Genomic DNA, 56470 nt, shown 5'->3' on the forward strand with positions numbered 1-56470 from the left:
ACCTTGACCAGCGTCGACTTGCCGGCGCCATTGGGGCCGAGCAGCGCCATCACCGCGCCGCGGGGCACCGAGAGATCGACGCCGCGCAGCACCTCGATCCGGCCGTAGGCCGCGTGCAGGTCGATGACGTCGAGGATGGGGACGCTCACGAGACCACCTCCAGCACGCTGGTGTCGCCGTCGTCCTCCGCGTAGCCGAGATAGGCCCGTTGGACGTCGGGGTCGCTGCGGATGTCGGCCGGCGTGCCGGAGGCGATGATCTCGCCGAAGTCGAGCACGTGGATCTCGTGGCACACGCTCATCACCAGGTCCATGTCGTGCTCGACCATCAGGATCGAGCAGCCCTCGGCCGCGAGCTCGACCAGCAGCTCGCCGAAGGCGTCGGTCTCGGTCTCGTCGAGACCGGACGACGGCTCGTCGAGCAGCAGCAGCCGGGGGTCGCTGGCCAGGCAGCGCGCCAGCTCCAGCAGCCGCGCGGTGCCGGTCGGGATCGCGTCGGCCCGCTCGTCGGCGTACGCGGTGATCCCGACCCGGTCGAGCAGCATCTCCACGCTCGTCGCGCCCCGCTTGCCGCCGAACCAGGCCGGTGGCCCGCCGTGGATCTCCTGGGCGACCCGGACGTTGTCGCGCACCGAGAGCGAGCCGAACGCCTCGAGCCGCTGGAAGGTGCGGCCCACGCCGTGCCGAGCGCGTCGATGCACCGGCCAGCCGGTGACGTCGCGGTCGCGGTAGCGGACCCGCCCCCTGGTCGGCCTCTGCAGGCCGGTGATCACGTTGAAGCAGGTCGTCTTGCCCGCACCGTTGGGACCGATCAGCCCGGTGATCACCCCCCGGTCCGCGGTGAAGCTCGCCCGGTTGACGGCGGTGACGCCACCGAACCGGACCACGACGTCGTCGACCTCGAGCAGCGTCACGAGCCCACCCTCTTCGCGTCGATCGCCAGGTCCACCAGCGGTACGTCGATCGCGCCGTCCGCGCCGTCCCCGCTCCCGCCGCGGGGCAGCAGCCCCTGCAGTCGGTCCTCGAGGCCCGGCGCGACCCGCGCGCGCAGCCAGCGACCGATCCGGAACAGGTGGTTCGCGATCCCGTTGGGGTCGCGGCCGAGGAGCACCGCGCCGAAGCCGATCAGCGCGAACAGCAGGCCGGCCATGCTCGGCGAGGCGGACTGGAGCTCGGGCAGCAGCGCCAGCGCGATGCCCCCCAGCAGCGCGCCCGTGACCGAGGTGGCTCCGAAGACGACGGCCAGCAGCAGCACCAGCAGTGACTGGAAGTAGAGGAAGTCCGCCGAGCCGACCGTCCCGCGCAGGCCGGCGAACAGGCCGCCCGCGAGCCCGGCGATGCCCGCCGACAGCGCGAACAGGCCCACCCGGAACCAGCGCAGGTCCAGGCCGAGGGTGCCGCATGCCGACGGGCTGTCGCGCATCGCGATCAGCAGCCGGCCCAGCGCCCCGCGGCGCAGGACCAGGACGCCGAGCGCGAGCAGCACGAAGGCCAGCACCATGAACCAGACGTACGCCGTGTCCGAGCCGATCCGCAGGCCGAGGATCGAGAGCCGCTCGGCGGCCAGGGTGCCGTTGAACTGGAACGCGAAGTCGGCGTTGAAGACGACCTTGTCCATGAGCACGGCGAACGCCATCGTCGACAGCGCGAGGTAGAGCCCGGTCAGCCGCAGCACCGGCAGTGCCACCAGCGCTCCCACCGCGGCGGCGATCAGCGCGGAGAGCAGCAGCCCGAGCAGGTTCGGCTCGTCGAGCTTCGCGTAGGCGAGCGCGCCGACGCCGGCGAAGGTGATCTGGGCGAGGGAGACATGGCCGCCGTACCCGGTCAGCAGCACGAGCGAGAGCATCACCATCGCGTACGTCGCCGCGACGCCGATGAGCAGCACCTGGTTGGGCGCGACCAGGTTGACCAGCACCAGCGCCCCCGCGAGCAGCACGGCGCCCGAGCCCACCGACAGCCGCATCGACGGCACCGGCGCGGTGACGATGCCCTTGACCTGGCCGATCCGCAGCTGCGCCTGCGGCATCAGCACCACGATCGCGAACAGGAACAGCGCGGGGATGACCGGCCGGAACGAGGCGAGGAAGCCGTCCATCGGCAGGTAGCCGACCGCCCACGACTCGAGGATGCCGAGGGCCATCGCGCCGGCGAAGGTCATCGGCAGGCTCGTGAGCCGGCCGAGCATCGCCGCGGCGTACGCGTTGATGACGAGCAGGGTGAGCGCGTAGTAGTCGAGCTGGACCACCGGGGTCAGCAGGATGCCGCCGAGCGCGGCGAGGGACATGCCGATCGCCCACGAGAGGGCCGCGACCCGGTCCGGCTTGCCCCCGAACAGCCTGAGCAGCTCGGGGTTGTCGACCGAGGCGCGCATCGCGGTGCCGATCCGGGTCCGGCTGAGCAGCAGGTACAGGCCGAAGGCGACCGCGATCGCGCACCCGACCGTGAGCAGCTGCTGGGCGGTGACATAGGTGTTGCCGACCCGCCAGCTGGTGCCGGGCCAGAACGGCGGGAACACGCGGGTCTCCGAGGGCCAGATCTGCTGGGCCAGGCCGATCAGGCCGACCAGCAGGCCGACGGTGACGACCAGGGCCACCGAGACCGGCCCCTCGCCCAGGCCGCGGGTGACGAAGCGCTGGATGAACCAGCCGATCGCCGGTGCCACGACGCCGAGCACCAGGATCAGCGACAGCACGGTCGGCAGCCCCTGGCGCTGGGTGAAGTCCCAGAAGACGAAGGACAGGAACATGCCGAAGGCGCCGTGGGCGATGTTGAACACCCGCGTGGTCGTGTAGGTCAGCACCAGTCCGCTGGCCATGATGGCGTACGCCGCGCCGGTGAACAGGCCCAGCAGCGTGTAGCCGAACAGGGAGCCCATGTCAGCCTCCGACCCCGGAGTCGACGACATCGCCGCACAGGTAGGTGCCCGGCGAGACCTGCGACCACTGGCCGCCGCTGAACTGGATCATCTTCAGGCAGGGCGGAGTCGCCCCGGTGGAGAGGTTCATCGCCGTATGGGCTCCGTTCCCGGTCCAGGCCGTGGTGGCGCGGATGGCGTCGACGAGGGAGGCGCGGGTCAGCTTGCCGCCGAGCGCGATCGCCCTCTCCACGAACAGCCGGGTCGCCGACCAGGCGAACAGGCCGTAGTAGTTGGGGATCGCGCCGGGCTTCACCTGCTGCAGCCACGACAGGTAGAGCTGCACCTCCGCGTTGGCCTTGTTCTCGAACAGGTCGTTGGGCGAGAACACGTAGGTGCCCTCGGCCACCGCGCCGGCCTGCTGGATGTAGCGCTTGTCGTAGATCGTGGGGTCCTGCAGGTAGAAGTCCGGCTTGAAGCCCTGCTGCTGCATGGCCTGCTGCAGCTTCACCGTGTTCTGGTAGGGCCCGTAGTAGATGACCGCGCGGATGCCCTTGTCCTTCATCTGCTGGACGTAGGGCGCGAAGTTGAACTCCGCGACGTCGATGCCCTGGACGTACTTCGCCGACCAGCCGGCCGCCTTCTCGAACCCGGCGGCGAGGCTCTTGGCGTTGACCGGGGCCGCGCCGGCGTTGATGTAGAGGAAGGCGGCGCTCTTGACGGCGTCGGGGTACTTGGCGGCCAGCCACTTCGCGGCCGGGTCGGAGATCAGGTTGGTGCGGATCGAGTAGGTGCCGAAACAGGTCTTGCAGGCCTGCCGCTCCGGGTTGACGATCGTCGAGCGCAGGTCGGGGATCCCGCACGAGCTGGCCGTGGCCGCGCCACCGGAGTCGAAGGCCGACATCGAGCCGACCGCGGCGAAGGCCTCGCTGCAGGCCTTGACGTAGGCCTGCTGGTCGGCGCCGGCGTCGGCCCGGCTGTCGAGGTTGACCAGTGCCAGCGTGCGTCCGCAGATCGAGTTCTGCGAGTTGAAGTACTCGACGTACGCGCGGGTCGCCTGCTGAGCCGACTCGAAGATGCCCGGCACCGGGCCGGAGATGTCGGAGACGTTGGCCAGCGTGATCGTGCTGTCGGTGATGCCGGTCTGGTTCTTGAACCCGTCGCACGAGCCCGCCTTCGCCTCGCCGGTCGGCGAGCCCTTCCCCTTCGACTTGCCGCCGCTCGCGCCGCCCGTGCCCCCCGCGTCTCCGGAGGCCGCCGGCGCGGACGGGGCACCGGCGGTACCGGCTGCGGGTGCCTCTCCCGCAGCCGGTACGTCGCCCGCGGCCGGTGCCTCACCGGCCGGGAGTCCGGTGTCGCCGCCGGTGCTGGTGGTGTCGCCCGTCGTACCGCCGCCCTGGCCGCTGGCCCTCGCGACGTCCGCCGGGTCGAGCTGGGAGCCGCAGGCGGTGAGAGCCAGCAGCACGAGGCCGACCCCGACCGCGCGGCGGATCCGGTTGCGCGCGCCCATCAGCCACCCACTCCCGAGTTGATCACGGCGCCGCACAGCCAGGTGCCGGGCGAGACCTGCTGCCAGCGCCCGCCCTGGTACCGGATGATCTTCTGGCAGGGCGGGGTCTCCGCGGTGCCGACCCGCATCGCGGCGTGGGCACCGTTGCCGGTCCAGTCGTTGACCTTGCGGACCGCCTGGACCAGGCTCTCGCGGCTCAGCTTGCCGCCCAGGGCCGTGGCCTGCTCGACGAAGAGCCGCATGGCCGACCAGGCGAACAGCCCGTAGAAGTTGGGCACCGCGCCGGGCTTCACCTGGTTGAGCCAGGACAGGTAGAGCTGCATCTCGGGGTTGGCCTTGTTCTCGAACAGGTCGATGGTCGAATACACGAAGGTGCCCTCGGCGAGCGCTCCGGCCTGCTGGACGTAGCGCTGGTCGTAGATCGTCGGGTCCTGCAGGAACACCTCGGGCTTGAAGCCCTGCTGCTGCATGGCCTGCTGCAGCTTGACGGTGTTCTGGTAGGGCCCGAGGTAGACGACCATCGTGATGCCCTTGTCCTTCATCTGCTGGACGTAGGGCGCGAAGTTGAACTCCGCGACGTCGATGCCCTGGAGGTAGTCCACCGACCAGCCCATCTTCCCCCACGCCGCGGCCTGGCTCTTGGCGTTGCCGACCGCGGCCCCGGCGTTGATGTAGAGCATCGCGACGCTCTTGACCGCGTCCGGGTACTGGGCGGCGAGCCACTTCGGTCCGGAGTCGGCGATCAGGTTGGGCCGGACCGAGTAGATGCCGAAGCAGGTCGAGCACGCCGCCCGCTCGGAGGTCGTCATCGCGGCCCGGATGTCGGGCAGGCCGCAGCCCTGGGCCGTCGAGGCGCCGCCGGAGTCGAAGGCGCCCATCGAGCCGACCGCGGCGAACGCCTGGCTGCACGCCTTCGCGTAGGCCTGCTGGTCGGCGCCCGCGTCGGCCCGGCTGTCGAGGTTGGTGATGGCGAGCTTGCGTCCGCAGATCGTGTTCTGGGAGTTGAAGTACGCCACATAGGCACGGGCCGCCTGCTGGGAGGCCTCGAAGATGCCGGGGACCGGACCCGAGATGTCCGCGACGTTCGCCAGGGTGATCGTGTCGTCGGTGATCCCGGTCTGGTTCTTGAAGCCGTCGCAGGAGGCCGCCTTGGCCCCGCCGGCCGGCGAGCCCTTGCCCTTCGACGTCCCGCCGGCCGCCTTCGCCGTATCGCCGGTGCCTGCGGTTCCCCCGTTCCCGCTGCCGTCACCGGCCGCGGGCGCGCCCCCGTCCGAGCCGGTGCCGCCGCCGGCCACGTCACCGCCGGCCACCGGGACGTCCCCGTCCGAGCCGGCGAGCGGGGCGGCGACCCCGCTGGTCCGGTCGGCCCCGGCTCCGGACTGGCCGTTGACGCGAGCCACCGTCGCGGGGTCCAGCTGGGAGCCACAGGCGGACAGCGCGAGAACGACGACGACGCAGGCGACGAGCAGTTGCCGCACGCGCAGGGGTCGAGGCATAGCCGACCAACGAGGATCCTGTGACTCAGGTCACGGTCAAAATGGAACTTGTTACAGTTTTGCCGTCGCCGGCGGCCAGGGGGAACCGTTCGGCCACCCGGGACGTCCCAGGCATCATGAGCACCATGCGCCCATCCACCGTCGCCGCCGTGACCGTCCCGCTCCTGCTCGCGCTCTCCGCGTGCTCCCACGAGTCACAGCGCGCCGCCGACCGGACCACGGCCGAGCCGAGCAGCACGGCCACTGCTACCGAGACGGTGCCCGGCTCGGGCGCCACCCCGGGCGCGGCGCACCCGTCGTACGCCGCGCAGGACTACACCTACCACCTCGAGGTGCTCTGCTTCTGCCCCCAGCTCGGCACCGTCGAGGTCGTGGTGGAGGACGGCGAGGTCACCGCGGCGACCTCCCTCGACGGCCCCAAGGCCGGCACCCCGGCCCCCGAGTTCGCCCGGCTGAGCATCAACGACATCATCGAGCAGGCCAACGCTCCGGGGATCGCCAAGGCGAAGGTGGACTGGCCCGACGGCCAGGACCACCCGAGCTCGGTCATGATCGACCGGATCGCGCAGGGCGTCGACGACGAGGTGACCTACACGATCAAGGACGTCCGCCCGGAGCCGACGTCGTAGCGAGCGTCGCGAGACGTGCGTGGTGGCAAGGCGGCGGAGCGAAGTCGTGCTTGTCCGCCCATCGAGCGACGCCAACGCCGCCAACACGTGCGTGTCACGGCGCGCAGCCGGCGTCGGCTCCGGGCGGACGTCCTGGGACGTCCAGGTCAGCGCGGGATGAGCGCCCAGTAGTCGAGGTCGAGCAGCACGCCGGGGGCGTACGTGCCGTCCTCGCCACGCAGCGTCATCGACTCGTCACGGCCCTTCGTGGCCACCAGCCGCAGCCGCAGCGCACCCACCCCCGGCGCCGAGGTCTCGGCCTTGTCGAGCACCTCGGACCAGGCGTAGACCGTGTCGCCGGCGAAAGCGGGAGCGGTGTGGGCGCCCGCGTTGATGGCCGCGACGAGCTGGGCGTTGGCCAGCCCGTTGAACGACAGGGCACGGGCCAGCGAGATGATGTGGCCGCCGTAGACCAGGTTGCGGCCGTCGGGACGGGCCTCGACGTTGAAGTGCACCTTGGCGGTGTTCTGCCACAGCCGGGTGGCCTGCTGGTGCTCCGACTCGGTCAGCGTGACGCCGTCGACGTGGTCGATCCGCTCCCCCACGACGTAGTCGTCGAAGCGGTGCGGCTCGCCGGCCGCGGCGAAGTCGTACTCGGTGAAGTCGAGCCCCTCGGGCAGCACCAGGTCACCCGGCGCCACCACCGACGCGAGCTCGGGTACGACGGTCTCCGGCGCGGGCGCGGCTGCATCACTTGTGTCCCGCTTGTGGACCATCACCCAGCGCGCCCACTCCAGCGCGACCTCCTCGCGCTGGTTGACCGCCGTCGAGCGGACGTAGACCACGCCGCTCTTGCCGTTGGAGTTCTGCTTGAGGCCGATCACCTCGGAGGTGGTGCTGAGCGTGTCGCCGGGCAGCACCGGGCGGTGGAAGCGGCACTCGGCGTACCCCAGGTTGGCGACCGCGTTGAGCGAGACGTCCGGGACGGTCTTGCCGAACGCGATGTGGAACGCGATCAGGTCCTCGACCGGGTGCGGGTTCAGCCCGACCGAGGCCGCGAACACCGCCGACGACGGCACCGCGAACCGGGTCGGGTAGATCGAGCCGTAGACGGCGCGGTCGCCCTCGGTCACCGTGCGCGGCGTCGCGTGCCGGATGACCTGGCCGACCTCGAAGTCCTCGAAGAAGTTGCCCGGGTTGGTCTTGTCGCCGCTCACTTGAGCTTGTAGTCCTTCAGGAGCGACCGGCCGATGATCATCTTCTGGATGTCGGAGGTGCCCTCGCCGATGAGCATGAACTTGACCTCGCGCATGAGGCGCTCGATCTCGTACTCCTTGGAGTAGCCGTAGCCGCCGTGGATCCGGAAGGAGTCCTCGACGACCTCGTTGGCGTACTCGGAGGCGACCATCTTGGCCATGCCGGCCTCGACGTCCATCCGCCGGCCGGTGTCCTTCAACCGGGCCGCACGGACCATCATGTTGTGCGCGGTCTCGACCTTGGTCGCCATCTCCGCGATCCGGAACAGCACCGCCTGGTGCTCGGCGATGACCTTGCCGAAGGTCTTGCGCTGCTGGGCGTAGGCCACACCGAGCTCGAAGCCGCGCCACGCCAGGCCGCACGCGCGGGCCGCGACGTTGACCCGGCCGACCTCGACGCCGTCCATCATCTGGAAGAAGCCCTTGCCCGGCTCGCCACCCAGGATCTGGTCGGCGGCGATCTGGTGGCCCTCGAGGATGAGCTCGGTCGTCTCGACGCCCTTGTAGCCCATCTTGTCGATCTTGCCCGGCACGGTGACGCCCTGGGCGGTCTCCCCGAACCCGGCCTGCTTCTCGACCAGGAAGGTGGTCATGTTCTTGTAGACGCTCTCGGCGCCCTCGTCGGTCTTGACGAGCAGCGCGACCAGCGTCGAGGACGCGCCGTTGGTCAGCCACATCTTCTGACCGGTGATGGAGTAGGAGCCGTCGGCCTGCTTGGTGGCCTTGGTCGACACCGCCGAGACGTCGGACCCGAGGCCGGGCTCGGACATCGAGAACGCGCCACGGACCTCACCGGTCGCCATCCGCGGCAGGTACTTCTGCTTCTGCTCCTCGGTGCCGTGCTGCATCAGCAGGTAGGCCACGATGAAGTGGGTGTTGATGACACCCGACACGCTCATCCAGCCCCGGGCGATCTCCTCGACCACCAGGGCGTAGGTCAGCAGGGACTCGCCCAGACCACCGAACTCCTCGGGGATGGTCAGGCCGAAGACACCCAGCTCCTTGAGACCGTCGACGATCTCCTGCGGGTACGTGTCGGAGTGCTCGAGCTCCTGGGCGACCGGGATGATCTGCTCGTCCACGAAGACCCGCACAGCCTTCAAGATCTCGGACTGGTCCTCGCTGAGGCCTTCGGTCTGGCAAAGCCGGGTCATCACTCTCCCCTTCGACAATGGCACGTCGCTGGTGGTGCCGGACCGCACTGTACCTGCGGGTAGCCATGCCCGGACCCCCACAACGCGGGGCGAGACCGGCGACGTGAGACATGTCACCGGGGCCGCGGAATCCCGCTCTCCACGGCCGGCCACCGGCCCGACGCCGGCCTCACCGCCTGGCTCAGATCGTGCGCCCCACCGCCGCGAAGAACCGGATGAACATCTCGTCGTAGCCGAACTGGTCCGAGCGGATCTGCGCGGCCGAGCCGGCCCGCTTCTGCTGCTTGGTGATCCAGGCCCGGTTGAAGTCGATGCGCACCGCGCGGGTGCCGCCCGACGTACTGGCGAGGACGAGCGCCTTGGGCATGCCGTAGTGGCTCCAGCTCGACTTCCGCTTGGCCCACGACTTGTGCTTCTTCTTGGTGCCGAGCAGCTTGGCGAGCTTGCGGTCCAAGGCGGTGGCCTTGCGGTGGCCGGTGATGATCTGCACCTCGACGCCGCGGGCCCGGGCGTTGACGATCGCCCGGTAGATGCTCTTGCCGCCGAGCTTCTTGGTCGCGAGGTGCAGGGCCGAGCCCGGCGGCGCCTGGTTGATGGCGCTGCGGACCAGGCGCATGGTCGCCTTGTGGTCGTCCTTGTTGGACATCCAGCCCGGGGCGAAGGCGCCGGCGCGCGGACCGACGTTGCCCAGGTCGACCATCAGCAGGTTGTGGTCGGAGTTGAGGCCGATGGTGGCGAGGTTGGTCACCGGCAGCAGCGGGTCGCCCTGGTACAGGTAGGCGTGGTCGATCACCGCGCCGCTGTCGTGGGTGGCCGGCGCGACGCCGTACAGGTCGAAGACGTTGACCAGGCCCATGGCCGCGATCTCGTTGCGCGGGTAGGCGCCGCTGCGGAAGTTGACGTTGACGTCGCCGGCCATGAGCACCGGGCCGTGCGCGGAGAGGGTCTGGGCGAGCCCCGCCAGCCGCTGGTAGGACGGCAGGGTGATCCCCGGGGTGTACGTGGTGACCGGCGCGAAGTGGACCGCCACCACCGAGACGGTGCGTCCCTCGGCGTTGCGCAGCGTGGCCCAGTTGGCATAGCGCACGCCCCAGTGGACCTTCTGCTTCTTCGACTTCCCCCAGACCTCGCTGATGTTGTAGGTGCCGGCCGCGATCTTGGTCCAGCGGGAGGTGTCCCAGACCACCGCGGTGGCGCCGGTGTAGGTGCCGGGCGTGCGCTGGATGGCGTAGCCCGGGGGCGCGAGCATCGCGTCGGGTCGGCTCGGCACCTCGTTGAACGTGATGAAGTCCGGCAGCTGGGCGAAGACCTGGCCGAGGTCGGCGGCCGTGCGCTCCAGCGACATGCCGGACTTGATGTTCGCCTGGACCAGGCGCACACCGCCCGCGGCTCCCGGATCGGCCGCCGCGGCCGTGCTCTCCAGGTCCGCCCGGTCACCGCCGGCGCCCGCCGCCGCGAGCACGAGGAGGGTCGCGAGGACCGCGAGCGCCATGACCGTCGCCGGTAGGGCACGAAGCCATCGAAGCGAGCTCAGCGTGCGCATGGGACCTCCCGATTCACGGTGCCGAATGCACCGAGCGAACAATTTCCTCAGGAATCACATCAGTAACAACTTCACCATGCAATACAGCTCGAATAACTACAACAATGTAATTCGATGAATCACAGACATGTCATTCATTCCGGAAATGCACGGGTCCCCGACAATGGAGAATGCCCGTGATCTTCTGCGCCCGTCGGCGGGCGGGGGTGCGACCTGAGGGGTCGCACGCGCTCAGCGGCGGCGCAGCGCGCCGAGCAGCCCGCGCCTGCCGGCGGTGGGCTCGGGGTTCGTGTCGAGCCGGAGCTCACGCACATCGGCCAGCATGGTCGCGACCAGGTCGGTGGCGGCCGCGGCGACCTCGGCGTCGGTGACCGTGTCCGGCGTACGACGCTCGGGCAGCTCGGCCGGGATCTCGAGCCGGGACAGGTCCCCGACCACGTCGACGGGATGCTCGCGCAGGTAGGCCAGCGCCGCGTCGTTGCGCTCGCGGCACTCGGCGATCCGGTCCGGCTGGGGCCAGAACTTCTCGCCCCGCCTCGGGACCAGCCGCTCGTCGGCGAGGAAGGTGCGGATGAACATGCCGCGGTCGCGGGCGGCGCCGAGCGACTTGCGGGCGACCAGGCTCTCGTTGACCCGGCGCAGCACCTCCGCCTCGACGACGCCCATCGACTCGTTCGGGAAGGACTGGCTCAGGTCGTAGGCGTCGGCACGCAGGCCGAGCAGCCCGGCGAAGCGGTGCCAGATCTCCTCGCGCGGCGCGGTGGTGTCGAGCGGCAGCACGTGGATCCGCTCGTGGGCGACGGCCTCCGACCAGCGCTGGAGCACCAGGTGCAGGTCCAGGGTGCGCCAGTTCCACACGTCGCGCGGGTCCTCGGAGACCTCACGGGAGTAGTCGGCCATCGCGGCGGTGCCGCGGTTCTTCAGGCTCTCCTGCCAGCTCGCGGTGAACAGGCCGAGCAGGTCGCGTGCGGTGATCACGACGTGGACCTCGGCCGGGGCGAGCTGCTCGGCCATCCGCCGGGCCTGCTCGGCGCCGGCGGCCGCGAAGAACTCGTGGGTGATCAGCGCGTCGCCGTCGTGGCTCGCGATCTCGGCCCGCAGCCGCTCCCAGGCGGTGCGGTGCTCCTCGGACGCCTTGGGCAGTCGCGGGTCCTCGCGCACGATCCGGCTGGTCCACAGGTGGTCGAAGCGCCCCAGCCCCGGCAGCAGCACTCCGTCGTCCAGCAGCCGCTCCCGCCCGCCCCAGACGATGGTCTGCAGGTAGGTCGTGGCGGTCTTGGGCAGCCCGATGTGGACGAAGACGCGACGTGCCATGCGAGCCGACCCCCGGCCTCAGAGGCTCTTGTCGAACGCCTCGATCGCCGCGGCGATCCCGGCCTCGTCACGCTGCGCGACGGGGATCAGCAGCTCCTGGACGACGTCGACCAGCTCCGCCATCCGCACGTAGTGACGCTGCAGCTCGGCGACCTCGGCCTCGAGCGTCTCGATCCGCAGCCGCTGGGCGCGGACGGTGGCGAACAGGTTCCAGCGACTCTCGGTCATCTTCTCTTCTTCACGCATCGACTTTCACCGCTCCTCTCACCACTCCGCGACGACGACGGCCCGCCCGGCTCGGCCCGGAGCGCCGGGCCGGAGGTCCGTGGCCACGACCGATCCCCCGAACCGCCCGATCGCCGCGAGGATCGCGTCGGGGGAGACAGGATACAAACCCTCCCCCGCCTCGCCCTGCCCCGTGGCGAACTCGGCGTGCAGCCGGCCGCCGCCGCGCAGGGTCATCGCGGCGAAGCGCAACAACCCCTCCCGGCCCCGGTCAGTGGTCGCGTCGAGGACATGTCGGGCCAGCATCGCCCGCGGCCCTTGCTCGCGGGCCATCCGGGCACCCTCGCCCAGCACGGAGCGCAGCTGGGTCAGGCTGATCATCCGTACGTCGAGGGCCACACCCTCGCGCCCGGCGACCCGACCGGCCTTGCGCAGGGTCAGCGGGACATAGTCGTAGGCGGTGGTGCGGAAGCCGGCGCGGGCCAGGTGCAGCGCGTCGCTCCCCCGCCCGGCGCCGACGTCGAGGACATGCGTGCCGGGCGCCGTCTCGGCCGCCACCCGCAGGGCGAGCTCGGAGGCGGGCGCGTCGACGTCGCCCTTGCGGTGCTCGCGGTTGGTCTGCCACTCGCGCCGGTACGGCGAGAGGCCTCGGAACCAGCTGTCGAGGCGCTGCTTGACCTCGGCGGAGGTCTCGAACTTGAACGCCGGGTCGGGCACCTTCCAATGCGGCCCGTACATGGCCTCGAGCAGCCGCTCGGGCACGGCCGGCGCCGGGAACTCGTGGCCGGCCAGAGTCACCGTGGAGAGCGGGTGGATCCACTCCTCGCGGAACTCCACGCCCACCTCGCCCATCAGGTAGAGCCTGCCGTCGCCGGCGAAGAAGCCGCCGAACAGGTCCAGGCCGCGCACCGAGCCGTCGCTCTCCTCGACGTCGATGCGGAAGGCACCGCCGCTGTAGCGGAAGGTCGCCATGCCGCGCGCGGCGAGCGCCCGCTGGAGGCGGAACGACTCGCGCGCGACGTCGACGGGCGAGGTGTGCCGCGAGACGTAGCCGAGGTCGGCGTCGGAGTCGTGGCCGAGGAAGTCCTGCTCGCGTACGGCGCCCAGCAGCGTGCCGTACGCCGGGAACGCCGCGATCCCCTCCTCCTCGAGGATCGAGATGACCAGGTGCATGGCCTCGAGCAGCGGCTCGAGCTGGTCTCCGCTGCGCACCGAGAACTCGGGATGGAACCGGCCTGACTTGTCCAGCGCGACCGGCAGTCCCTGCTTGTTGACGAAGGCGACCCGCTCCTGGCCGGTGCCGAACACGATCTCCTCGTCGTGGACCACGGTGCCGGCGACGTGGTCGCGCACGCTCAGCCTGCTCGGCCCGTCGAGGAAGCGCACCATCCGCGCCGGCCACGCGATCCGGCGCTCGCCGGCCACGCCCGAGTGCGCCTCCTCAGTGTCGCGCACCGACCAGAACGACCAGATCCGGCGCTCGTCGAAGAGCACGTCGAGGGCCCGGTCCTCCTGCACGCCGGCGAGCACCAGACCCGCAGCGTCGGCGGACATGACGGCCAGATCGGTCATCCCCGCATCCTCCATGTCAACTCGCCCTCAGAACGTGTTGGCCAACACGTTCTCACACCAGGTCGCGGAGCTCGTCGGGGATCCGGACGTACGGCGGCCTCACCAGCGCGAGGTGCTGGCCCGCGCCTGTGGCCCGCCACAGGTCGCCCTCGTTGTGCACGATCCCCGCGAGCCTCTTCGGGCCCGGCCGGAACCTCCCGAGCTCGTCGGCGGCCACGGCCTGCTCGACCTGGGCGGCCGCGGTGCGCAGCGCCTCGACGATCTCGTCGGTCGGGCGGCTCCAGCTCGACTTCACCGCGCGTCCCTCGACGACCGCCGCCTGGTGGCGGTGCTCGGCGAGCAGCTCGAGCTGACCGAGGTCGGCGAACTTGAGGTGGAACATGAACAGCTCCGGGTCCGGCGCGAACGGGTGCCGGATGCCGTGGGAGGCGTGCGCCCAGTCGGCGTCGACCCACTTGAGGGCCGGCTTGCACATGAGCGGCGTGAACCGGGCGAACGCGCGCTGGCGCAGCAGCGAGGGCGCGTCGAAGTCGAGCTCCGGCTCGACGCCGACGCGGTGGATGACGTTGTAGCCGAGGACGCCCGCGACATCGGCGCCGCGGCGGGCGGCGGCGAAGTGCCGCAGCGAGGCGTGCTTCGCCGGGTCGGCGACGACGAACTCGTCGGCGTCGGCGAGCAGCACGGCGTCGTAGGCGAAGAGGAGGGACTTCGCCAGGCCGCTGAGGATGCCCATCCGGGACGGCTCGAAGGAGTACTTGTCGAGGTACGGCAGCCGCAGCACCGTGCAGGGCAGGTCGTCGGTCGAGCCGTCGGCGCTGTGGTCGTCGACGACGAAGACGTCATCGGCGCCGAGCTGACGCTGGTAGTGCTCGACCCAGCGGCGCAGCACCGGTCCGCTGTCGCGGCTCATGGTGATGACCGCGACCCGGGGCAGGCCGTCGCCCGAGGGCCGGTCGGGGGCGGCGGGGCCGGGTCCCGGCGCCGCATCCGGCTCGCCGCGACGCCACCTCATGCCCGCTCCCCCTGCCCGCGTCCGGCGGTGCTCCATTTGGTGAGGGCGACCTGGAGAGCTTCGACAGCGGCCGCCAGCACCTCCTCGACCGGTACGTCGGTCGGCTGGATCCCGGGCACCGCCGCCGGGCGCAGCTCCTCGAGGTCGCCGACGACCCGGTGCCTGCCCTTGCGCAGCCGCGCGACCTGCTCCTCGCCCTGGGCGCGCACCCACGGGTCGTCGTACCCCAGGCGCTGGCCGCCGCCCTCGCGCAGCGACAGCCCGCGCTTGGCGAGCTGGTGCTTGACCAGCCGGTCGTAGAAGGGCGGCAGCTCGCCCTTGCCGCTCGGGCGGAACCGGCGGTTCAGCTCGAGCAGCAGCAGCGCGCTGGGCAGGTCGATGCTCGGGTTGCTGCGGACGTCGAGCGCGATGCCCTCCGCGTCGATGCCGACGACCTCGGCGAACCGGCGCCACAGCAGGTCGCCGGGCGCACCCGCCGGCGGCACCGTGACCAGGCTCAGCGCGCCCTTGTCGAGGCCCTTGGCCCAGCGCGTCGCGATCGCGGGCACGTCCTGGTGGCGCCAGAACCGCATCGCGGACCCGGTCAGGTCCTTGCGGACGCCGAGCGCGGCGACGTACTCGGGCCACGCGGTGACCCCACCGTTCTGCACCGACTCGAGCCACATGGCCGGCACGTTGCGGGCCAGGTCGCGGCAGGTCACCACCGCCTCAACCCGGCTCTCGGGGAAGCTCTTGCGGATGCGCTGGATCTGCCGCTCGTCGCGCGGCGCGAGGTACTCCATCGAGACCACGGCCGTGCCGGGCCAGGCGCGGATCTCCTCGACCATCTCCTGCCACATGCCCTCGGGCGGCATCGGCGGCTGGCCGGGACCGCCATGGGCGATCACCTCCTTGACCGCGCGCACCTGGCGACGCCAGCGCCGCCCGGGGAACAGCACGCCACGCTCGGCCAGCGCCGCCTTGTTCTCCCCGAGCACGTTCTGCAGGAAGCTGGTTCCCGACTTCATGGTGCCGACGTGCAGCACCACCCGCTGAGCCATGTGTGCCCTCTCGGTGTCTTCAGTTCCTCGCGCCCGAAGCCCGGGCCACCGCCTCTCGGCAGCGACCCGGGCCCCGGATCCGCTCTCGTCAGTTCAGCTCGGCCTCGAGCTCGTGGAACGGGTAGTCCTTCGGGCTGAGGTACTCCGTGCCCGGCTTGATCCGCACGACCGGGTCCGGGTCGGCGGAGTTGACGTAGTTGGCCAGGGTCCGCGGAGCGGTGTTGAAGATCATGTCGACCCAGTTGGAGTACTTCGCGGCCATCGGAGCGTCGTCCCAGAAGATCAGGTCGTGCTCGTCGGAGAACCAGCCGAGCTGGGTCCAGTTCTCGCTGCTGGAGAGCGTCGCGCTCCCGTTGGGGTTGCCGTCGAGGTTGCCCTGGACCGACAGGCCCTTGAGGTGGACGTAGCGGTCCTTGAACTTGTTGGCCGTCGCGCCGGTGATGTAGACCATCTGCTTCGCCGGGACCGGGGCGAGGATGCTGCGGATCTTGCCCGACATCATCATGAAGACCACCCGGACGTCGCAGCCCTGGGCGTGCAACTCGCGGACCTTGCGGGCGATCCGGGCACCGCGCTCATCGCCCCACACGGCGTTGGCCACACGGACCTTGGTGCGGCCGCTCGCGGTGTTGCCCGCGCCATTGCACTGCACCTTGTTGAGCACCCGCAGCGGCGGGTCGACCTGGTCGCGGTGGGGAGCGAACATCGTGGTGATGCTGGCGCCCGGGATGGTGGTGCTGGGGACGGTGAACTGCAGGGCCGGGAACTTCTTGTCCTTCTTGGACTGGTTCCACATCGTCATCCAGCCGTCATAGAGCGCCTGGTTCTCGGTGACCGTGGTCCAGTCGTTGAACTGCTGCACGGCGGCGGCGCCGGTGAAGTTGCCGGAGCCCTGCATCACGATCCAGTTGGTGGCACCCGACCTGCTGACCAGCATCATCTTGTTGTGCATCGCGCCGCCCTTGCCGCGGCAGGTCGCCGAGCAGGTGCGGATCCAGCTGCGCAGCTCCTTGGGGCGGTCGGCGTTGCCCTTCTTGAGGGCCCGGGTCAGCACCCCGTAGGAGCGGTTCGGGCCCTGGGACCTGGCGAGTCCGCGGGCCATGATGATCTGTACCGAGACACCGCGGTTGTGCGCCGTGATCATCTTGCGGGCCAGCAGCGGGGAGTCGAAGTTCCAGGTCATCACGCGGACCGTCTGGCCGGCCTCGACGTTCTTGAGCGTCTTGATGATCTTGCGCTGGATCGCGCCGCGCTTCTTGGCCTTGAACGGGTGGTTGAAGGTGATGCCGGGCTTGACGACGTACGCCGGGTTCGGCTTCTTCTTCGCCGCGACCGTGGCCGCCGCCGGAGCGGCGTCGGCCGGGCTCAGACCGGCCTGTCCGGCGACCAGCAGGCCCGCGGCGAGGAGCAGCGCCGTGAGCGTCGCCACCGCCCGGGTCCGCGCTGCTGCCGACGAGGTCCCCCACACATTCGCCACGACCTGACTCCTACCCACTTCACCCGAGAACTGACCGGGTTCCGAACGGGCGCTCCTCCTCGGGGAAGGCAGGCGGCTCTCGACCCTTTGACGCGGGCACTATACCCGCCAGGGCAGGCCGAAACCCGGCGCACACGGCTTGCTCAGCTCGGCTCAGTCGGCGGCGCCGGACGTGCTGCCGTCGCGGGGGCGGGCCTTCGCGTCGCCGTTGCACTTCTCGGTCTTGATCCCGCCGAGGGTGAAGTCGGCACGCACCGGCAGGTGGTCGGAGCCGCCGGCCGGCATCACGACCGAGCTGGTCGCGGTGAGGTCGGGACCGCCGTACAGCAGGTAGTCGATCCGGGTCCGCGGGTGGCCGGCCGGGTGCGTGGCGCCACCACCGCTGCCCGCGACCACGAAGCTGTCGCTGAGCCGCGAGCTGAGGATCCGCTCCGGCCCCGAGTTGGGCCAGGTGTTCATGTCGCCGCCCAGGATCTTGGGTCGCGGGTCGGCCGCCAGCATGCTCGAGATCCGGCTGGCCTGGGCGGTGCGGATGCCGGCGGAGGTGTTGTCGAGGTGGGTGCTGTAGATGCTGACCTCGACCCCCTCGACGTTGATGACGACGTGCAGCAGGCCCCGCGGCTGGGCCTTGCCACTGTTGGGCAGCGGGGTGTTCTCGGAGGAGACGATCGGGTACTTCGAGACGACCGCGGTGCCGTAGAGGCCGTCGCCGAAGGTCACGTTGCGGCCGAACGCGGAGCCCCAGCCGCCCAGCCTCTCGGCGAACCAGCCGGCCTGGTCGACACTGCCGGTGCTGCGCCGCTTGTAGTCGACCTCCTGGAGCAGGATGACGGTCGCCTTCGACTGCTGCATGACGCCGAGCAGGCGCTCGAGGCTGCCGGCGCGGGCCGACTTGATGTTGTAGGACAGAGCGGTGAACCGGGTGGTGCCGATCTGGGCGTGGCACACGAGCTGGGCGGACTTGCGCTCGGCCTCCATCGCGAGCGGCGGGACGAGCACACCGCCCGTCTCGGTGGCGGTCGGGGCCGGGACCGGTGCGGCGTCGGTGGCCACGGCCGCGGACCGCGTGCCCTCACGGCGGCCCTCGTGGGCGACAGGGGTGTCCGGCGCGTCCGGCGGGAAGATCAGCGAGACGCTCAGCCCGGCGAGCACCACGACGACCGCCACGATCGTGACGACCATGTCGACGGAGGAGACGGCAGGAGCCAGCCGCTTGCCCGCGTGGGCGCTGCGCTTCCCCTGCTCCTCCACGTCGGAATCGTAGACGACGCGCAGTCGGCCCCCGACTTCTTCGACCGCTGGGGCACACTGGTCGGCGATGTCCACCCAGTCACCGGGCCGGCGCCCGTGTTGCGTCCCCGCTGCGGCCCCTGTCGCGGCGGACCTGCACCTCGGGGTCGGCAGCTCGGCCGCATCCGCGGCGCGCGGGGTCGACCCCACCGCGCTGGCCGCGATCCCCGCCGGGCGGGCTGCGCTCGGCGACCACTTCGGCGACGGCTACGCCGGCGACGGCGAGGGCCCGGTCCACGAGGTCGAGCTGTCGGCGTTCCGGCTCGGCACGACCACGGTGACCAACGCCGCGTTCGCCGCCTTCGTCGAGGCGACTGGGCATCGCACCACCGCGGAGGCCGAGGGCTACTCCGCGGTCTTCCACACCGACGTCGCGGCGACCGTGGCCGACGTGCTCGGCTACTCGCCCGCCACGCCCTGGTGGGTGGGGGTGCGCGGCGCCGACTGGCGCCATCCCGAGGGTCCTCGCTCCGGCATCGAGGAGCGCGCCGACCACCCGGTCGTCCACGTCTCCCACGACGACGCGCTCGCCTTCGCGCGCTGGGCCGGGCGCCGGCTGCCCACCGAGGCGGAGTGGGAGTACGCCGCGCGGGGCGGTCTCGACGGCGCCCGCTACCCGTGGGGCGACGAGCTGATGGCCGACGGTGCCGACGGGTCCTGGCAGGTCAACATCTTCCAGGGCAGCTTCCCCGCCACCAACAGCGCCGAGGACGGCTGGACGACGACCGCCCCGGTCACGGCGTACCGGCCCAACGGCTACGGCCTGCACCAGATGGTCGGCAACGTCTGGGAATGGTGCGCCGACTGGTTCGATCCGGCGGCGTACGACGCCCGCGCGCGGCGCGATCCGCGCGGCCCGGCGGATGGTACGGTCCGCGTGATGCGCGGGGGCTCGTTCCTGTGCCACGACTCGTACTGCAACCGGTACCGGGTCGCCGCCCGATCGGCGGCTCCGCCGGACTCCACGGCATCCAACCTGGGCTTTCGCTGTGCCGCGGATGCCGCTACCGACAAGGAGAACCACGCGTGACTCGCCCCGGCCGCCTCCGCCTGGCCACTGCCGCCGTCCTGAGCGCGAGCGTGCTCGCCGCCTGCTCCGGAGGTGGTGGCGACGGCGACGCCGGCGTGCGAGGCCCGGTGGTGAAGTACCAGGCGCCCGGCGAGCAGTCGGCGGTGGCAGCCCCGACGGCCGACGACACGGTGCTCGGTCCCGACGCGACGCCGGCCCCGGTGGCCTCGCCGGAGCAGCCGAACCTGCTGATGATCACGATGGACGACGCGGCGATGAAGGACATGCAGTTCATGCCGCATCTGCAGGAGGTCGTCGCCCAGCAGGGCGTCACCATCGCCGACGGACTGGCCCCGACGCCGATCTGCGTGCCGGCTCGGGCCTCGCTGCTCACCGGCCAGTACGCCCGCAACCACGGCGCGGTCACGATCGGCGGCGAGGGCGGCGGCTACCAGGCGTTCGACGACGAGGACACGATGCCGGTCAGCCTGCAGAAGGCCGGCTACGACACGATGATGGTCGGCAAGTACCTCAACGGCTACACGAAGAGCGAGGTCCACCACCAGCCGCCGGGGTGGACCGTGTGGCGCCCGACGGTGGACTTCGCGACGTACAACTTCGAGCACCCGCAGCTTCTCGTCGACGGCAAGATCAAGGACTACGACACCTACTCCACGACGCTGCTCAGCGACGAGTCGAACAAGCTGATCGCCGACCATGCCGACGGCGCCGACAGCGACAAGCCGTGGTACCTGTGGGTCAACTACGTCGCGCCCCACCACGGCAGCCCCCACGAGGACGACGACCCCGACGGCATCTCGACGACGGTGCCCGACAAGGTCGACCGCGACACGTTCAAGGACCTCGACCTCGACACCACGCCCGAGATGTTCGAGGCCGACCCCAGCGACAAGGCGCTGGTCCGCGCCGCGCGGCAGAAGTGGTCGGAGAAGCGCCGGGCCGGGCTGCGCGAGGAGCGCCAGCAGCGGGTCGAGGCGCTGCAGGCCGTGGACCGCGCGATCGCGCGCACCGTCGACACGCTGAGGAGGACCGGCCAGCTCGACGACACCTACATCGTGGTGACCTCCGACAACGGCTTCTACGTCGGCGAGCACAACCTCAACGGCAAGCTCTGGTACTTCCGCGACGCGATCAACATCCCGATGTTCATCCGCGGCCCGGGCCTGCCCGCCGGCACGACCACGCAGGCGCCGGTCACCAACGCCGACTGGGCGCCGACCTTCGCCGCGCTGGCCGGCACGACCCTCGACCGCGACGCCGACGGCGTCGACGTGATGCCGTGGCTCGACAGCGACGCCACCCGCCGGGTGATCCCGATCGCCGGCTGGCCGGTCAAGGGCGGCCTCGACCCGCTCTACACCGGCGTGATCGTGGGTCCGTGGACCTACGTCCGCGGTCGCAAGGGACGCGGCGAGCTCTACTACACCAAGCTCGACCAGTACCAGCTCTCCAACCTGTACGGCGACCCCCGCTACAAGGCGATCCGCAAGCAGCTGCGCGCGCTGTGGCTGGAGACGAGGGAGTGCGCCGGCGCGACCTGCCCGCGCACGTTCATGAAGTAGCACCCGCGACCGGTAGCGTTGCGTCCCGTGAGCACCACCCCTACCCGCGTGTTCGCGGCCAGGCTGGTCGGGCTCCCGATCTTCGACCCGCAGGGCGACCAGGTCGGGAAGGTCCGCGATCTGGTGGTGACCCTGCGCACCGAGGGGACCCAGCCGCGCGTGCTCGGGATGGTCGCCGAGGTGTTCGGCCGGCGCCGGATCTTCGTGCCGATGACGCGGGTCACCAATATCGACAGCGGTCACGTCTACACCACGGGCCTGCTGAACATGCGTCGCTTCGAGCAGCGCTCGACCGAGACCCTGGTCATCGGCCAGATGCTCGACCGCACGGTGACCATCAAGGAGAGCGGCATCACCGGCACGGTGTACGACGTCGCGATGGAGCCCGCCCGCACCCGCGACTGGGTCCTGTCGCGGGTCGCGGTGCGCGAGCCGTCCAAGGGCTTCCGCCGGCGCGGGCAGTCCCATGTCGTGGAGTGGCGCGACGTGGCCGGCCTGACCCGCGCCGACGACCGGCAGGGCGCCACCCACCTGGTCGCGGCGCTCAACGAGATGCGGCCCGCCGACGCGGCGAGCATCCTGCACGACCTGCCGCCGGAGCGGCGTACCGCGGTCGCGCTGGCGCTCGACGACGAGCGGCTCGCCGACGTGCTCGAGGAGCTGCCCGAGGACGACCAGGTCGAGATCCTCAAGGGTCTCGACTCCGAGCGTGCGGCCGACGTGCTCGAGGAGATGTCCCCCGACGACGCGGCCGACCTGATCAGCGACCTGCCGCCGGAGACCGCGGAGATCCTGCTCGGGCTGATGGAGCCCGAGGAGGCCGAGGACGTGCGACGCCTGATGTCGTACGTCGAGAACACGGCCGGCGCGATGATGACCTCCGAGCCGGTGATCCTCGGCCCCGACGCGACCATCGCCGACGCGCTCGCCCACGTCCGCAACCCCGAGCTCACCCCGGCGCTGGCGGCGCTCGTCTACGTCTGCCGCCCGCCGCTGGAGACCCCGACCGGCAAGCTGCTCGGCGTCGCCCACATCCAGCGGCTGCTGCGCGAGCCGCCGTCCACGCTCGTCGCGGGCGCGCTCGACGACTCCATCGACTGGCTGCGCCCCGAGGCCACCATCGACGAGGTCGCGGCCCACCTGGCGACCTACAACCTGGTCGCGGCGCCCGTCGTCGACGAGGACCGCCGGCTGATCGGCGCGGTCACCGTCGACGACCTGCTCGACCACATGCTGCCCGCCAACTGGCGCGAGCGGGCCCGCGAGCGCGGGAGGGGCGGCTCGTGAGCGAGGCACGCCGCGAGCGGCTCGACACGCCGCGCGAGGAGCGGCGCCAGCTGGTCCGGCGGCCGTCGTACAACGCCGACACGTTCGGCGTCTTCGCCGAGCAGTTCGCCCGGTTCATGGGCACGGCGACCTTCCTGATCTACATGACGCTGTTCGTCGTCGGCTGGATCGGGTGGAACCTGTTCGCGCCGGGCGGTCTGCGCTTCGACGACTACCCGTTCATCTTCTTGACCCTGATGCTGAGCCTGCAGGCGTCGTACGCCGCGCCGCTGATCCTGCTCGCGCAGAACCGCCAGGAGGCCCGCGACCGCGTGATCGCCGAGCAGGACCGGCAGGCCGATGCACGGGCGCACGCCGACATGGAGTTCCTCGCCCGCGAGGTCGCGTCCCTGCGGATGGCGGTCGGCGAGGTCGCCACCCGCGACTTCCTGCGCTCCGAGCTGCGCAACCTGCTGTCCGACCTCGAGGAGCGTGCGCCGTCTCACGGGGACGGCGCCGACGAGAACGCACCGGGCGCTCCGTAGACTCAGGCGTTGTGAGCAGTACGACGCAGTCCCCGTCCGTCGAGCAGGTCATGACCGCGCTCAGCAAGGTCAACGACCCCGAGATCAAACGACCCATCACCGAGCTCGGGATGGTCGAGGGCGTGGACATCGCGGCCGGCGACGGCGGCTCGGTCGTCACCGTCAAGGCGCTGCTGACGGTGGCCGGCTGCCCGCTCAAGGACACCATCAACCGCGACGTGTCGGCCGCCGTGGCCGCCCTGCCCGGCGTGACCCGCGTCGAGGTCGAGCTGGGCGTGATGAGCGCCGAGCAGCGCTCGGGCCTGCACGAGACGCTCCGCGGCGGCCAGGCCCAGCGTGAGATCCCGTTCGCACAGCCCGGCTCGCTCACCAAGGTCTTCGCCATCGCCTCCGGCAAGGGCGGCGTCGGCAAGTCGTCGCTGACCGCGAATCTCGCGATCGCGCTGGCCCAGGCCGGCCGCAAGGTCGGCCTCGTCGACGCCGACATCTACGGCCACTCCATCCCGGCCATGCTCGGCGTCGCCGACGCCCGACCCACCCAGGTCGACGACCTGATCATGCCGGTCCCGACCCCGTCGGGCGTCTCGGTGATCTCGATCGGCATGCTCAAGCCGCGCCGCGACCAGGTCGTCGCCTGGCGCGGACCGATGCTCGACCGGGCGCTGGTCCAGATGCTCGCCGACGTCTACTGGGGCGACCTCGACGTGCTCCTCCTCGACCTGCCCCCGGGCACCGGCGACATCGCCATCTCGCTGGGCCAGCACCTGCCCGGCGCCGAGGTGGTCGTGGTGACCACCCCTCAGGAGGCCGCCGCCGAGGTGGCCGAGCGCGCCGGCACGATGGCCTCGATGATGCACCAGCGCGTCGTGGGCGTCGTCGAGAACATGAGCTACCTGCCCTGCCCCCACTGCGCGAACGAGGGCAAGGAGCACCGGCTCGAGATCTTCGGCGCCGGCGGCGGCGAGCGCGTGGCGGCCACCCTGTCCCAGCGCTTCGGGTACGACGTACCGCTGCTCGGCGAGATCCCCCTCGACGTCGCGCTGCGCGAGGGCGGCGACACGGGCAAGCCGATCGTCGAGTCCGCCCCGACCTCCCCCTCGGCCGTCGCGCTCCGCGCCGTCGCCGAGCGGATCGGCGGGCGCGGCCGCGGTCTGGCCGGCATGCAGCTGGGACTCACGCCCACCAGTAAGTTCTGACCCACCATGTTCGGGATCGGGTTCGGCGAGCTCGCCGTCATCGCCTTCCTCGCCGTGCTCGTCTTCGGCCCCGACAAGCTTCCCGACCTGGCCCGCCAGGCCGGCCGACTGGCCCGCGAGCTGCGCAGGTTCGCCACCAGCGCCCGCGACGAGCTGCGCGCCGAGCTGGGCCCGGAGTACGCCGACCTCGAGCTCACCGACCTCGACCCGCGCGCGATCGTCCGCAAGCACATCGCCGAGGCGATGGCCGAGCTCGACGAGCTCGAGGACACGATCCGCGGCTCCGGCGAGGAGCGCACCCCGGCGCGGATGCTGGAGCCGGGCGAGCGGCCGCCGTACGACCTCGAGGCGACCTGACCCTTCCCTGCTCAGCCGCGTGACTGCGCCGCGGCGAGGGCGCCGAAGGCGACCAGCACCGGCCGGCGGTCCGCGCCGGTGGCGAGCTCGCAGAAGTCCGCACCGACCCGCCGCAGCACACCGTCGTGGCGGCTGCCGTCGCGCAGGTGGAGCAGGCACGCCTCGCCGGACTCGGCGATCCGGCGCAGGGCAGAGGCCAGGCCGAGCCGGGTGAGCGGGGACCAGGCGACCTGCGGCACCGAGCGCTCCGAGGCACCGTCGACGGTCGTCACAGCGCCGAGCACCACCACCCAGTCGTGGTCGCCGGACGCGAGGAGGAGCCAGCCGTCGGCGACCCGCTCCACCGTCCCCCGCACCGGCCCGATCCCGTGGACGCCCACGGTGAGCTGCTGTCCGACGCTGGCCATCAGCCGGCCCGCGAGGGTGACCTGCTGGTACTCCGCACGGCTGCGGTCGGCCACCTCGAGGTCGCGCTCGGCCGCGTAGAGGGCGCCGGCCTGGTCCTCGAGGTCGTCGAAGAGCGCGAACAGCTCCTCCTCCCAGCCCATGGGCACCACCCTCGCACGCCGTCATCCACAGCATCCGTGACGAACGATTGACATCGCATTCGAACGAACTCATCCTTAGTCAAACAGACGCAAACGCAAAGGTTCTCGGGATGGATCTCGTCGCTACCGGTCGGGTGCGCCTGCGCGCGGCCCTGCTCTGGCTCGTCGTCACGGCCGGACTGACCGGGCTCGCCGCGCTGACGGTGCCCCCGGCGCGGCGGCTGCCGACCGCGCCCGGGCCCACCTTCGCCGAGGCCCTCGTGCAGGCCTGCGCCGCGGCAGCGCTCCTCGCCGGGGCCGCGCTCTGGCTGGCCACGACGGAGGTGGCGGTGGGCCTGCTCCGCTCCCGGGTCCCCCGGGCCGGACACGCCGTGGGCACGGTCCGGCTCGCCCTCCTCGCCGCCTGCGGCGTCACCGTCCTCGCGACCACCGCCCCCGCGCACGCCGAGACCGGTGGCGACACGCCCGTCGGCACCGGCGCGCCCCTCAGCGCCGAGGCACTCGACGGCCTGCCCCTCCCCGACCGGCCGGTCATCCCACGACGGCTCGCGGCCGCCGGGTCCGCGGTCGTCACCGTCCGGCCCGGCGACTCGCTGTGGGCCATCGCCCAGCGCCGGCTCGGGCCGGACGCGTCGCGGGCCGACGTCGCGTCGTACTGGCTGCGGGTGCGGGCGCTCAACGCCGACGTCCTCGGCCCCGATCTCGACCTCATCCAGCCCGGGCAGACGGTCCGGCTGCCGCCCGCCTAACCACGCCAGGAGGAACCATGTCCGCGGTCCAGCACGAGCTCGTCAGCCTCCGCGCGCCCGTCCCGGTCAGCCCGACCCAGGGCACGCTCGCCCTCGCACTGCTCCCCCGCCAGTCGCCGCCCCGGGCTCGACCACCCCAGTGGCGACCCCCGGTCCGCCCCGGCGCCGTCGTCGTCCCCATCGACCAGCGGCTGCGTCACGCCATCGAGGAGTGGACGCACCGGTTCGTCCAGGCAGCCGTCGAGATCGTCGGCGGCGACCGCCCGGTCTCCCAGCTGGTGCGCTGGACCACCCGCGAGGTGTACGCCGACCTCCACCGTCGTGCGCTGCTGGTCGCCCGCGCCGGCGGTCACCAGCCCGGGCTGGCGCGGGTGCAGCCGGTCCGGCCACGGGTGCAGAGCGTGCATGCCTGCTTCATCAGCGACACGGTCGTCGAGTGCGGGGTGCGGGTGCGCCACGGTGAGCGCTCACGCGCCGTCGCCGCCCGGTTCGAGCGCTTCGACCAGCGGTGGGTCTGCACCGCCCTCGACTTCTCGTGACCCGACGCCGACCCGGCGCGTTCGAACACGCCGGGTCGGCGTCTCTGAGGCGTTCAGATGCGCCGGGTCAGCCGCTGACGCGGGTGGTGTAGCCGGTGGCACCGCCAGGGGCGCCGTGGCAGCGCTTGTACTTCTTGCCGGAGCCGCAGGGGCACAGGGCGTTGCGGCCGACATCGCCGAACTCGTCGTCGGCGGTGGACGCCGCGCCGCTGCCGCGGACCTCCTCGTGCCCGGTCTCGTCGGGCGCGGAGTAGGTGAGGTTCTGCGGCTGCTTCGGGGCGTCGAGGCCCTTGGCGCTCACCTTCGGCGCGGCAGCCCTCAACTCGGAGGAGATCGACGCGAGGTCCATCTCACCGCCGGCCTCGAGGCCGACGCCGACAGGCGGCTCGGCGAAGGCACCCTCGTGCATCGGACCCGCGTGGCGCGTGCCGTCGGCGTGGTAGTGGACCTCTTCGTCGTCGTCCTCGACCTGGACCTCCAGGTTGAACAGGAAGCCGACGGTCTCCTCCTTGATGCCGTCCATCATGGCGGCGAACATGTCGAAGCCCTCGCGCTGGTACTCGACCAGCGGGTCACGCTGCGAGTAGGCCCGCAGGTAGATGCCCTCGCGCAGGTAGTCCATCTCGTAGAGGTGCTCGCGCCACTTGCGGTCGAGCACGGAGAGCAGCACGCGGCGCTCCAGTTCGCGGGCGACCTCGTCGCCGACCTCCTCCTCACGACGGTCGTACGCCGCGTTGGCGTCCGCCTTGAGGGCCTCGATGAGATGCGCCTTCTCGAGCCCGGCCTGGGTGCCGGCCTCCTCGACCAGGTCCTTCCAGGAGACCTCGACCGGCCAGAACTGCTTGAGGTCGGTCCACAGCTGGTCGAGGTCCCACTGCTCGGCGAACTCGTCGAGCGAGCCGTTGACGAAGCCGGTGACGACGTCGTCGATGAAGGTGCGGATCTGCTCCTCCAGGTCGACGCCCTCGAGGACCTCGCGGCGCTCGCCGTAGATGACCTTGCGCTGGCGGTCCATGACGTCGTCGTACTTGAGGACGTTCTTGCGGGACTCGAAGTTCTGCGACTCGACCTGGCCCTGGGCGTTGGCGATCGCGTTGGTGACCCGCTTGTTCTCGATCGGGACGTCGTCGGGGATCTTGAGCAGCAGCAGCACCCGATCGACCCAGTCGGACTTGAACAGCCGCATCAGCTCGTCTTGCAGGGACAGGTAGAAGCGGCTCTCACCGGGGTCGCCCTGGCGGCCGGAGCGACCGCGGAGCTGGTTGTCGATGCGGCGCGACTCGTGGCGCTCGGTGCCGATGACGTAGAGGCCGCCGAGCTCCTTGACCTCGTCGTGCTCGGCCTCGACCTGCTTCTTCATCCGCTCGACCATCTCGGGCCAGGCGGCGTCGTACTCGTCGGCGGTCTCGCCGGTGGGCTCGAGACCCTGCTTGCGCAGCTCGGCGTCGGCGAGGAACTCATACGAGCCGCCGAGCATGATGTCGGTGCCGCGACCTGCCATGTTGGTCGCGACCGTGACCGCGCCCTTGTGACCGGCCAGCGCGACGATCTTCGCCTCCTCGGCGTGGACCTTCGCGTTGAGGACCGAGTGGGCGACGCCGCGCTTGGTGAGCGCCTGGTGGAGGTACTCGGACTTCTCGACCGAGACCGTGCCGACGAGGACCGGCTGGCCCTTCTCGTGGCGCTCGACGATGTCGTCGACGACGGCGTCGTACTTGGCCTCCTCGGTGCGGTAGACGAGGTCGGGCTGGTCCTTGCGCACCAGCGGCTTGTTGGTCGGGATCGGGACCACGCCGAGCTTGTAGATCTTGTCGAACTCGGAGGCCTCGGTCAGCGCCGTGCCGGTCATGCCGGAGAGCTTGTCGTAGAGGCGGAAGTAGTTCTGCAGGGTGACGGTGGCGAGGGTCTGGTACTCCTCACGGACCTTCACGCCCTCCTTGGCCTCGATGGCCTGGTGGAGGCCGTCGTTGTAGCGGCGTCCCGCGAGCATGCGGCCGGTGTGCTCGTCGACGATGAGCACCTCGCCCTCCATGACGACGTACTCCTTGTCGTTGCGGAACAGCTCCTTGGCCTTGATGGAGTTGTGCAGGAACGAGATGAGCGGGGTGTTGGCCGACTCGTAGAGGTTCTCGATGCCGAGGTGGTCCTCGACCTTCGTGATGCCGTCCTCGAGGACGGAGATGGTGCGCTTCTTCTCGTCGACCTCGTAGTCGACGTCCTTGGTGAGCTTCTGCGCGATCTTGGCGAACTCGCCGTACCACTTCACCTCGTCCTGGGTCGGACCGCTGATGATCAGCGGGGTCCGGGCCTCGTCGATGAGGATCGAGTCGACCTCGTCGACGATGGCGAAGTTGTGGCCGCGCTGGACGCACTCCTCGAGCGAGGAGGCCATGTTGTCGCGCAGGTAGTCGAAGCCGAGCTCGTTGTTGGTGCCGTAGGTGATGTCGCAGGCGTACGCCGCGCGCCGCTCGTCGGGTCGCATGCTCGGCAGGATCACGCCGACCGTGAGGCCGAGGAAGTGGTGGACTCGGCCCATCATCTCGGACTGGAACTTGGCCAGATAGTCGTTGACCGTGACGACGTGGACGCCCTTGCCCTCGAGGGCGTTGAGGTACGCCGGCATCGTCGAGACCAGGGTCTTGCCCTCACCGGTCTTCATCTCGGCGATGTTGCCGAGGTGCAGTGCGGCACCGCCCATCACCTGGACGTCGAAGTGGCGCTGGCCCAGGACCCGGCGCGCGGCCTCGCGGACCGTGGCGAAGGCCTCGGGCATGATGTCGTCGAGGTCCTCGCCGTCGTCGAGGCGCTTGCGGAACTCGTCGGTCATGCCCCGCAGCTCGTCGTCGGACATCGCCTTGAAGTCGTCCTCGATGGCGTTGACCGCCTTCGCGATGCCCTCGAGCTGGCGGAGGATCTTGCCCTCTCCGATGCGGAGGAGCTTGTCGATGATCACTGGCACGCGGCCACTCTACCCAGTGCCCCGAACCCGACGTGCGGCACATATCTCCGCACTCGAGGCACGCACATCGCCACGTTGGGATCGCTCGACCGACGCCCGGCATGCCTTCGCAACCCCGCCTTGCGCTGCACGCACCTGGAGCACGGATATCAGCACCGCACGTCGGGTTCGGGGCACAGCGGTATCTACTCGCCCGATTCTCGGCGCTGGTCGTAGGCCGCGAAGGCGGCGGCCCGCTCGTTCTCGATCTTGCGGCCGAGGCCGTACGCCGTGCCCCACAGCAGCGCGAAGATGCCGCCGACCACGAACATGAGCGGCGCGAGGAAGCCCAGCGCGACCGCGCCGACCTGCAGCACGTGCCCGAGCAGGTACGCCGGCTCGCGGCGCAGCATGCCGGCGACCAGCACGCACAGCACCGCCAGACCCAGGCCGAGCGGGAGCGCGACGGCGGGCCGGATGTCGGAGATGCCGATCATCACCGGCGTGGACAGGCCGATCGCGATCGCCTCGAGCGAGAGCACGGCGGCGCACATCGCGCGGCGCGGTGACCTGCCGCGCTCCGGGTCGACGGGCTCGACGGGCTCGACGGGCTCGACGGGGGCGGTGGGGTCGCTCACTTCCGGCCTCCCAGCAGCACCCGCGCCTCACCGACGGTGACGACCGAGCCGGTGATCAGCACGGCGCCGGAGCTGAGGGCGTCGTTGCTCTCGGACTCGGCGAGCGCCGCGGCTGCGTCGATGGCGTCGGCGAGTCGGGGGACGACGCTGACCCGGTCCTCACCGAAGACCTCGCGGGCGACGACCGCGAGCTGGTCGGCGGGCAGCGCCCGCTCGGTGGAGTTCTGGGTGATGACGACGTGGGAGAGGTGCGGCTCGAAGGCGGCGAGCAGGCCCTCGGCGTCCTTGTCGCCCATCACGCCGATCACGCCGACGACCGGGTCGAACTGGAAGGAGTCCTCCAGCGCGGCGGCGGCGGCCTCGGCGCCGTGGGGGTTGTGGGCGGCGTCGAGCAGGACCGTGGGGCTGCGTCGGACGATCTCGAGCCGGCCGGGCGAGGTGATCTCACCGAACACGGCGCGCACGATGTCGTCGCCGAGCGGCTCGCCCTGTCCGTCGGGGCCGCCGAGGAGGGCCTCGACCGCGGCGAGCGCGGTGGCGGCGTTCTGCGCCTGGTGGGCGCCGTAGAGGGACAGGAACACGTCGTCGTAGCGGCCGCGGAGACCCTGGAGGGTGACGACCTGGCCACCGACGGCGGGCGTGCGGGCGACGACACCGAACTCGAGACCCTCGCGGGCCACGGTCGCGCCGACCTCGACCGCGCGCTCCAGCAGCACCGCGGCGACGTCGGCTGACTGTTGGGCGAGGACGGCGACCGCGCCGGGCTTGATGATCCCGGCCTTCTCGCGGGCGATCGCGACCGCGGTCCCGCCGAGGTAGTTGGTGTGGTCGAGGGCGATCGGGGTCACGACGGCGACGTCGGCGTCGATCACGTTGGTGGCGTCCCACGAGCCGCCCATCCCGACCTCGACGACGGCCACGTCGACGGGGGCGTCGGCGAAGGCGGCGTAGGCCATCGCGACGACGGCCTCGAAGAAGCTGATCGGGTGGGCCTCGGCGGCGTCGACCAGGGGCAGGTACGGCGCGACGTCGTTGAACGCCCGCACGAACGCCTCGTCGTCGAGCGGCTCACCGTCGACGCTGATCCGTTCGCTCATCTTCTCCACGTGGGGGCTGGTGAACCGTCCGGTGCGCAGGTCGAGGGCGCGCAGCAGGGCGTCGATCATCCGTGAGGTCGACGTCTTGCCGTTGGTGCCGGTGAGGTGGATCGAGCGGTAGGCGCGCTGGGGGTCGCCGAGAAGCTCGGTGAGGGCGCGGATCCGGTCGAGCGAGGGCTCCAGCCGGGTCTCGGGCCACCGGGACAGGAGGGCGTCCTCGGCCTCGTCGAAGGTCTCGGCTGGGCGCGCTACAGGCTCATTCATGGCGTCGTCGAGTCTATGGTGTGCGCGCGGGAGGGAGTGAAAGCGTGGGGGCTCGGAGGCTGGCGGCGATCGTGGCCGCGGCGCTGGCGCTGTCGGCCTGCTCGGCCGCCGGCGACTCCCCCGAGGCGAAGCCCACCTCGAGCGAGGCACCGCTGATCCCCGAGGCGAGCGCGCTGCCGACCGCGCTGCCCAGCGACGTGCTCGCCGGCGAGATGCAGGATCTGGCCAAGCTCGCCGAGCGGCTCGCCCAGCAGCTGCCGGCCCAGCGGCGGCCGGAGCCGGTGCGGATCGCGGGAAGCAGCACCCGGTGGCAGCCGGGAACGCCGTACCGCGGGGTGTTCGCGGACCCCGACATCGTCCGGTACGACGGCCGCTGGTACGCCTACGCGACCAACACCTCCCACCTGCGGCTGCCGACGCTCACCTCGCGCGACCTGACGACCTGGACCCCGCTGGCCACCAGCGGCGGCGGTCGGATCGACCCGATCGAGGTCGCCGGCTGGGTCCGCAGCAGTGACGGCGGGCGCGACCTGTGGGCGCCGGGTGTCGGCAAGGTCGGCGACGGCTGGACCGCGGCGTACGCCGCTCCGGCGGGCACCCAGGGCGGCCAGCGGCACAACTGCATCGGGCTGACCCGCGGCCCCTCCCCGGCCGGTCCGTTCCGGCCGGTCGGCGAGCCGATCTGCTACGGCGAGGCCCAGCTCGGGGTCATCGACCCCGACGTCTTCGTCGACGAGCACGGCGTGCCGTGGCTGCTGTGGAAGTTCTCCGGCGTCGTACACCGGCGCCCGGCCGGGCTGTTCATCCGCCAGCTCAACGCCGACGGCACCGGCTTCGCCGACGGCTCGCAGACCCGCGAGCTGCTCACCCTCGACCGGGCGTGGGAGGGCGACACCATCGAGAACCCGAGCATGGTCCAGTTCCGCGGGGTCACCTATCTCTTCTACTCGGGCAACTCGTGGGAGCGGGCCGAGTACGCGACCGGCTACGCGATCTGCGCGGGCCCGGAGGGGCCGTGCGTGCGCCAGAACCAGGGCGAGCCGCTGCTCTCGACCGCGACGACCGGGCGGCTGGGGCCCGGTGGCGCGTCGGCGTTCGTCGACCACAAGTCGCTGCGGCTGATCTACCACGCGTGGGACCAGGTGGGCCGGACCCGCCGGCTGCACGTCGCCGGCCTGTGGCAGCGCGACGACGGCACGCTGGAGATCGTCGACCCGGGCTGATCCCCTCAGGCTCGGCGGGCGGTCACCAGGAACTGCAGCTGCACCTCGTGGTCCGGCGCGACGCCGAACCGGCGGTCCAGGTCGAGGATGCCGGTCAGTGGCGTGACCGTCACGTCCGCGAAGCCCGCGGCGGCGACGAGGTCGCCGGTGGCGTCGATCGACGTCGCGGCGGCGAGGGGCAGCAGCGCACGGACGTCGGCGTCGTAGAGCTCGACGAAGTCGGCGGAGGTGTCGCGGTCCAGCCCGGTCGGGAACCACGTCGAGTCGACGAGCGCCAACACGCCGCCGGGCCGCAGCAGGCGGCACCAGCTCGCGAGGGCGCGCTCCGGCTCGCGCAGCGTCCACATCAGGTAGCGGTTGGTGAGCGCGTCGAAGGAGCCGTCGGCGAAGTCCGGGGCGACCGCGTCGCCCCGCAGGAACCGGGGCGCCCGCTCGGCGCGCGCGGCATGCGCGCGGGCCCGCGCGAGCATCCCGTCGGATAGATCGGTGGCGGTGACGTCGTACCCGAGTGCCGCGAGCAGCAGCGCGACATACCCGCTGCCGGTGCCGAGGTCGAGCACCTCGGCGGGCGCGGCGGGCAGGACGCCGCGGAACACCTCGGCCCACGCGGCACGGTCGTGGTCGCGCCGCTCGGAGCGCTGCTGGTAGTCGTCGTACTCCGGCGCGCGGCCGGTCCAGTAGGCGTTGATGTTGTCCTGGGGCGCGGGGGTCCTCATGCGGGGAGCCTCTCGGGTGTGGCGGCGAGCGGGTGGAAGAGCAGCTGCGGATGACCGGCAGCGGCGGTACGGGTGACACCGATGCCGTAGACGCGCTCCAGCAGGTCCGGGTCGAGGACGGCGTGCGGCGAGCCCGCCGCGACGACCCGGCCGCGGTCGAGCAGGACCAGGTCGTCGCAGTAGCGCGCGGCCAGGTTGAGGTCGTGCAACACCACGACGGCGCTGGTCGCGACCTCACGCACCAGAGCCAGCACCTCGTGCTGGTAGCGGATGTCGAGGTGGTTAGTCGGCTCGTCGAGCAGCAGGAAGTCGGCCTCCTGGGCGAGTGCTCGGGCGACCAGGACGCGCTGCCGCTCGCCGCCCGAGAGATCGGCGTACGCGCGGGCGACCAGGTGGGTCGCGCCGACCCTGGTCAGCGCGGTGTCGACGGCACGACGGTCCGCGGCGCCCGTGCGCTGGAAGGTGCCGAGCCGCGGCAGCCTGCCGAGCGTCACCATCTCCCGGACGGTCAGCATCGCGTCGGCGTCGGACTCCTGCACCACGACGGCGACCCGCTGCGCGACCTCCCGCGGCCGCAGCGTCCTCAGCGCCCGCCCGCCGATCGTGACCCGGCCGCGGCCCGGGCGCAGCGATCCGTAGAGCATCCGCAAGGCGGTGGTCTTGCCACTGCCGTTGGGCCCGAGCAGGCCGAGCACCCGGCCCGGCCGAGCCTCGAGCCCGACACCGCGCAGGACCGGCCGGTCGTCGTACCCGAAGTGGAGGTCGTCCGCGACGATCACGAGCCGAACCTTCCCCGGATCTGCTCGAGGCCGTCGAGGGCGAGCGGCGTCGGCGGCTCGACGTAGTTGAACAGCACAGGCATCAGGTTGTCGTCGCGGACCGCGGAGATGCTCCGGGCGCCGGGCAGGCCGGCGACCGCCTCGGTGACCTTCGCCGGGTCGCCGGCCGTGTGGAGCAGGACCAGGACGTCGGGGTCACGACCGATCAGCTCTTCCGGCGTGACCTCGAAGACCCGCTCGTCGGTGTCGGCGAAGACGTTCTCGAACCCGGCGGCCTCGAGGATCGGGTGCGCCATGCTGCGGGTGCCGTACGCGTAGGTCACGCCACCACCGACGGTCGGGTACAGCACGGCAGCGGTACGACGCTCCGCGGTCGGCTCCGCGGTGAGCTCGGCGACCCGCTGCTCCAGCGCGGCGGAGGCGGCGGCCGCCTCGTCCACGCGGTCGAAGACCCGTCCGTAGGTCGCCAGCTGGTCGGCGATGTCGTCGAAGCCCGGGTCGCCGAGTCCCTCCGGGCACATGGCGGGCTCCTCGATCAGCGGGATCGCGACGGCGCCGAGGGTGTCGCGGCTGAGGTTGTCGACCTCGCCGAGCACCAGGTCGGGCTCCTGGTCGATCACCACCTCCTTGGAGATGAGCAGGTGACCGGAGGTGTCGGTCTTGCCGGTGAGCGCGGGAATGTCCTGCAGCGCCGCCCAGGTGGCGTCGTCGTAGTAGTCGCGGGGGTACTCGCCGGCCCGGGCCGTCACCCGGTCGAGGACCCCGAGCGCGGCGAGGTAGGGCACGGCCGCGCTCTTGAGCAGCACGACCCGCTCGGGCTCGGTGTCGAAGGTGACGTCGGCTCCGCAGTTCTCGACGGTCACCGGGTAGGGCCCGGAGCCGCCCGCGGCGGACTTCTCGGAGGCGTTGAGGCCGCATGCCGACAGGGCGAGCACGGAGGCGGCGAGGACGACGAGGGGACGGCGCATGGTTCTCCTGGAGGGGGCGTGCTCAGGCGGCGGTCGCCTGGAGGCGGCGGACGAGGACGAGCAGGAAGGGCGCGCCGAGGACCGCGGTGACGATTCCGATCGGGACCTCCCGCGGCGCGAGCAGCACCCGGGCGACGATGTCGGCCCAGATCAGCAGGATCGCCCCCATCAGGGCAGCGACCGGGACGACGCGGACGTGTGCGGCGCCGACCGCACGGCGGGCGAGGTGGGGCACGACCAGGCCGACGAAGCCGACGGCGCCGGCGGCCGACACCACGACGGCGACGCACAGGGAGACCAGCACGAGCAGCCCGGTGCGGAACCGCTCCGGGGGCACCCCGAGCGCGAGCGCCGTCTCGTCGCCGACGGCCAACGCGTCCAGCTGCCGGCCGAGCAGGGTGAGGACGGCGACGGCGAGCAGCACGACACCCGCGGCCAGGGCCAGGGGCTGGCTCCAGGCGGCGAGGGCGAGGGAGCCGAGCAGCCAGAACATCACGGACCGGGCGCCCTCGGCGGAGTCCGAGGCGAAGATGAGGAAGCTGGTGACGGCCTGGAGCGCGTAGCCGACGGCGACACCGGCAAGGAGCAGCCGGGTCGAGGTGACCCGGCCCGCGGATCGGGCGACGACGTACACCAGGGCGGAGGCGGCGATCGCGCCCACGAACGCGCTGGCCGACAGCGCGTGCTCGCCCAGGCCGAGGGTGACGCCGAACAGGATCGCCGCGGCCGCACCGGTGGAGGCGCCGGAGCTGACGCCGAGGAGGTAGGGGTCGGCGAGCAGGTTGCGGACCATGGCCTGCAGCGCCGTGCCCGACACCGCGAGCCCGGCGCCGACCACCGCCGCCAGCAGGACCCGCGGCAGCCGGACGTCCCAGACGATCGAGTCGCGCGGCGCGCTCCAGGCCTGCTCGGCGGGCGTCAGGAAGAGGTGGTGCCCGACGACCTGGACGACGCTGCCGAACGGCACGGCGACCGCGCCGAGAGCGGTGCCGGCGACGACCGACGCGACGAGCACGGCGAGCAGGACAGCGGTCCAGCGACGCGCCACCCCACCTCACCTCCTTGTTGCAATGAATTTGCAACAAGGAATCTATCGCAATAGTCAGCCGGAGTGCCGGGCGGCCCTCCCGACCTGCATCCGCAGCCAGCCGGCCACCTGCCGCATCGTCGGCTCGGCGGCGTCGAAGACGTCCGCATGCCGCCAGTAGCCGTGGACCTGACCGAGGTAGCGAGTGCCGACCACCTCCACGCCTGCCTCGGCGAGGAGCAGGACCAGGTGCTCGCCCTCGTCGCGCAGCGGATCGTGCTCGGCAGTGGTGACCAGGGTCGGCGGCAGCGTGCCGAGCGCGTCGGAGCGCAACGGCGCCAGGTCGGGGTGCTCGAGGTCGGCCGGCGTGGCGGCGTACTGCTGCCAGTACCAGGCCGCCTCCGCGGGCTCGAAGCCGTCGGGGGCGCTCCGGTAGGAGTCGAAGGACGCGGTCGGGTCGAGGAAGGGGTAGACCAGCGCGACGCCGGCGAACCGGCCCGGGTGGCGCAGCGCCGTGACCAGAGCCAGGTTGCCGCCGGCGCTGTCGCCGTGGACGAACGCCGGCAGCCCGGCCAGCTCCGGCTGCTCGTCGAGCCAGCGCACCGCGGCGGACAGGTCGTCGGGCGCGGCCGGGAACGGGTGCTCCGGCGGGCGCCGGTAGTCGACGCTCAGCACCGCCATCGCGCAGATGTCGGCGAAGCGCCGGACCGCGGCGTCGTGGACGTCGACGTCGTTGAGCACGAACCCGCCGCCGTGCGCGTGGACGACCACGGCGTCGTACCCCGCAGGGAGGTAGAGCCGGGCCGGCACGCCGCCCGCGTCGACGTCGCGCACCTCGGCGACCTCCGGTCCCCGCTGGGCGGCGGCCGCGGCCCGGGCGCGCTCCCGCTCGGCGGCGATGTCGAAGGCGGGGTCGGTGACGGCGAGCTCGCCGGCGGCGTCGGCGACGGCCGCGCGGGCCTGGGGGTGGAGAGCCATGCCCGCACTCTAGGGAGTCAGCCCTCGAGCCGGGCCAGCTCCTCCTCGATCACCGTCGGGTCGAGCTTGACGAACACCGGGGTCGGCTTGGGGACCGCGCGCCCGACCTCGACGGGGTGCCGCCGCCAGGCCGGGAAGCCGGCGTAGTCGCCGGTGATGATCGGGTAGCCGCGCTCCGGGTCGTCGAGGTCGGTGGCCTCCTCGACGACCGGCATCGGCGCGACGTCGCCGGCGCCGCCGAGCGCCTTGTCGACCTCGTTGGCCGAGAACGGCAGGAACGGGCTGAGCACCAGGTTGAGGTCGGCGACGCACTGCGCCATCACGTGCAAGATGGTGCCGAGGCGCTCCGGGTCCTCCTTGATCTTCCAGGGCTCGGAGTCGGAGACGTACTTGTTCACGTCGGCCACCGCGCGCATCGCCTCGCCGATCGCCTGCTTCTGCCGGTGCCGGCCGATCAGGTCGCCGACGGTGCCGAACACGTCGGCGACCGTCGCGAGCACGGCCTCGTCCTCGGCGGACAGCGGGCCGGCGGCGGGGATCTCGCCGAAGTTCTTGGCGATCAGGTTCGCGGTCCGGTTGACCAGGTTGCCCCAGCCGGCGACCAGCTCGTCGTTGGTACGGCGCACGAACTCCGCCCAGGTGAAGTCGGAGTCCTGGCTCTCCGGTCCGGCGGCGGCCACGAAGTAGCGGAAGGCGTCGGGCTGGTAGCGGGCGAGCAGGTCGCGGACGTAGATCACGACCTTCTTCGAGGAGGAGAACTTCTTGCCCTCCATCGTCAAGAACTCGCTCGAGACGACCTCCGTGGGGAGGTTGAGCTCGGCGTACTCCCGCGGCTGGCCGCCCTTGGCGCCCTTGCCGGAGTAGGCGAGCAGCTCGGCCGGCCAGATCTGGGAGTGGAAGGTGATGTTGTCCTTGCCCATGAAGTAGTACGACAGCGACTCGGGGTCGTTCCACCAGGCGCGCCACGCATCCGGGTCGCCCGTGCGACGGGCCCACTCGATCGACGCGGAGAGGTAGCCGATGACCGCGTCGAACCAGACGTAGAGCTTCTTGGTCGGGTTGTCCCGCCAGCCCTCGAGCGGGACCGCGATGCCCCAGTCGATGTCGCGGGTCATCGCGCGCGGGCGGATCTCCTTGAGGATGTTCTTGGAGAACCGGATGACATTGGGCCGCCACAGGCCGGTCGCCTCGCGCTCGTCGAGCCAGGCCTGCAGCGCGTCGGCCAGCGCCGGCAGGTCGAGGAAGAAGTGCTGGGTCTCGATGAACTCCGGCGTCTCGCCGTTGATCTTCGAGCGAGGGTCGATCAGGTCGTGGGGGTCGAGCTGGTTGCCGCAGTTGTCGCACTGGTCACCGCGCGCGCCGTCGTATCCGCAGATCGGGCAGGTGCCCTCGATGTAGCGGTCCGGCAGGGTGCGGCCGGTGGAGGGCGAGATGGCGCCGTACGTCGTCTGCTCGACGAAGTAGCCGTTCTCGTAGACGCCCAGGAACATCTCCTGGACCACGGCATGGTGGTTGCGGGTCGTCGTGCGGGTGTAGAGGTCGTAGCTGATGCCGAGGCCGACCAGGTCCTCGACGATGAGCCGGTGGTTGCGGTCGGCCAGCTGCTGCGGGGTCAGCCCGGCCTCGTCGGCGGCGATCAGGATCGGGGTGCCGTGCTCGTCGGACCCCGACACCATGAGGACGTCGTTGCCCGCCATCCGCTGGTACCGGCTGAAGACGTCGGACGGTACGCCGAAGCCGGCCACGTGGCCGATGTGGCGGGGGCCGTTCGCGTAGGGCCAGGCGACGGCGGAGAGGACGTGCGTCATGGGTTGAATCCTAGGGTCGCCGGGTTCCTGCTTCCTCAGCGGCGGGACTTCTTGATCCTGCGGGCCGTCCGCAGCCGGATCTCGGGGAGCGCGTCGTAGAGGAACTGCCCCGGGCACTCGGTGTCGTTGGTGTCGCGATGGCCGTCGATGACGGGCAGCGCGACGACCGTGCCCTTCGGGTAGAGGTCGCTGCCGTGCGAGCGCACGGGCGTGGTCGCGAGCGGGTCGCGGTGGTACTTCCTCAGCTTCCAGGCCGCGAGCTTCGCGACCCCTCCGAGCACCTTCGGCGTGGGCGCGACCTCCTGGTAGGACCCGAGGACCGCGATCCCCACCGAGGTGTGGTTGAAGCCGAGGGTGTGGGCGCCGCGGGTGTCCCGGTCGCCGTCGGCTCCCCGGCGCCCGGCCCAGATCCGGCCGAACCGGTCGACGAAGTAGTTGTAGCCGACGTCGGACCAGCCGAGCGTCTTGGTGTGGTAGCGGTAGATCGCCCGCAGGATCCGCGGGACGTCGCGCTTGCGGTAGTCGTTGCCCGTCGCAGTGTGGTGGACATGGACCTGCTCGACCGTCTTGACCCGCTTCGGCTTGCCACTCGCCCAGCGCGGGTTCGCGCCCCACGCTCGACGGCTGCGGATCCGGGGGCGCAGCGAGCGGTGCCGCCTGGGGCGGCCGTCCGTCGCGTCGCGGGCGTGGTCGCCCGGGTCGACCAGGGTCAGCACCGGTCGGTCGACGGCGCCGGTCACCTCGACCTGGACCCCGTCGCTGTCACCGACCCACAGCGGCTCGGTGCCGGCCCTCGCCGCCCGGGCCTCCGTCGTACCGTGGTCGGGGAGGTCGCGCAGGGCAGGCACCCCGCGCCACGCGCTCCAGGCCCCGTCTGCTCCACGCACCCGGACCCGGACCTGCCCGGTCCCGGCCGCCCAGGTGACCCCGAGCAGCGCGAACCGGCCGGTGCGCTGCTCGGCGGTGCGCAGCACGGCGCCCCGGGCGGCCACCTGCGGGTCCGGGGTGAGCGCGACGTCGAGCGCGCCGCCGAGGCCGCCCTCGTCAGGGCGCAGCCGGAGCCGGCCGCCTGCTCTCCCCGGGGCGACCGCGGCGGCCGCGGCGGGGTCCTGGGCGAGCCCGACCAGCGGCAGCACCGCGACGGCGGCTCCGAGCGTGGCGAGGTCGCGGCGGCGCAGGGACGGGTCCGAGAAGGTCATGACTCCCGAGCATGCGTCATCGCCCCCGGCGAGGGAAGCCGCTCACCCGCGTGTCGCGACTCGCTGCGGATGTCACACCCGCCCCATGGGCATCAGTGGGGACGGAGTTCAGGCGCTCCCGGCCTCAGGAGAAGTCGAGGTCCCCCGTCCGGGTCCGCTTGAGCTCGTAGAAGTACGGGAAGGACGCGACGGCCACGCAGCCGTCCCACAGCCTCCCGGCCTCCTCGCCACGCGGGATCTTCGAGAGCACCGGACCGAAGAAGGCGGCGCCGTCGATGTGGATGGTGGGCGTGCCGACGTCGTCGCCCACGGCATCCATCCCCTCGTGATGCGAGCGAGCCACCGCGTCGTCGTACGACGCGTCGGTGGCCGCCGCGATCAGGCCGGCGTCGAGGCCGACCTCGTCGAGCACCTCGGCGATGAGGGCGAGTCCGCCGTCGGGCTGCTCGTGGAGCTTGCGGCCCTCGAGGTGGATCCGCTGGCCGAAGGCGTCGTAGAGCGGGCGCAGCACCTTCTCGCCGTACTGCTCCCGCGCCGCGACGAGGACCCGCACAGGTCCCCAGGCGGGAGCGAGCATCTCGCGGTAGCCGTCGGGGATGTCACGGTCCTTGTTGAGGTAGGCGAGGCTCATGACGTGCCAGCGCACCTCGACGTTCCGCACAACACTGGCCTCCAACAGCCAGCGCGAGGTGATCCAGGCGAACGGGCACAGCGGGTCGAACCAGAAGTCGGCCCGGTGCGGTGCCGACGCGGGCGTGGAGTTGTCAGCCATGTCTCGCCAACCTCGTCATCCGCGCCGGCATTCCCCACTCCGGTCCTCAGCGCACCCGCACGCTGCCCACCACCTTCGGCGCCTTCGGCACGACGGTCGAGCCCAGGTAGCGCACGCGCACCTTCTTCGTCCCACGCGCCATCCGCACCTTCACCTTGACGACCCCGTTGTCGAGGCGGACCTCGCGCTTCCACGAGCCGATCCGGACGAGCACCTTGCCCGTGACCGGCAGCTTCCCCGCTGCGCTCACGCGCACCTTGGCGATCGCCCGGCCCTTCTTGGACTTCGTCGTGAGGACGACCAGCGCCGGGCTGGTCACCAGCTGGGGCGTGGCGAGCGTCTCGGTGCGGGACAGGAACTGCGGCTTGGCAGCGGTCACCTGCACCGCGACCGACGTACCGACGTCCTCGGTCGTGAGCCGGTACGACGACGCGGTGGCGCCGGCGACGGCTGCCCCGTTGCGCGTCCACTGGTAGGTGACCGCGGCGTCGGCCTGGTCGTAGGCGCCGGGCGTCGCGGTCAGCATCTCGCCGAGGGCGGGGGTGCCGGTCATGGTCGGCGGCGCGGTCGGGGCGATCACGCCCGCGAGGACGGGCCCGAGGTCGTAGAAGGGCGACACATAGGTCGTGTAGCCGTCCTGCTTGGCCACCACCCGGAGGCTGATCTGCTTGCCGACCAGGTCGGGGGTCAGGGCCAGGCTGGGCGTGATGTTGTCGGCGACCCGGACGCCGTCGGCGAACCAGCGCCAGCGGTTCTCCGCGGGCGTCGGCGACCAGGTCCCCGCCGTCGCGGTCAGGGTGCTGTCGACGACGAGCGGGCCGCTCACCACCGGTGCGCCGGTCTGGGTGAAGACGGGCTCGGCCGGGGTCGTCGGGGTCGTCGGGGTCGTGGGAGGGGGTGTCGGCGTCGTCGGGGGCGGCGGGGACGCGGGAGGCGTGTCGATGAAGTGGATGAAGCCGGTGGGCCACCGCCCGCTGGAGCGGGTGATGGAGCGCCAGTGGAAGTCGCCGCCCCAGGAGTCCTCGGAGACGATGATCTCGTCCGCCGAGACGACCTTCTCGACGTACGCGACGTGACCGGCCGAGCCGGAGCCGTTCGAGTAGCGCCCCCACCAGGCGATGGCGTGCTCGTTGGGCGTCTGGTCGGTGATCGAGGCCATCTGCAGGCCCCACTCGCTGGCGTTGCCGCCGCCGGTCCAGGGCCGCTTGTTGGGCATGCCGTTGCCGACCAGCCGGTAGGCGACGTAGTTCGTGCAGTTGTGACCGGCGTACATCTGCCAGTACATGGTCGAGCTGTTCGCCTTGTAGCCCCAATGCGGGTAGCCCGCGTCCTTGCATGGCTTGTAACCACTGCAGAGATAGGTGGTCCCTGCCGATGGGAGGAGCGGCTCGACCGAGGTCGGCGGTGGTCCGGCGAGAACGAGATAGGACGCCAAGAGGGCGCTGGCGGTGGTGGTGGTCCCCCAGCGCGCGGCCCGGCCTGGTGTGCGCATGCCGAACACCATCGGCCACAAGCACCTCAGAACGCAACAAAAACCTCGAAAATCTCTCCTTTCACCGGCGTGTCGCGTTGACCTGAGCTAGTTACACTGTTGTAGTTCGCGCCCCTCGCTTCGATTGTCCGACAACTTCGCGCGGGTGCAAGGATGGCTGCCATGCCCGGCACCAACCTCACCCGTGACGAGGCGGCTACCCGCGCCGCCCTCGTCGACGTGACGTCCTACGTGATCGACCTCGACCTCTCCGCAGCGACACAGGAGGGCGTGGCGACCTTCGGGTCCACCACCACGCTGACCTTCACCTGCCGCCAGCCCGGCTCGGCCACCTTCGCCGACCTGGTCGACGCGACCATCCACGAGATCACCCTCAACGGCAGCCCGCTCGACCCCGCCACGGCGTACGCCGACAGCCGGATCGCGCTGCCCGACCTCCAGGCCGAGAACGTGCTGGTCGTCCGCGCCGACTGCACCTACTCGCACACCGGCGAGGGCCTGCACCACTTCGTCGACCCGGCCGACGGCAACGTCTACCTCTACTCGCAGTTCGAGGTCCCCGACGCGCGCCGGGTGTTCACCACCTTCGAGCAGCCCGACCTCAAGGCGCCGTTCACCTTCAACGTGACCGCTCCGGCGCACTGGAAGGTCGTCTCCAATGCGACCACCCCGGAGCCCACGCCGCTCCGCGACGGCGTCGCGCTGTGGTCCTTCCCGGCGACCGAGCCGATGTCGACGTACATCACCGCGATCGTCGCCGGCGACTACCACGAGGTCCAGGACCTCTACGAGGGCGCGCACGGGACGATCCCGCTGGGCCACTACTGCCGGCAGTCGCTCAAGGAGTACCTCGAGCGCGACCGCGAGGAGATCGTCACCCTGACCAAGCAGGGCTTCGCGTTCTTCGAGGAGGCCTTCGGCTACCCCTACCCCTTCGGCAAGTACGACCAGCTCTACGTTCCGGAGTACAACATGGGCGCGATGGAGAACGCCGGCGCGGTGACCCTGCGCGACGAGTACCTCCCCCGCTCGCGCCAGCCGCGCTCGTTCTACGAGTTCCGCGCCTCGGTGATCCTGCACGAGATGGCCCACATGTGGTTCGGCGACCTGGTGACCATGAAGTGGTGGGACGACCTGTGGCTCAACGAGTCCTTCGCCGAGTGGGCCTGCTACCACGCCGAGGCCCTCGCCACGTCGTACGACGACGCGTGGACCGGCTTCACCAACGCCCGCAAGCAGACCGGCTACCGCGCCGACTCGCTGCCCTCGACGCACCCGATCGCGGCCGACAACGTCGACCTGCACGCGGTCGAGGTCAACTTCGACATGATCACCTACGCCAAGGGCGCCGCGGTCCTCAAGCAGCTCGTCGCCTGGGTCGGCCTCGACCCGTTCCTGGCCGGGCTCAAGCAGTACTTCCACGACCACGCGTTCGGCAACACGGAGTTCTCCGACCTGCTGACCGCGCTGGAGAAGTCCTCGGGTCGCGGGCTCAGCGGCTGGGCGCAGGAGTGGCTCCAGACCGCCGGCACCAACACCCTCTCCCCCGCCTTCGAGCTCGCCGCGGACGGCACCTACGCGTCCTTCGCGGTGCAGCAGAGCGCGCCGGCCGACCACCCGACGCTGCGGCGCCACCGGGTCGGCATCGGCTTCTACAACTCCTCGCCCGAGGGTCGCCTGGTGCGCACCGACTACGTCGAGGTCGACGTCGAGGGCGCCCGCACCGAGCTCGCCGAGCTGGTCGGCAAGGCCCAGCCCGAGCTGCTGCTGCTCAACGACCAGGACCTGGCCTTCGCCAAGATCCGCCTCGACCAGCGCTCCCAGGCCACCGCGATCGCCCGCCTGTCCGACCTCGACGACTCGCTGGCCCGCGCGCTGGTCTGGAGCGCCGCCTGGGACATGACTCGTGACGCCGAGCTCCCCGCCACCGACTTCGTCGAGCTGGTGCTCGGCAACATCGGCCAGGAGACCGACGCCTGGGGCGTCAGCCGGATCCCCGTGTACGCCGCCCAGGCGGTCACGCTCTACAGCGCCCCGGCCCGTCGTACCGAGCTCGCGGCGCGATGGGAGCAGGGCCTGCGGGACCTGCTGGCCGCGGCCGAGCCCGGCACCGACCACCAGCTCACCTTCGCGCGCGCCTACGCCGCCGCTGCGGCAAGCGAGGGCGCCGTCACGGACCTCGAGGGCCTCCTCGACGGCTCGCTCGCCTTCGACGGCCTCGCGGTCGACCAGGACCTGCGCTGGACGCTGCTCACCGCACTGGCGCGGGTCGGCCGGGCCGACGACACCCGGATCGACACCGAGCTGGCCGGCGACAACACCATCTCCGGCCAGGAGAAGTCCGCCGCCGCCCGCGCCGCCCAGGGCACGGCCGAGGCCAAGGAGCGGGCCTGGACCCAAGCCCTGCTCGACCCGTCGGTCCCCAACGAGACCCAGCGCAGCGTGGTCCTCGCGTTCTGGCAGCCCGGTCAGGAGAGCGTGCTCGCGCCGTACGTCGCCCGCTATCTCGACGAGGTCGCCGGCACCTGGGAGCGCCTCGGCAGCCACAAGGCGTCGGTCGCGCTGGAGTTCATCTTCCCCCGCCTGGTCGCCACCCAGGCCACGCTCGACGCCGTCGACGCCTGGCTGACCGCGAACGCCGAGACGGTCAACCCCGGCGCGGTCCGCTACGTCCGCGAGGGGCGCGCCGACGTCGCCCGCGCGCTCGCCGCTCAGGTTCTTGACGCCGACCCGGCTCAAAGCAACAGCTGAGAACACGCCGACCCGGCGCAAAAGTGACACTTTTGCGGCTCTCCTGACGCATCTGTGGGTCAGTTTCGGCCGGGGAGTGCTGGGCGGTAGCCGCCGAGGTTGAGCATCGCGAGGGCGATCAGAGCGTGGGCGGAGTGGAATCCGTAGGCCATGCGGGTGATGAGGCGGATCTTGGTGTTGGTCGACTCGATGAGCCCGTTGGACAGGCCGTGCTCGATCGCTGCGAGGATCCGGGCGCGGTGTTTGACGATGCTCTTCTGCAGCTTCACGAACGCTGGGATCCGGCAGCGACGGGCCCAGCTGACCCAGCGGTCCAGCGCAGCGACGGCGGCCTTGTAGGGCACCCGGAACACCATCCGGAGCCCTTCCTTGAGCAGGTAGGCCCGATACAGCCTCGGGTCGGTCGCAGCGATCCAGGCCAGCATCGTCTGCTGGTTCTCGGTGAGGTCTTCGGGGTTCTTCCACAACGAGTACCGGGCACCCTTGAGCGTCTTGGCCCGCTCGTTGCCGGGCCGGGGCGGCGCGTCCGCGGGTGGGCGTCCACGACCACGCTTCGGCTCCTTCCTGGCCTGCTTGCGGGCGTCGTTCCATGCCTCGCGGCGGACCTCGTCGAGGGCGTCGGTGGCCCACTTCACGATGTGGAACGGGTCAGCGACCCGGACCGCGGCCGGGCACATCTGGGCGACGATGGCGTCGATGAAGTCGGCTCCATCCGCGCTCACGTGGGTGATCAGCTTGCAGCGTTCGGGGCCGAGGAGGTCGAAGAACTCCCGCACGGTCGCTGAGTTGCGTCCCGGGGCGGCCCATACGAGGCGTCGGGTGTCGTGGTCGACCACGACCATCAAGTACTTGTGGCCCTTCTTGTAGGAGATCTCGTCGATCCCGATCCGCCGTAGGCCGGCCAGACGATCATGCTGGGCATCGATGTCAGCCCAGACCCGGGTGATGATCGCCCCGACAGTGCGCCACGCGATTCGCATCAACTCGGTCGCGGTGGTCTTCGAGGCCCGCGTCGCCAGCCAGGCGACCTGATCATCGAAGGCCAGCGTGTGACCGGCGTCGTGCCGAGCCCACGGGACATGCGCGACCACGACACCGTGGTCGCGGCAGCGGACCCGAGGGGTGTCTGCCTCGAGCATCGCGACCGTCGTGCCCAGGTCGAGCGACCGCCAGCGACGCCGTCCCGGCCCGGTGTCGTAGCCAGGACACCGACGCCGACAGATCCCGCACCGGCCCTGTTGCCTGCTGGTGGGTCGGACATGAGCGATCAGGACCTGGGCGTCCTCGTCGTACTCGACCTTCTCGATCACCGTCTTCTCGACCCCGAACACGCCTCGCCATAGGCTGACATCACGCACGCCGCTCTCCTGTGCACCTGGTTCCTGTTCCTAGACAGCTCAGAAACCTAGACAGGAAGCGGCGTGCGGCTCGTTCAGGCGCGCTCAGACACCCACAGGTACGTCAGGAGAGCCACTTTTGCGCCGGGTCGGCGAACATCCGAGACTCAGGTTGGGCCGGGTCAGTCCTTGGCGAGCTCACCCAGCAGCTCGATGCCGCGGGTCAGGCCGGCCGCGAGGTCGCCGGCGGCGAACCTCTCGGTCATCGCGGCGACGGCCTGGGCCGACTCGTCGTCGGTGAGCCGCTCACGAGTGTGACCGCCCGTGACGATCTCGACGACGCGGCGATCCGGGTCGACCATGATCAGGATGCTGCGCGAGGGCAGCACGAGGGTGTTGTGGAGGCTGGTCGCGAAGTCGCGGGGCTCGCCGCTCGCGGCGCCGACGAACACCGAGATCTCGGCGCGGCAGGCCTGCTCGGCGTTGCGGATCGTGACGTCGAGGGCGGCGCGCTCGGACGCCGTCAGGGCGGTGCTGCTCATGACCGCGGACTACCAGCCGCCGCCGGCGCCGCCGGCCTTGGAGTCATCGGAGTCGGGAGCGGCGAGCTCGCCGGCCGCCTTGCGCGGGCCACCGAGCCACTGGTTCTCCGGCTCGAGCGCGTCGAGACTGAGGTCCTCGCCGCGGGCCAGGGCCGGCGCGACGAAGAGCAGCGTGACGACGATGAAGGCCAGCAGCGGGACACCGCCGAGGTAGAGCCAGGCGTGCAGCACGTCGATGTCGGGCTTGGCCTCCCAGCTGGCGGCACCGTTGCCGGGCCGCGGCTCCGGGGTGTCGGCGAACGCGGAGCCCGCTGCGGCGACGACGAGCAGGGCGCTCACCCCGACGAGGGAGCACACGGCGAGCAGGCGGCGTACGGCAGTGCTGGTCACGTGCCGCATGCTATCGGCTCCGGTTACCGCGCGCGGTAGCGGTGTCCGCCCCGGCGCTCAGCCTTGATCCGCCGGCGGGTGGCGCGCAAGGAGCCAGCCACCGGCGGATCGAGGCTCAGGTCGCTTTGGGACACTGGGCGGATGCCAGTTCTCCCCCTGTCCCTCGCCCTGGCCAGCATCGCACCGACCGGTCCGTGCGCCGAGGGCGAGACGGTGTGCGACCTGACGTGGGACGTGACCGGGAACCGCCGGCTCGCGCAGTGGTCCGACGTCATCATCGGCAAGCCGCTCGCCATCGTCGGCCTGGTCCTGTTGGGCGTGGTCGCCCGCTGGCTGCTGCATCGCGTGGTCGACCGGATCGCCCGTCGCGCCGAGCGCGGCGTACTGCCCGAACGGGTCGAGAGCGCGGTGACCGCCCGCCGCAAGCAGCGGGCCGCGACCATGGCCGGCGTCCTCAAGAGCATCATCACGTTCGTCGTGGTCGCGATCGCCGGCACCATGGTGCTCAGCGAGGTCGGCGTCGACATCGCCCCGATCATCGCGAGCGCCGGCATCATCGGCATCGCGCTCGGCTTCGGCGCGCAGTCCCTGGTCAAGGACTTCCTCGCCGGCATCTTCATCTTCATCGAGGACCAGTACGGCGTCGGCGACGTCGTCGACGTGGGCGACGCCAGCGGCACGGTCGAGGTGGTGACGCTGCGGATGACCCGGCTGCGCGACATCGAGGGCACCGTCTGGTACGTCCCCAACGGCGAGATCCTCCGAGTCGGCAACAAGAGCCAGAACTGGTCGCGTGCCGTCATCGACGTCCGGGTCGGGTACGACGAGGACCTGGCCCGGGTGCAGCGGATCCTGCGCGAGGTCGCCCACGACCTGCGCGACGACGACGAGTTCAGCCACGTGATCATCGAGGAGCCCGAGGTCACCGGCGTCGAGCTGATGGCGCCGGACGCGGTGACCATCCGGGTGATGGTCAAGACCGCTCCGCTCGAGCAGTGGGCGGTCGCGCGGGCGCTGCGGCAGCGGATCAAGGCCCGCTTCGACCACGAGGGGATCAAGGTGCCCTACGCCCAGCAGGTGGTCTGGCACCGCGAGGACCCCGAGGAGCGCGACGGGGCCGCTGTGCGGGCCACCACCGCCGACGAGGGATGATGGGTGACGTGACCACCGGCAGCGACGAGACGAGCTTCTACGACGAGATCGGCGGGTTCGAGACCTTCCGCCGGATCGTCGCGAGGTTCTACGAGGGCGTGGCCGCCGACGAGGTGCTGCGCCCGATGTACCCGGAGGCCGACCTCGGGCCGGCCGAGGAGCGCTTCTTGCTGTTCCTCGTCCAGTACTGGGGCGGGCCGACGACCTACTCCGAGAATCGCGGGCACCCGCGGCTGCGGATGCGGCACGCGCCGTTCGCGGTCGACCTCGACGCGCGGGACCGGTGGCTGCGCCACTTCCGAGCCGGTCTCGACAGCGTGGACCTCACGCCCGAGCAGGACGCCCGGTTCTGGGAGTACGTCACCCACGCCGCCACGTTCATGGTGAACACACCCGGCTGAGAATTCTCCCGGGGCGATGTAACACCGGGACGGGGCCGCGACATGTTCGGGTTGAGAGCACACCCGCCTCGCCCCACCAGCAGAGCAGGCCGATGACCCCCGAACGCGCCACCGAGCGGCTCCGCGTCGACGTACCGACGCTCGAGCCCGACCCGGCGTTCCTCGGCATGCTCGCCCACCTGAGTGCGACGTCGCAGGCCACGCTCCCCCGATCGACTCGGTCGGCCGGACTCCGGCTGGCGCTCGCGACCGGCTCCGTAGCCGTCATCGCGGCCGCCACCTGGGCAGCGGGCGTTCCCACCGGCGGAGGTGCCCCACACTCTCCCGCCGACAGCCCGCCCCAGGTCGGACCGTCCAGCACACCGAGTCCCGGAGACGTCGGAACCCCACACTCCGACGTAACCACCCCGCCCGGCAGCCCCTTGTCCCCGGGGCTGCCGGGCAACTCCTCCCCTTCCGCCGAGCATGCGACCGATCCGGGTGGTCGCGCGGGCGGCTCGACTGACGGCAGGTCCGCCGGCAAGCCGAAGAAGCAGGGCAAGTCGGGCAAGCCGGACACGCACGACGATCGCGGGGGCCGGAACGACGGCTCTCGCGACGGCCGCGGACACGCTCACGGCTGGGAGCACGGCGGGGGCCACGACAACGACCGGGGCCACGACAACGGCTGGGGCCACGACAACGGCTGGGGCCACAACAAGGGCCGGGGCGACCGGGACGACGGCGATCGCCGTCACCGAGGGACCACAGACTGACGCGTCACCCATACGCACGATGGTGTCGGACCGGGAGACAATGGGCTGCCGCGTTCCCAGAGGAACTGCGGTCCGGGACCGACAAGCAGAGGTGGGACACGTCCGGTGCGGGCCGACGACGAGCTCGTCACCGCCGCCAAGAGCGGTGACGCCGCAGCGTGGCGCGAGCTCTATCGCGACCACGCCGGTCGGCTGCTGCTGTGGCTCGAGGCCCGCTCCAGCGGCGGCGAGGCACCCGACGACATCGCCGCCGCGGCCTGGCTGGTCGCGGCGGAGCGGATCGCCGACTTCACCGGCACCCGCTCGGACTTCGGCGGCTGGCTGTTCGGCATCGCCCGCAAGCACGCCGCCAACGCGGCGCGGCGTACCGCCACCCGGGTCAAGGGCCTCGCCATCCTGGCCGCCGATGCCGAGTTCGCGGCACCCGGCCCCGAGACCAGCATCCTGGCCGACGAGTGGGTGCGCCGGGCACTGGCCGCCCTGCCTCCCCGCGAGCGTGACGTCATCGCCTGCACCGAGGTGCTCGACCTCGACGTGAGCTCGACCGCCGCGGCGCTCGGCATGACGGCGGTGGCGGTGCGGGTGGCCCGTCACCGCGGCCTCAAGCGGCTGCGCACTCACCTCAACCCGCAATAGAACAGGTTCTATCATGGGTGCATGACGCTGCTCGTGGCCGACGACCGCCGGGTCCGCACCCTCACCCTGGACCGCCCCGAGGCGCTCAACGCCTTCAACGAGGAGTTGTACGACGCCACTGCGGACGCGCTCCTCGCCGCCGCGGACGACCCCGGCGTGGCGGTGGTGCTGCTGACCGGGGCCGGCCGCGCCTTCAGCGCCGGCACCGACCTGCTCGAGATGCACCAGCTGGCCACGAACCCCGACTTCCCGCGCGGCCGGCACGGATTCATCGGGCTGGTCGACACGCTGGTCGACTTCCCCAAGCCGCTCGTCGTGGCCGTCAACGGGCTCGGGCTCGGCATCGGCGCGACCATCCTCGGCTTCGCGGACCTGGGCTTCATGGCCGACGATGCGCGGCTCAAGTGCCCGTTCACGTCGCTGGGCGTGGCTCCGGAGGCCGCGTCGTCGTACCTGTTCCCGGCGCTGGTCGGCCGTCAGCACGCCGCGTGGGCGCTGCTCTCCTCGGAGTGGATCGGCGCCGCCGAGGCACGGGAGATGGGCCTGGTGAAGGAGGTCTGCGCGCCCGCCGAGCTGCTGGCCACGGCACGCCGGCACGCCGAGGTGCTCGCCACGAAGCCGATCTCGTCGCTGGTCGCCGTCAAGCGGACCATGACCGAGCCGCACCGCGCGGCGATCCGCGCGGCCCGGGACCGCGAGAACGCCGCCTTCGCCGAGCTGATGGGCGGCCCGGCCAACCTCGAGGCGCTGACCGCCTTCGCCGAGGGACGCGAGCCGGACTTCACCCGGCTGCCGTGACCATCTCTCCCAGGGCGTCGATCAGCGCCTCCCGGAAGCCGGGCGGCGGCGTCACCGAGCGCTGGGCCTCGGCATCGAAGAAGACCAGCACCACCTTCGAGCGCGCCAGCACCGCCCCCTCCTGCGATCGGTCCGTCCCGTCGGTGATCTCGGACTCGATGGTGATCGACTTGGTCCCGACGCTGGAGATGACCGACCAACTGTCGTAGGACTGCGGCCGCAGCACGATCGGGGCGACGTACTCCACGTCGGACCGGGCGATCACGCTCGACATCCGCGGAAAGCCGGTGAGCGCCTGGCGCAGCCGCCCGAGGGTGGCGATCCGGGACTCCTGGAAGTACTCGAAGTACATGACGTTGTTCACATGGCGGTAGATGTCGAGATCGGAGAAGCGCACCTGCACCGGGTAGTGCGCGGCCCGGTCGCGGGGCACGTCGACGAGGACGGGACGCGAGCGGAGGTCGGCGAGCTCGGCGTACGGCGCCAGGGCAGTGCGCTCCTGGTCGTCGAGGCGGCGCGGCTGCTCGGTCGCGAGCACGAACGGCGCCAGCACGGTCCGGGCCCGCAGGTAGACCGTGCGGGTGCCGTCTGGCCGCTCCTCGAAGACCTCGTGGTCGAGCGTGAAGCTCGCCGTGCGGATCTCGCTGACCCACGACTCGATCGACACCGACTGGAAGCGGAAGCGGAGCGGCGCCACGAAGGTGACCTCGTGGCGGCGCACGACATAGGCGTCGTTGTGGTGATGCTCGACGCCCGCCGCGGTCCGACAGGCGTGCAGCAGCGCGCCGCGGGCCTCCTGGAGATAGTCGACGTACTTCACGTTGTTGACGTGGTTCAGCTGGTCGATGTCACCCCAGCGCAGGGGGCAGTCGTAGCGGTGCCGCACCCCCGCCATGCTTCCAGACCCGGCGGGCGCGTGGGGCACCGCTCCGCATGCGGGACCGGGACCCGCGCCGGGTCGGCAGAAAATGGGGCTCTCCTGACGCATCTGTGGGTCAGTTTCGGCCGGGGAGTGCTGGGCGGTAGCCGCCGAGGTTGAGCATCGCGAGGGCGATCAGAGCGTGGGCGGAGTGGAATCCGTAGGCCATGCGGGTGATGAGGCGGATCTTGGTGTTGGTCGACTCGATGAGCCCGTTGGACAGGCCGTGCTCGATCGCTGCGAGGATCCGGGCGCGGTGTTTGACGATGCTCTTCTGCAGCTTCACGAACGCTGGGATCCGGCAGCGACGGGCCCAGCTGACCCAGCGGTCCAGCGCAGCGACGGCGGCCTTGTAGGGCACCCGGAACACCATCCGGAGCCCTTCCTTGAGCAGGTAGGCCCGATACAGCCTCGGGTCGGTCGCAGCGATCCAGGCCAGCATCGTCTGCTGGTTCTCGGTGAGGTCTTCGGGGTTCTTCCACAACGAGTACCGGGCACCCTTGAGCGTCTTGGCCCGCTCGTTGCCGGGCCGGGGCGGCGCGTCCGCGGGTGGGCGTCCACGACCACGCTTCGGCTCCTTCCTGGCCTGCTTGCGGGCGTCGTTCCATGCCTCGCGGCGGACCTCGTCGAGGGCGTCGGTGGCCCACTTCACGATGTGGAACGGGTCAGCGACCCGGACCGCGGCCGGGCACATCTGGGCGACGATGGCGTCGATGAAGTCGGCTCCATCCGCGCTCACGTGGGTGATCAGCTTGCAGCGTTCGGGGCCGAGGAGGTCGAAGAACTCCCGCACGGTCGCTGAGTTGCGTCCCGGGGCGGCCCATACGAGGCGTCGGGTGTCGTGGTCGACCACGACCATCAAGTACTTGTGGCCCTTCTTGTAGGAGATCTCGTCGATCCCGATCCGCCGTAGGCCGGCCAGACGATCATGCTGGGCATCGATGTCAGCCCAGACCCGGGTGATGATCGCCCCGACAGTGCGCCACGCGATTCGCATCAACTCGGTCGCGGTGGTCTTCGAGGCCCGCGTCGCCAGCCAGGCGACCTGATCATCGAAGGCCAGCGTGTGACCGGCGTCGTGCCGAGCCCACGGGACATGCGCGACCACGACACCGTGGTCGCGGCAGCGGACCCGAGGGGTGTCTGCCTCGAGCATCGCGACCGTCGTGCCCAGGTCGAGCGACCGCCAGCGACGCCGTCCCGGCCCGGTGTCGTAGCCAGGACACCGACGCCGACAGATCCCGCACCGGCCCTGTTGCCTGCTGGTGGGTCGGACATGAGCGATCAGGACCTGGGCGTCCTCGTCGTACTCGACCTTCTCGATCACCGTCTTCTCGACCCCGAACACGCCTCGCCATAGGCTGACATCACGCACGCCGCTCTCCTGTGCACCTGGTTCCTGTTCCTAGACAGCTCAGAAACCTAGACAGGAAGCGGCGTGCGGCTCGTTCAGGCGCGCTCAGACACCCACAGGTACGTCAGGAGAGCCGAAAATGGTTCGAGATCCGCGCCGGGTCAGCGCCCAAGGCGAGCCTGTTTGCGCCGGGTCAGCGCCCAAACGAGGTCAGTTTGCGCCGGGTCGGCGTCGGCGGGGAGTGGACACAGGAGGGTGCTGATCCGCAGGGACTTAGACTGACGCGGTGACTGAGGCCGGGACCGACGAGAGCGCCACCGCCGTGGCGAGCGGCCCCGAGCCTCGATGGCTCGACCAGGACCAGCAGCGGACCTGGCGCTCGTTCCTGCTCGGCACCACCTTGCTGCTCGACCGGCTCGACGAGGACCTGCGGCGCGAGCACGGGCTCTCCGCGGTCGAGTACGAGATCCTGGTCCGGCTCTCCGAGGCCGGCGGCACCCTGCGGATGGCCCAGCTGGCCGCGGCCCTCGCTCACAGCCGCAGCCGGGTGACCCACACGGTGAAGCGGATGGAGAACGCCGGGCTCGTGGTCCGCGAGGAGTCGCCCGACGACGGCCGCGGCGTCGACTGCCGGCTGACCGGCACCGGCCTCGCCACGCTGCGCACGGCCGCACCCGACCACGTCGAGACGGTGCGCCGCTCGCTGGTCGACCTCGTCGACGCCGCAGACCTCCAGGCGCTCGGCCGGGTGATGAACGCGGTCTGCGACCAGCTGATCTGCGCGCACCCCGAGCGCGAGATCCGGTCGTAGCCCCGGGGGCACCGGGAGCCGTCGTCTCACCAGCACGCCGTCAGCGCGAACCCCACGAACGCCGCTCCCACGCCACCGAGGAGCGTGACCGCCAGGTTCCCGAGCGCTGCCCCGCCCGCCCTGCTCTCGACCAGGCGCACCGTCTCGAAGGCGAAGGTGCTGAACGTCGTGAAGGCGCCGCAGAAGCCGGTGCCGAGCAGCAGGAGCAGGTCCGCACCGGCCGCGCCGCCGTAGAGGCCGCCGAGCAGGAACGAACCCGACAGGTTGATCGTCAGGGTCCCCCATGGGGTCAGCGCGGTGTGCCGCGACTGCACGAACCGGTCGAGCAGGTACCGCGCGGGTGCGCCGATCGCCGCCCCCACGCACACCAGGAGCCACGCCGTCACGACCGCGCCTCCTCATCGGCGCCGGCGCGCGCCACCAGCCGCACCGCCAGCCGCGCCGCGCCCAGTCCCACCCCGACCGCGACGAGGGCGGCCGCGATGCTGCCGAACAGGTACGCCAGCGCCAGTCCCGGATGGGGATGGGCGCCGGCCAGCAGCTCGCGGACCTGCACGGCGTAGGTCGAGAAGGTGGTGAACCCGCCGAGGACGCCCACGCCCGCGAACGGACGGAGCAGCGGGTGCGCGGCACGGGTCTCCTGCACCACCACCATCAGCCCGCCCAGCAGCAGCGACCCGACGACATTGGTCGCGAAGGTCGCCCAGGGGAAGCCACTCGCGGGCGTCGGCCAGGCCAGCTCGAGTCCGTGCCGCGCGAGCGCACCCAGCATCCCGCCGATCGCGATCACCGCCAGCGTCGCGCGGTGGGCGGCCAGCTCGGTGCGCTGGTCGATGGAGCCGAGGTCGACATCGGGATCGACGGGCTCGGTGGGGTGCGTCATGGGTCTCCTACCTTCGTCGGGCCCCGGGCAGGGCACGGTCGCAGAGGTAGGGACTGTCAGCAGCAGGCGCTGCGGTTGTCGGCGAGCCCCATCGCCATCGGGGTCAACCTAGCAGGGCCGACCAGCGCCCCCGGCCAACGGCCGTCAGTCGCGGGTCAGGCGGCGGTGCGTGACCCGGTGCGGCCGGGCCGCCTCGAGGCCGAGGCGCTCGATCTTGTTCTCCTCGTAGGAGGCGAAGTTGCCCTCGAACCAGAACCAGTCGCCCTCGTTGTCCTCGGTGCCCTCCCAGGCGAGGATGTGGGTGGCGATCCGGTCGAGGAACCACCGGTCGTGGGAGGTGACCACGGCACAGCCGGGGAAGTCGAGCAGCGCGTCCTCGAGCGAGGACAGGGTCTCGACGTCGAGGTCGTTGGTCGGCTCGTCGAGGAGCAGCATGTTGCCGCCCTGCTTGAGGGTGAGCGCCAGGTTGAGTCGGTTGCGCTCACCGCCGGAGAGCACCCCGGCCTTCTTCTGCTGGTCGGGCCCCTTGAAGCCGAAGGACGCGACGTACGCGCGGCTGTTCATCTCGAAGTTGGCGACCTTGATGAAGTCCAGGCCGTCGGAGACGACCTCCCAGACGTTCTTGTTGGGGTCGATGCCGCCCCGGCTCTGGTCGACGTAGGAGATCTTCACCGTCTGCCCGACCGTCAGCCTGCCGGAGTCGGGCTCCTCGCCGCCGGTGATCATCCGGAACAGCGTGGTCTTACCGACGCCGTTGGGGCCGACGACGCCCACGATGCCGGCGCGCGGCAGCGTGAAGGAGATGTCGTTCCACAAGATCCGGTCCTCGAAGCCCTTGGTGAGGTGCTCGGCCTCGAGGACGACGTCACCGAGGCGCGGGCCCGGCGGGATGTTGATGTCGGCGGCGTCGATCTTGCGGGCCTTGTCGGCCTCGGCGGCCAGCTCCTCGTAGCGGGCCAGACGCGACTTGGACTTGGTCTGGCGCGCCTTGGCGTTGGAGCGCACCCACTCCAGCTCCTTCTCCAGCATCTTGGCGCGCTTGGCATCCTTGGCGCCCTCGACCTTGAGCCGCTCCTTCTTCGTCTCGAGGTACGTCGAGTAGTTGCCCTCGTAGCCGTGGATCGAACCGCGGTCGACCTCGGCGATCCACTGCGCGACGTTGTCGAGGAAGTAGCGGTCGTGGGTGACGGCCAGCACGGCGCCCGGGTAGCTCTTGAGGTGGCCCTCGAGCCACTGGACGGACTCGGCGTCGAGGTGGTTGGTGGGCTCGTCGAGCAGCAGCAGGTCGGGCTGCTGGAGCAGCAGCTTGCACAGCGCGACGCGGCGGCGCTCGCCACCCGAGAGATTGTCGACCAGGGCGTCGGACGGCGGGCAGCGCAGTGCGTCCATGGCCTGCTCGAGGCGGCTGTCGAGGTCCCAGGCGTTGATGTTGTCGAGCTCGGTCTGCAGCTCGCCGGTCTCGGCCATCAGCGCATCCTGGTCGGCGTCGGGATCGCCCATCTCCATGTAGGCGTCCTCGAGGCGCTTCATCTTCGCCTTGACGTCGGCGACGGCCTCCTCCACGTTCTCGAGCACCGTCTTGCCCTCGGTCAGCGGCGGCTCCTGCTGGAGCATGCCGACCGTGGCGTCGGGGTCGCGGACGATGTCGCCGTTGTTGGGCTGGTCGAGGCCGGCCATCAGCTTGAGCAGCGAGGACTTGC

53 protein-coding genes and 1 riboswitch (2 of these 54 running past the window's edge) are annotated in these 56470 nt (G+C 71.2%); of the genes, 17 read left to right on the forward strand and 36 right to left on the reverse strand.

The features are described 5' to 3' along the window. The 5 genes in view from ACUP6Y_RS16090 to ACUP6Y_RS16110 are tightly spaced (at most 1 nt apart) and all read right to left on the reverse strand, a layout consistent with a single transcriptional unit that may run on beyond the window. On the reverse strand, nt 1-149 hold the beginning of the coding sequence (locus ACUP6Y_RS16090; RefSeq protein ID WP_462551771.1) for an ABC transporter ATP-binding protein. 559 nt of this gene lie to the left of the window's left edge; only the first 149 of its 708 coding nucleotides appear in the window; its start codon is at nt 147-149; the stop codon falls past the left edge of the window. After that, the gene (locus tag ACUP6Y_RS16095; protein WP_462551772.1) at nt 146-913 is read right to left on the reverse strand and encodes an ABC transporter ATP-binding protein; all 768 of its coding nucleotides are present in this window, start codon (nt 911-913) and stop codon (nt 146-148) included. The genes ACUP6Y_RS16090 and ACUP6Y_RS16095 overlap by 4 nt, the downstream gene beginning before the upstream one ends. Next, a complete protein-coding gene (locus ACUP6Y_RS16100; RefSeq protein WP_462551773.1) occupies nt 910-2874 on the reverse strand; it encodes an ABC transporter permease in 1965 nt (654 codons plus the stop codon). The genes ACUP6Y_RS16095 and ACUP6Y_RS16100 overlap by 4 nt, the downstream gene beginning before the upstream one ends. Before the next feature lies 1 nt (nt 2875). Next, nucleotides 2876-4363, reverse strand: a complete 1488-nt coding sequence (locus ACUP6Y_RS16105) for an ABC transporter substrate-binding protein (RefSeq protein ID WP_462551774.1) — start codon at nt 4361-4363, stop codon at nt 2876-2878. Beyond that, on the reverse strand, nt 4363-5841 hold the full coding sequence (locus ACUP6Y_RS16110; protein ID WP_462551775.1) for an ABC transporter substrate-binding protein: 1479 nt from the start codon (nt 5839-5841) through the stop codon (nt 4363-4365). Before ACUP6Y_RS16110 ends, ACUP6Y_RS16105 begins: the two co-directional genes overlap by 1 nt. Nucleotides 5842-5984: 143 nt before the next feature. On the opposite strand from ACUP6Y_RS16110, the gene ACUP6Y_RS16115 reads away from it, so the two are divergent. Continuing rightward, a complete protein-coding gene (locus ACUP6Y_RS16115) occupies nt 5985-6488 on the forward strand; it encodes a DUF6174 domain-containing protein (RefSeq protein WP_462551777.1) in 504 nt (167 codons plus the stop codon). 146 nt (nt 6489-6634) lie between these two features. Here ACUP6Y_RS16115 and ACUP6Y_RS16120 read toward each other — a convergent pair whose 3' ends face one another. The 10 genes from ACUP6Y_RS16120 to ACUP6Y_RS16165 all read right to left on the reverse strand — a co-directional run bounded on the left by ACUP6Y_RS16120 (nt 6635) and on the right by ACUP6Y_RS16165 (nt 18311). Further along, on the reverse strand, nt 6635-7684 hold the full coding sequence (locus ACUP6Y_RS16120) for a MaoC family dehydratase (protein ID WP_462551778.1): 1050 nt from the start codon (nt 7682-7684) through the stop codon (nt 6635-6637). Further along, nucleotides 7681-8877 (reverse strand): acyl-CoA dehydrogenase family protein, encoded by a 1197-nt coding sequence (locus tag ACUP6Y_RS16125; RefSeq protein ID WP_462551779.1) that lies wholly within the window; start codon nt 8875-8877, stop codon nt 7681-7683. The genes ACUP6Y_RS16120 and ACUP6Y_RS16125 overlap by 4 nt, the downstream gene beginning before the upstream one ends. 181 nt (nt 8878-9058) lie before the next feature. Beyond that, nucleotides 9059-10369 carry a hypothetical protein gene (locus tag ACUP6Y_RS16130; protein WP_462551780.1) on the reverse strand — a complete coding sequence of 437 codons (1311 nt, stop codon included), beginning with the start codon at nt 10367-10369 and terminating at the stop codon, nt 9059-9061. A gap of 282 nt (nt 10370-10651) precedes the next feature. Next, a complete protein-coding gene (locus ACUP6Y_RS16135) occupies nt 10652-11734 on the reverse strand; it encodes a hypothetical protein (RefSeq protein ID WP_462551781.1) in 1083 nt (360 codons plus the stop codon). An 18-nt stretch (nt 11735-11752) separates the two neighbouring features. Next, complete coding sequence (locus ACUP6Y_RS16140; protein ID WP_462551782.1) at nt 11753-11962, reverse strand: DUF6752 domain-containing protein; 210 nt, start codon at nt 11960-11962, stop codon at nt 11753-11755. Nucleotides 11963-11998: 36 nt separating this feature from the next. After that, on the reverse strand, nt 11999-13531 hold the full coding sequence (locus ACUP6Y_RS16145) for a methyltransferase domain-containing protein (RefSeq protein WP_462551783.1): 1533 nt from the start codon (nt 13529-13531) through the stop codon (nt 11999-12001). A gap of 52 nt (nt 13532-13583) precedes the next feature. Further along, nucleotides 13584-14543 (reverse strand): glycosyltransferase family 2 protein, encoded by a 960-nt coding sequence (locus ACUP6Y_RS16150; RefSeq protein ID WP_462551785.1) that lies wholly within the window; start codon nt 14541-14543, stop codon nt 13584-13586. Next, complete coding sequence (locus tag ACUP6Y_RS16155) at nt 14540-15583, reverse strand: hypothetical protein (protein ID WP_462551787.1); 1044 nt, start codon at nt 15581-15583, stop codon at nt 14540-14542. The genes ACUP6Y_RS16150 and ACUP6Y_RS16155 overlap by 4 nt, the downstream gene beginning before the upstream one ends. Before the next feature lie 88 nt (nt 15584-15671). Continuing rightward, nucleotides 15672-17060, reverse strand: a complete 1389-nt coding sequence (locus ACUP6Y_RS16160) for a phospholipase D-like domain-containing protein (RefSeq protein WP_462551789.1) — start codon at nt 17058-17060, stop codon at nt 15672-15674. 153 nt (nt 17061-17213) lie between these two features. After that, complete coding sequence (locus ACUP6Y_RS16165; RefSeq protein ID WP_462551791.1) at nt 17214-18311, reverse strand: endonuclease/exonuclease/phosphatase family protein; 1098 nt, start codon at nt 18309-18311, stop codon at nt 17214-17216. A 67-nt stretch (nt 18312-18378) separates the two neighbouring features. Between ACUP6Y_RS16165 and ACUP6Y_RS16170 the strand changes: the two genes are divergently transcribed. Genes ACUP6Y_RS16170 through ACUP6Y_RS16195 form a run of 6 tightly spaced genes read left to right on the forward strand, consistent with a single transcriptional unit; the run spans nt 18379 to nt 24306 of the window. Further along, nucleotides 18379-19380, forward strand: coding sequence for a formylglycine-generating enzyme family protein (locus ACUP6Y_RS16170; RefSeq protein ID WP_462551793.1), 1002 nt, complete (start codon nt 18379-18381; stop codon nt 19378-19380). Further along, nucleotides 19377-20942 carry a sulfatase-like hydrolase/transferase gene (locus ACUP6Y_RS16175; RefSeq protein ID WP_462551795.1) on the forward strand — a complete coding sequence of 522 codons (1566 nt, stop codon included), beginning with the start codon at nt 19377-19379 and terminating at the stop codon, nt 20940-20942. Before ACUP6Y_RS16170 ends, ACUP6Y_RS16175 begins: the two co-directional genes overlap by 4 nt. Nucleotides 20943-20969: 27 nt before the next feature. Then, nucleotides 20970-22229: a magnesium transporter MgtE N-terminal domain-containing protein gene (locus tag ACUP6Y_RS16180; protein ID WP_462551797.1), complete on the forward strand. Its 1260-nt coding sequence runs from the start codon at nt 20970-20972 to the stop codon at nt 22227-22229. Next, a complete protein-coding gene (locus tag ACUP6Y_RS16185; RefSeq protein WP_462551799.1) occupies nt 22226-22753 on the forward strand; it encodes a DUF1003 domain-containing protein in 528 nt (175 codons plus the stop codon). Before ACUP6Y_RS16180 ends, ACUP6Y_RS16185 begins: the two co-directional genes overlap by 4 nt. 50 nt (nt 22754-22803) lie before the next feature. After that, nucleotides 22804-23949 carry an Mrp/NBP35 family ATP-binding protein gene (locus ACUP6Y_RS16190; protein ID WP_462556744.1) on the forward strand — a complete coding sequence of 382 codons (1146 nt, stop codon included), beginning with the start codon at nt 22804-22806 and terminating at the stop codon, nt 23947-23949. A gap of 6 nt (nt 23950-23955) precedes the next feature. Continuing rightward, nucleotides 23956-24306: a sec-independent translocase gene (locus ACUP6Y_RS16195; RefSeq protein ID WP_462551801.1), complete on the forward strand. Its 351-nt coding sequence runs from the start codon at nt 23956-23958 to the stop codon at nt 24304-24306. Between the two features lie 11 nt (nt 24307-24317). On the opposite strand, the gene ACUP6Y_RS16200 is transcribed toward ACUP6Y_RS16195, so the two are convergent. Then, nucleotides 24318-24854 (reverse strand): hypothetical protein, encoded by a 537-nt coding sequence (locus ACUP6Y_RS16200; RefSeq protein WP_462551803.1) that lies wholly within the window; start codon nt 24852-24854, stop codon nt 24318-24320. A 110-nt stretch (nt 24855-24964) separates the two neighbouring features. On the opposite strand from ACUP6Y_RS16200, the gene ACUP6Y_RS16205 reads away from it, so the two are divergent. Together ACUP6Y_RS16205 and ACUP6Y_RS16210 are read left to right on the forward strand one after the other, a co-directional pair. Further along, nucleotides 24965-25603, forward strand: a complete 639-nt coding sequence (locus tag ACUP6Y_RS16205) for a LysM peptidoglycan-binding domain-containing protein (protein WP_462551805.1) — start codon at nt 24965-24967, stop codon at nt 25601-25603. A gap of 17 nt (nt 25604-25620) precedes the next feature. Beyond that, nucleotides 25621-26142, forward strand: a complete 522-nt coding sequence (locus ACUP6Y_RS16210; protein WP_462551807.1) for an Rv3235 family protein — start codon at nt 25621-25623, stop codon at nt 26140-26142. Between the two features lie 67 nt (nt 26143-26209). Here the strand turns inward: ACUP6Y_RS16210 and secA are convergent, their stop codons facing one another. From secA to folC, 3 genes are all read right to left on the reverse strand, one after another. Further along, complete coding sequence (gene secA / locus ACUP6Y_RS16215) at nt 26210-29101, reverse strand: preprotein translocase subunit SecA (RefSeq protein ID WP_462551809.1); 2892 nt, start codon at nt 29099-29101, stop codon at nt 26210-26212. 185 nt (nt 29102-29286) lie between these two features. After that, nucleotides 29287-29718 (reverse strand): DUF4233 domain-containing protein, encoded by a 432-nt coding sequence (locus tag ACUP6Y_RS16220; RefSeq protein ID WP_462551811.1) that lies wholly within the window; start codon nt 29716-29718, stop codon nt 29287-29289. Next, nucleotides 29715-31079: a bifunctional tetrahydrofolate synthase/dihydrofolate synthase gene (folC, locus tag ACUP6Y_RS16225; RefSeq protein ID WP_462551813.1), complete on the reverse strand. Its 1365-nt coding sequence runs from the start codon at nt 31077-31079 to the stop codon at nt 29715-29717. The genes ACUP6Y_RS16220 and folC overlap by 4 nt, the downstream gene beginning before the upstream one ends. A 44-nt stretch (nt 31080-31123) precedes the next feature. On the opposite strand from folC, the gene ACUP6Y_RS16230 reads away from it, so the two are divergent. Then, nucleotides 31124-32302: a glycoside hydrolase family 43 protein gene (locus ACUP6Y_RS16230; RefSeq protein ID WP_462551815.1), complete on the forward strand. Its 1179-nt coding sequence runs from the start codon at nt 31124-31126 to the stop codon at nt 32300-32302. A 5-nt stretch (nt 32303-32307) separates the two neighbouring features. Here the strand turns inward: ACUP6Y_RS16230 and ACUP6Y_RS16235 are convergent, their stop codons facing one another. From ACUP6Y_RS16235 to ACUP6Y_RS16275, 9 genes are all read right to left on the reverse strand, one after another. Then, on the reverse strand, nt 32308-33018 hold the full coding sequence (locus tag ACUP6Y_RS16235) for a class I SAM-dependent methyltransferase (RefSeq protein WP_462551817.1): 711 nt from the start codon (nt 33016-33018) through the stop codon (nt 32308-32310). Continuing rightward, nucleotides 33015-33797 carry an ABC transporter ATP-binding protein gene (locus ACUP6Y_RS16240; protein WP_462551819.1) on the reverse strand — a complete coding sequence of 261 codons (783 nt, stop codon included), beginning with the start codon at nt 33795-33797 and terminating at the stop codon, nt 33015-33017. Before ACUP6Y_RS16240 ends, ACUP6Y_RS16235 begins: the two co-directional genes overlap by 4 nt. After that, nucleotides 33794-34765 (reverse strand): ABC transporter substrate-binding protein, encoded by a 972-nt coding sequence (locus ACUP6Y_RS16245; RefSeq protein ID WP_462551821.1) that lies wholly within the window; start codon nt 34763-34765, stop codon nt 33794-33796. Before ACUP6Y_RS16245 ends, ACUP6Y_RS16240 begins: the two co-directional genes overlap by 4 nt. A 22-nt stretch (nt 34766-34787) precedes the next feature. Further along, nucleotides 34788-35813 carry a FecCD family ABC transporter permease gene (locus tag ACUP6Y_RS16250; protein ID WP_462551823.1) on the reverse strand — a complete coding sequence of 342 codons (1026 nt, stop codon included), beginning with the start codon at nt 35811-35813 and terminating at the stop codon, nt 34788-34790. A gap of 54 nt (nt 35814-35867) precedes the next feature. Next, complete coding sequence (locus ACUP6Y_RS16255) at nt 35868-36770, reverse strand: alpha/beta hydrolase (protein ID WP_462551825.1); 903 nt, start codon at nt 36768-36770, stop codon at nt 35868-35870. 17 nt (nt 36771-36787) lie between these two features. Then, a complete protein-coding gene (metG, locus tag ACUP6Y_RS16260; RefSeq protein ID WP_462551827.1) occupies nt 36788-38578 on the reverse strand; it encodes a methionine--tRNA ligase in 1791 nt (596 codons plus the stop codon). A 35-nt stretch (nt 38579-38613) separates the two neighbouring features. Beyond that, entirely contained in the window at nt 38614-39777 is a 1164-nt protein-coding gene (locus ACUP6Y_RS16265) for an N-acetylmuramoyl-L-alanine amidase (protein ID WP_462551829.1), read from the reverse strand. Between the two features lie 124 nt (nt 39778-39901). Next, nucleotides 39902-40549, reverse strand: a complete 648-nt coding sequence (locus ACUP6Y_RS16270; protein ID WP_462551831.1) for a mycothiol-dependent nitroreductase Rv2466c family protein — start codon at nt 40547-40549, stop codon at nt 39902-39904. A gap of 46 nt (nt 40550-40595) precedes the next feature. Next, the gene (locus ACUP6Y_RS16275) at nt 40596-42041 is read right to left on the reverse strand and encodes a CHAP domain-containing protein (protein WP_462551833.1); all 1446 of its coding nucleotides are present in this window, start codon (nt 42039-42041) and stop codon (nt 40596-40598) included. A gap of 162 nt (nt 42042-42203) precedes the next feature. Between ACUP6Y_RS16275 and pepN the strand changes: the two genes are divergently transcribed. Continuing rightward, entirely contained in the window at nt 42204-44792 is a 2589-nt protein-coding gene (gene pepN, locus ACUP6Y_RS16280; RefSeq protein WP_462551835.1) for an aminopeptidase N, read from the forward strand. A 59-nt stretch (nt 44793-44851) separates the two neighbouring features. On the opposite strand, the gene ACUP6Y_RS16285 is transcribed toward pepN, so the two are convergent. The 3 genes from ACUP6Y_RS16285 to ACUP6Y_RS16295 all read right to left on the reverse strand — a co-directional run bounded on the left by ACUP6Y_RS16285 (nt 44852) and on the right by ACUP6Y_RS16295 (nt 47061). Next, complete coding sequence (locus ACUP6Y_RS16285; protein ID WP_462551837.1) at nt 44852-46150, reverse strand: ISL3 family transposase; 1299 nt, start codon at nt 46148-46150, stop codon at nt 44852-44854. 161 nt (nt 46151-46311) lie between these two features. Beyond that, a complete protein-coding gene (locus tag ACUP6Y_RS16290) occupies nt 46312-46671 on the reverse strand; it encodes a DUF5130 family protein (RefSeq protein WP_462551839.1) in 360 nt (119 codons plus the stop codon). 9 nt (nt 46672-46680) lie between these two features. Then, complete coding sequence (locus tag ACUP6Y_RS16295; protein ID WP_462551841.1) at nt 46681-47061, reverse strand: hypothetical protein; 381 nt, start codon at nt 47059-47061, stop codon at nt 46681-46683. A 141-nt stretch (nt 47062-47202) separates the two neighbouring features. On the opposite strand from ACUP6Y_RS16295, the gene ACUP6Y_RS16300 reads away from it, so the two are divergent. The 5 genes from ACUP6Y_RS16300 to ACUP6Y_RS16320 all read left to right on the forward strand — a co-directional run bounded on the left by ACUP6Y_RS16300 (nt 47203) and on the right by ACUP6Y_RS16320 (nt 50803). After that, on the forward strand, nt 47203-48213 hold the full coding sequence (locus tag ACUP6Y_RS16300; RefSeq protein ID WP_462551843.1) for a mechanosensitive ion channel family protein: 1011 nt from the start codon (nt 47203-47205) through the stop codon (nt 48211-48213). A gap of 8 nt (nt 48214-48221) precedes the next feature. Next, nucleotides 48222-48614 carry a globin gene (locus tag ACUP6Y_RS16305; protein ID WP_462551845.1) on the forward strand — a complete coding sequence of 131 codons (393 nt, stop codon included), beginning with the start codon at nt 48222-48224 and terminating at the stop codon, nt 48612-48614. A 92-nt stretch (nt 48615-48706) separates the two neighbouring features. After that, a complete protein-coding gene (locus ACUP6Y_RS16310; protein WP_462551847.1) occupies nt 48707-49369 on the forward strand; it encodes a hypothetical protein in 663 nt (220 codons plus the stop codon). Nucleotides 49370-49474: 105 nt separating this feature from the next. Next, complete coding sequence (locus ACUP6Y_RS16315; protein ID WP_462551849.1) at nt 49475-50005, forward strand: RNA polymerase sigma factor; 531 nt, start codon at nt 49475-49477, stop codon at nt 50003-50005. Nucleotides 50006-50026: 21 nt separating this feature from the next. After that, nucleotides 50027-50803: an enoyl-CoA hydratase/isomerase family protein gene (locus ACUP6Y_RS16320; RefSeq protein ID WP_462551851.1), complete on the forward strand. Its 777-nt coding sequence runs from the start codon at nt 50027-50029 to the stop codon at nt 50801-50803. On the opposite strand, the gene ACUP6Y_RS16325 is transcribed toward ACUP6Y_RS16320, so the two are convergent. Both ACUP6Y_RS16325 and ACUP6Y_RS16330 read right to left on the reverse strand, forming a co-directional pair. Further along, nucleotides 50787-51689, reverse strand: a complete 903-nt coding sequence (locus tag ACUP6Y_RS16325) for an acyl-CoA thioesterase (RefSeq protein WP_462551853.1) — start codon at nt 51687-51689, stop codon at nt 50787-50789. The genes ACUP6Y_RS16320 and ACUP6Y_RS16325 overlap by 17 nt on opposite strands. Before the next feature lie 109 nt (nt 51690-51798). Next, a complete protein-coding gene (locus tag ACUP6Y_RS16330; RefSeq protein WP_462551837.1) occupies nt 51799-53097 on the reverse strand; it encodes an ISL3 family transposase in 1299 nt (432 codons plus the stop codon). Between the two features lie 265 nt (nt 53098-53362). Here ACUP6Y_RS16330 and ACUP6Y_RS16335 point away from each other — a divergent pair, with 265 nt between their 5' ends. Then, complete coding sequence (locus ACUP6Y_RS16335; RefSeq protein ID WP_462551856.1) at nt 53363-53887, forward strand: MarR family winged helix-turn-helix transcriptional regulator; 525 nt, start codon at nt 53363-53365, stop codon at nt 53885-53887. 26 nt (nt 53888-53913) lie between these two features. Here ACUP6Y_RS16335 and crcB read toward each other — a convergent pair whose 3' ends face one another. From crcB to ettA, 3 genes are all read right to left on the reverse strand, one after another. Beyond that, the gene (gene crcB / locus ACUP6Y_RS16340) at nt 53914-54273 is read right to left on the reverse strand and encodes a fluoride efflux transporter CrcB (RefSeq protein WP_462551858.1); all 360 of its coding nucleotides are present in this window, start codon (nt 54271-54273) and stop codon (nt 53914-53916) included. Beyond that, the gene (locus tag ACUP6Y_RS16345; protein ID WP_462551860.1) at nt 54270-54770 is read right to left on the reverse strand and encodes a fluoride efflux transporter FluC; all 501 of its coding nucleotides are present in this window, start codon (nt 54768-54770) and stop codon (nt 54270-54272) included. The genes crcB and ACUP6Y_RS16345 overlap by 4 nt, the downstream gene beginning before the upstream one ends. A gap of 40 nt (nt 54771-54810) precedes the next feature. After that, a riboswitch (Fluoride riboswitch) is annotated at nt 54811-54875 on the reverse strand. Nucleotides 54876-54914: 39 nt separating this feature from the next. Beyond that, nucleotides 54915-56470, reverse strand: the 3' portion of a protein-coding gene (gene ettA / locus ACUP6Y_RS16350; protein ID WP_462551862.1) for an energy-dependent translational throttle protein EttA. Its footprint extends 127 nt past the window's final position; 1556 of the gene's 1683 nt are visible here — the last part of the coding sequence; the start codon falls outside the window, past its right edge; its stop codon occupies nt 54915-54917.

The sequence above is a fragment of the Nocardioides sp. S5-5 genome, from assembly GCF_054954065.1.

Bases quoted from the DNA above. Each gene is read 5' to 3' on its own strand.
- ACUP6Y_RS16255 (WP_462551825.1), bottom strand. From the start codon at position 36,770: ATGGCTCTCCACCCCCAGGCCCGCGCGGCCGTCGCCGACGCCGCCGGC.
- ACUP6Y_RS16205 (WP_462551805.1), top strand. From the start codon at position 24,965: ATGGATCTCGTCGCTACCGGTCGGGTGCGCCTGCGCGCGGCCCTGCTC.
- ACUP6Y_RS16150 (WP_462551785.1), bottom strand. From the start codon at position 14,543: ATGAGGTGGCGTCGCGGCGAGCCGGATGCGGCGCCGGGACCCGGCCCC.
- ACUP6Y_RS16265 (WP_462551829.1), bottom strand. From the start codon at position 39,777: ATGACCTTCTCGGACCCGTCCCTGCGCCGCCGCGACCTCGCCACGCTC.
- ACUP6Y_RS16135 (WP_462551781.1), bottom strand. From the start codon at position 11,734: ATGGCACGTCGCGTCTTCGTCCACATCGGGCTGCCCAAGACCGCCACG.
- ACUP6Y_RS16310 (WP_462551847.1), top strand. From the start codon at position 48,707: ATGACCCCCGAACGCGCCACCGAGCGGCTCCGCGTCGACGTACCGACG.
- ACUP6Y_RS16210 (WP_462551807.1), top strand. From the start codon at position 25,621: ATGTCCGCGGTCCAGCACGAGCTCGTCAGCCTCCGCGCGCCCGTCCCG.
- ACUP6Y_RS16115 (WP_462551777.1), top strand. From the start codon at position 5,985: ATGCGCCCATCCACCGTCGCCGCCGTGACCGTCCCGCTCCTGCTCGCG.
- ACUP6Y_RS16145 (WP_462551783.1), bottom strand. From the start codon at position 13,531: ATGACCGATCTGGCCGTCATGTCCGCCGACGCTGCGGGTCTGGTGCTC.
- ACUP6Y_RS16105 (WP_462551774.1), bottom strand. From the start codon at position 4,363: ATGGGCGCGCGCAACCGGATCCGCCGCGCGGTCGGGGTCGGCCTCGTG.
- ACUP6Y_RS16320 (WP_462551851.1), top strand. From the start codon at position 50,027: ATGACGCTGCTCGTGGCCGACGACCGCCGGGTCCGCACCCTCACCCTG.
- ACUP6Y_RS16345 (WP_462551860.1), bottom strand. From the start codon at position 54,770: ATGACGCACCCCACCGAGCCCGTCGATCCCGATGTCGACCTCGGCTCC.
- ACUP6Y_RS16100 (WP_462551773.1), bottom strand. From the start codon at position 2,874: ATGGGCTCCCTGTTCGGCTACACGCTGCTGGGCCTGTTCACCGGCGCG.
- ACUP6Y_RS16275 (WP_462551833.1), bottom strand. From the start codon at position 42,041: ATGCGCACACCAGGCCGGGCCGCGCGCTGGGGGACCACCACCACCGCC.
- ACUP6Y_RS16235 (WP_462551817.1), bottom strand. From the start codon at position 33,018: ATGAGGACCCCCGCGCCCCAGGACAACATCAACGCCTACTGGACCGGC.
- metG (WP_462551827.1), bottom strand. From the start codon at position 38,578: ATGACGCACGTCCTCTCCGCCGTCGCCTGGCCCTACGCGAACGGCCCC.
- ACUP6Y_RS16195 (WP_462551801.1), top strand. From the start codon at position 23,956: ATGTTCGGGATCGGGTTCGGCGAGCTCGCCGTCATCGCCTTCCTCGCC.
- pepN (WP_462551835.1), top strand. From the start codon at position 42,204: ATGCCCGGCACCAACCTCACCCGTGACGAGGCGGCTACCCGCGCCGCC.
- ACUP6Y_RS16170 (WP_462551793.1), top strand. From the start codon at position 18,379: ATGTCCACCCAGTCACCGGGCCGGCGCCCGTGTTGCGTCCCCGCTGCG.
- ACUP6Y_RS16140 (WP_462551782.1), bottom strand. From the start codon at position 11,962: ATGACCGAGAGTCGCTGGAACCTGTTCGCCACCGTCCGCGCCCAGCGG.
- ACUP6Y_RS16245 (WP_462551821.1), bottom strand. From the start codon at position 34,765: ATGCGCCGTCCCCTCGTCGTCCTCGCCGCCTCCGTGCTCGCCCTGTCG.
- ACUP6Y_RS16130 (WP_462551780.1), bottom strand. From the start codon at position 10,369: ATGGCGCTCGCGGTCCTCGCGACCCTCCTCGTGCTCGCGGCGGCGGGC.
- ACUP6Y_RS16270 (WP_462551831.1), bottom strand. From the start codon at position 40,549: ATGGCTGACAACTCCACGCCCGCGTCGGCACCGCACCGGGCCGACTTC.
- ACUP6Y_RS16300 (WP_462551843.1), top strand. From the start codon at position 47,203: ATGCCAGTTCTCCCCCTGTCCCTCGCCCTGGCCAGCATCGCACCGACC.
- ACUP6Y_RS16125 (WP_462551779.1), bottom strand. From the start codon at position 8,877: ATGACCCGGCTTTGCCAGACCGAAGGCCTCAGCGAGGACCAGTCCGAG.
- ACUP6Y_RS16155 (WP_462551787.1), bottom strand. From the start codon at position 15,583: ATGGCTCAGCGGGTGGTGCTGCACGTCGGCACCATGAAGTCGGGAACC.
- folC (WP_462551813.1), bottom strand. From the start codon at position 31,079: ATGAATGAGCCTGTAGCGCGCCCAGCCGAGACCTTCGACGAGGCCGAG.
- ACUP6Y_RS16290 (WP_462551839.1), bottom strand. From the start codon at position 46,671: ATGAGCAGCACCGCCCTGACGGCGTCCGAGCGCGCCGCCCTCGACGTC.
- ACUP6Y_RS16200 (WP_462551803.1), bottom strand. From the start codon at position 24,854: ATGGGCTGGGAGGAGGAGCTGTTCGCGCTCTTCGACGACCTCGAGGAC.
- ACUP6Y_RS16190 (WP_462556744.1), top strand. From the start codon at position 22,804: ATGACCGCGCTCAGCAAGGTCAACGACCCCGAGATCAAACGACCCATC.